This window comes from Nitrosomonas ureae, from assembly GCF_001455205.1.
GTDB classification, from domain to species: domain Bacteria; phylum Pseudomonadota; class Gammaproteobacteria; order Burkholderiales; family Nitrosomonadaceae; genus Nitrosomonas; species Nitrosomonas ureae.
Genome location: NZ_CP013341.1, coordinates 3,108,780 through 3,166,450, shown reverse-complemented (window position 1 = coordinate 3,166,450; position 57,671 = coordinate 3,108,780). Strand labels below are relative to the sequence as shown.

The following is a 57,671-nucleotide window of genomic DNA, read 5'->3' as shown; positions in this document are numbered from 1 at the left end:
GTGCGCTACGACAGGTATTTAGCTGAACTGATCTAGCTCCAGTAATAGTTGCAGATGATTTTATATCAATTGCTATGTAAATTAGAATCCATTTGGAACTCTTTTTGGAATTTTCGTCATCTGTAGACAAGAATAAATGTAATCGTCTGAGCCGCCATCTTGGCCGGTTTTTAGTATCAGCAATATTCCTTGTGAATTACTCGGAGAAGGCAAATCTCTCCTGGTGCCAGCATAAAAAGTAGTGTGATTACTTGCCAGAGGGCGATATTGTGTCTTTTCTGGAATTGATTCAATAATCGACGGAAATGATTATGCCCGGATTATAACGCGCCATTTCGCGATTTATCTTGTGTTCTTCTTTCGCTGAGAGCTGTCTAGGGTTTTCGGATAGTTGCATCGGTAACCAGTTCCGAGCTGGTTAACACGCTGTGGATACGATCATTGATTCCGTTTATCAAAACAATGTCGATTATTGACGGTGCGTTAGTTTAACAATCTTTTTCCTCTGAACTCAGCTCACATATCCAAGATCTGTAAAGCAATTTGAGGGTAAATTTCCGCTAATAAATTCATACTCTTTTCCAAGTAAAGTGACATCAGCCAAATTAATGGAAAAGGATATGCTTGCTTTTGTCGATAGTCAGATAATTCATGAATCTGGAAGCATGAGGATTTATATAGCGCTTATGTGATTCTTTGAAGCTTATTGTTATTTTGTTTCAAAGACTATCCAATGCCAGAATTAATTTTAGAATACTTAAAGGATCTTGTATCACAGTAAAGGGAGATACTACTACCATATCATAGTAACCGATTTTTTCTATAAGATTATGATCTTATGATGCAAATATGAAAAATGTGCGATCAGGATCCATAAAATTGTGTAATAAAGTAAATAAATAATGCAATTGCAGACATAAATAAATTTGAAGAATACGTGTGTAAGATTAAATATCCTAGTGTTTGTGTTGGGTGTTGGTTGGTTACAGCATCAATCGACGCTGCCAGAAATGGAATGGATCTGGTTGTTGTTTTTAGTGGCAGTAGTAACTGGGGTTTTGGGGTTTTTTCAATTAGCAAATCAGCTTGTAATAAGCAGAATCTTACTTGGAATTTTCTTTCTCCTGTTTGGGTTTTGCTGGGCGGCAATTTTGGCGCACTGGCGTTTGAATGATTCTCTACCTCATATCTGGGAGCGTAAGGCTATCCAAGTAGTTGGTGTGATAGCTAGTGTACCGCAAGAAAGTGATAGAGGGGTGCGTTTTCAATTTGATGTTGAACAGGTGAATACTGAGGGGGCGATCGTGCCTAAGCGGATTGCATTGTCTTGGTATAAAGTGCGGCAATTGGGAGCTAATCAAGTAGTATTGCCTGTAGTCAGGGTAGGTGAACGTTGGCAGTTGACAGTGCATTTGAAACGACCCCATGGCAATCAGAATCCGCATGGTTTCGATTTTGAAAGATGGGCATTGGAACGTAATATTCGGGCAACTGGATATGTTCGTGTATCATCTGATAATCAGCGTCTGCACACTATGGTGCAACGCCCTGCATATTGGATAGCGCATATTCGTGAGGGGATTCAACATCGTTTTGCTGCGAGCCTAGACAATCAAGCTTATGTGGGAATATTGCAAACATTGGCAACGGGTGATCAAAATGCAATTCCTCGCGATCAATGGATAGTATTTACACGTACTGGAACCAACCATTTGATGGCGATTTCCGGTTTGCATATCACGATGATTTCTAGCTTGGCATTCGCAGTAGTATATTGGTTATGGCGTTGGAATACTTATTTGACAATACGTCTGCCGGCGCGGCGTATTGCTGCGATGGCTGGATTAATTGTGGCTTTAGCCTATGCTGTACTTTCAGGTTTTGCAATTCCGGCGCAGCGGGCATTTTATATGCTGGCGGTAGTGGCGATTGTGTTATGGGTAGGACGTCAGACAAGTGTAACCACGGTGTTGGCATGGGCGCTTTTTGGGGTGATATTGTTAGATCCGTGGGCAATTTTAGCTCCTGGATTCTGGTTATCCTTTGGTGCAATTGCTGTCATAATGCTATTAACTGTCGGCCGGATCGGAAAAATACATTGGCTTAGTAGTTGGCTGCGGATTCAATGGGCTATTACGTTGGGCCTAATTCCTTTATTGTTGGCATTATTTCAGCAGATATCCTTAATATCTCCGGTTGCTAATGCCATTGCCATTCCTCTGATCAGCCTTATAGTGGTTCCGCTAACATTGTTAGCCACCATGCCTGTATTCGATTTTATGTTACCGCTTATCCATGATGTATTAAGTGTCCTTATGGTAATTCTGCAGTCACTGAGCAATTTATCGCATACTGTGTGGCAGCAGCATTCTCCACCAGTGTGGACTATAGGTGTAGCGGTTATAGGGATTCTGTGGATGTTGTTGCCGGGAAGCCTAGGAGTGGGGTTTTTTTCTGGTTTTCCCGCGCGTTGGTTGGGCGTGATTGCAGTATTACCTGTGTTTCTGGTTAAACCGCCTCAACCAAAAACCGGCGAACTGTGGCTGACTGTGCTTGATGTGGGTCAAGGACTTGCGGTGGTGGCTCGTACCGAGCATCACGCATTATTATTTGATGCGGGTCCTGGGTTCGGTGAGATCGATAGTGGTAATCGTATTATCGTGCCTTTTTTACGCGGAGAAGGAATTACAAAGCTTGATGGTATGATCGTATCGCATGCGGATTCGGATCATAGTGGCGGTGCACGATCAGTATTAAATGAGATACCTGTTAGGCAGTTGTGGTCATCGCTGGACGATAAACACCCCGTAACGCAGATGGTAATCTCAAAGAATCAGTGTCGTAAGGGACAATTCTGGCAATGGGACGATGTGCATTTTGAATTGCTACATCCCTTGGAGCAAGATTACTTGAATTCAAAACGTAGTACCAATGCAAAAAGTTGTGTATTAAAAATCACATCGGCTCACGGCAGCGTATTATTGCCGGCCGATATTGAGAGGAGAGATGAGCAGGCATTGCTTGCTCGAGACGGCGACAAGCTTCGTGCGACCGTATTGATTGCACCGCATCATGGTAGCCACACTTCATCAACCGATACTTTTGTGCAGAAAGTAAGCCCTTCTCTGGCAATTTTTCCAGTTGGTTATCTTAATCGCTATAATCATCCGCACGAAATTGTAACTTCACGCTATCATAATTCAGGTAGTCAGCTGATGCGTAGCGACAAAGATGGTGCTATCTTAATTCGATTTGAAAATAATGATTGGGTGGTTAACAGTTGGAGAAAATTAAATCAGCGCTATTGGCACGATAATTAAAACGCAATGATGTATGTGTTCGCAACATTGCTATTTTATCCATACGCGAGGTAGTTCAATCAAGATAAATAGGTATTGATGGAGTTTATTGACGTAGAAATTCCAGTTGCTAAAGGTAATTCGATGGCGCTAAAAATTATAGTAAATGTAGTTCCTGCACCTGGCTCACTGACAACCTTTATTCTCAGTTGATTATTTTCAGCCGCGATCTTGACGATGGACAAACCAATGCCGCTCGTTGCTTTGTTATGGAGTGCTACTCTAGGAGAATAAAAATATTCGTTAAAAATGTTGGGCAAATCTTTATCTTCGATACCAATGCCATGGTCGGTGATGGTAATGTTAGCATGCAAATTATTTCGATCGACTCGAGATGAAATTTCAACGCTAGTATTTTCATGCGAATAGGTAATCGCATTAGTGATGATATTTTCTATAAGTATTTCTAATTGATCAGGAATTACTTTGCAAATAAAATTCTCAATGGATAAATTGAGTGTAACATTTTTAGAACTGGCAACTGGGGTTAATTTCTCGATACATTTTTGCAGGGTAGATTGAATTTCAATAGGTTCGAAAACTGCAGTGTCAAGGCAAGTATCTTTCAATCGTTCCAATCTGAGTAGATCAAGTATTAGGCTGGACATATTTTTTGCCCGAAGATCCATTTGCTCTAATGCCGTACTTACCTCAGGCGTTGTCTCGCCCAAATAACCTTCTTTGATTAAATTTATTTTGCTGCGTATAGCATCGAGCGGGGATTTAAGTTGATGTGTGATCAATAATGCATATTGATCTTTTTCCACTTGTGCTTGATTAATTTGTCGGTATGCATCAACAAGGTGGCGTTCATGAGCACGAACAATTAGAGAAAGCCTTGAAACCACATACCAAACAACAAGAAAAAGAATGTCAAGGAAAAACATCCATGTCAAAGCACCATCTTTGCGTGCGCTTTCAGACAAGAATTGGCTGTTTATCAATGCAGAGAGTGGTGCTTGAGTGATTAGAAAGTTATCAATAATGATTACGATCGAGTCCATGAAGCAGACTAATATGGTTACATACAAGCTTTCACGGGTAGAAAAAAAGATACAGGCAAGAGCAATATGCAGTACGTAGAAAAAAGAAACGGGGGTGGAGGTACTGCCAATATAATGCACGACGACTGACAGGCAGATCAGGTCAACAATGATCTGAACCCATAGATTAATTGAAGGCGAGTTATATTTGCTTGATTTGCAATGATCTAATGCAAAGAGGTAGGCAATATTGGCTACAATCAGTACGATAATGATAGCTATCGGCCATTTTTGCTGCTCACTAATGCCTAATTGCGCCAGCGTATTCGATGCCGATAGCATCAGGATTTCGAAAAAAACCAGTGCAGCAATCAGTATCCACCGAAAAGTTATGAACCAGCGGATATTACTAATTAAAACATCGTCACTAAGCTTTAATTTATCTCCCTTTATTTCAAGCAGTACGTTTTGATTATTGGGATTATTCCAAGAGAATTCAGTGCTTGCCATACGATTGTGTATTGCAAAAAATTATGCAGCCTCTCCTGTTTTCTTCAAGCGCTCATTAATCGTTGCCATGAGACTGACTGGCTCAACCGGTTTTTCCATGATGCAAACCCACTCATGCGAGCCATCCTCGAAATATGGTCGAATCATGTCACCTAGAGATGTCAGAAAAATAGTTTGAATTTGCGGAAATTGCTTGTGGATTTTTGCATAAGTGATTAAACCAGCATCCATGGATTCAACCATGACATCCAAAATGGCCAAATCCGGTCTTTTAGTTTCATCTTGTAATGAATCGATAAATTCCTGCATCGATAAATAACTATCAACTTCATATCCATTTTTAAATAGTATACGTTGAACTGATTCGCGGATATCCGAATCATCATCAACGTGAGCAATTCTTAGTGCCATGATAATTAATTCTCCTTGCTTAATCATTCTCTTCTAGAAACCGCGGCTTAGAAACAGTTAAAATAGACCGTTCAATTATCGGGGTTATTGTTTAATAGATCATATCGTAGCATATGTGAATAATGTGTGAAATGTGAATATCGGTCATATATTGGAAAAATATAATCTATTTAGAGTAATAGGTCTACGGAAGTGATGAACAAATTTTCTTGAGCTGAGAAATTCCAGTAATTTGATCTGAAAAAATTTTTGGAGATATTCTTTGCTTAAGAAATATGGGTATAAATAAGGTAGTCCCCCGGCTTTGCCGGGGCTGATACGACGTGGGATTGTAAGTATCATCACGTAGTAAAGATTCCTGCACAACCTCGCCTGGCAGTGCAATAACCAACTAAAATAGAGTGGGTTAAAAGACAGCTGGAGCAAAAGATGCAGATGAGTTTTGGAACACTGGAATTAGCAGAGCGATTGAATCGAGATAATGTTCTGTTGAAGATTGAAGGCCTAATTGAGTGGGAGGACTTACGTCCGAAACTTACGGGTTTATACAAGCGCGAGTTATCGCATGGCGGAGGCCAAGAGCCGTTTGATGGGTTGTTGATGTTCAAAGCGATCCTGCTAGGTCAGTGGCATAGTTTATCGGACGCTGCGTTGGAGCAAGCACTGTGTGTACGCATTGATTTTATGCAATTTTGCGGACTGTCCTTGTCGGATGCGATCCCGGACGAAACCACTTTGTGCCGGTTCCGTAACCGGCTAATAACCAACGACCGGCTAGATGATCTGCTGGCCACTATTAATGAACAGCTTCAATCCCACGGATTGATGATCAAGGGTGCGACAGGAGCGGTCATTGATGCCACGCTGATTGAGTCAGCGGCACGCCCTAAAAAGACCATCACACTGGAGGTGGATGCCGAAGAAGGTAAGATTGTTCAGTTTGAAGATGGCAGTCAGCCTGGAATCAACTGTATCGAAGAACAAAGCGCGGATCCGGATGCGACCTGGCTAAAGAAAGGCAAGAAGTCGCAGTTTGGCTACCGCAGTTACCTGGTAGTGGACGCACAAGACGGCTATGTGCGCGGGGTTCACACCGCCCCTGCCAACCAGAGCGAAATGATGCATTTCGAAGCCGCTATCGATGGTGCGCATATCGAGGCGAATCGGGTGTATGCCGACAAGGGATCCGCCAGCAATGCCAATCGGCAATTTCTAAGAAAGCAAAAGATCAAGAGCGCAATCATGCATCGCGCGTACAAGAATAAACCCCTCTCGTCACGCCAGAAGCTGGCGAATTGAATCGCCCCGGATTTTCCGGAGACATGTTTTCTTGAATCAAGCTGCATCAGCTGACTCTTCCTGTTGGCGATGATACGCCTTTTCAAATTCTGCCGGTGGGACATATCCGATTGCGTCCAGCAGTCTTCGATTGTTGAACCAATCCACCCATTCCAATGTGGCAAATTCTACTTCTTCGATACTACGCCAAGGACCGCGATGCCGTATGACTTCGGTCTTGTACAAACCATTGATGGTTTCGGCTAGCGCGTTGTCATAAGAATCTCCGATGCTTCCGACAGAGGCGTCAATATTTGCCTGCGCCAAACGTTCCGTATAGCGAATCGATAAATACTGGCTGCCTCGATCACTGTGATGAATCAATCCTGAGGTTCCCCGCCGTGCCCATAGCGCCTGTTCCAATGCATCCAGTATCAGTTCCGTTCGCAATGAACGACTCACTCGCCAGCCAACAATATACCGGGCAAAAACATCGGTGATAAAAGCCACATAAACAAATCCTGTCCATGTCGCTACAAATGTAATATCCGCCACCCACAGTTGATTGGGCCGGGCAGCTACAAATTGCCGGTTAACCTTGTCCGTTGGCCGGTCAAGCAAATCGTCCGAAATGGTTGTCCAACACTTTTTGCCGCGTCGAACACCTTGTATTCCAAGCTTCTTCATTAACCGCTCGACCGTACAACGAGCAACACCAATACCTTCTCGCAGCAACTGCCGCCATACTTTGCGAGCACCATAAACTCGGAAATTGTCTTTCCATACCCGCTGTATATCAAGTTCTAGTCTCATATCCCGCTTGATGCGGTCAGGCAATCGATCGGGATCTCGCTCGCGCGCTTTGTGTTCGTAGTAGCTCGACGGGGCAATCCAGATTTCATTGCAGATTGGCTCGACCCCGTATTCCGCTTTGTTGCTATCGACAAATGTCACCATCATTTCGGTCGGCGGTCGAGCTCCGCCTGCGCGAAATAGGCCGATGCCTTACGTAATATCTCGTTAGCTCGCTTTAATTCCCGATTCTCCTGTTCCAATTCCTTGAGCCGCTCACGATCCGCAGTCGACAGGCCGCCTCGAATTCCCTGATCAATCTCTGTTCGTCTTACCCAGGTGCGCAACGTCTCCGCTGTACAGCCAATCTTTGATGCGATCGACTTGATCGCCATCCATTGCGATTCATGCTCCTTTTGTTGCTCGAATACCAATCTTACCGCTCGTTCTCGTACTTCCGGTGAATAACTGATTTGGTTTTTCATCTCTTCCTCCTCTCAAACCATTTTATCTCCGGAAATACCGGGACGATTCACCTGGATCTGTCGGTTATTTGGCAATATCTATCGGTGAGGTTTCACCTCGCCATTGTCTGTGACCCAAGAAGGGCCTGATCGCTTATCTCATTACTGTCTTGTCCCGGCAATCGGTTTCGGTGAATCCCTATCAATAACATCATTCAAAAATAGGGAGCTGAAAATGGATGACAATCATCATGGCATAGTTGGAGGAGTTGATACCCACAAAGACATACATTTCGCAGCCGTAGTCGATACTTACGATCGAGTGCTTGCCAGTAATTCTTTCCCCACAACACGGCAAGGATACAAATCAATGCTGAATTGGATGCAGTCCTTTGGTGAGGTCAAGCGCATTGGTATAGAGTGCACTGGGACTTACGGTGCGGGTTTGCTAAGGTATCTGCAGCAGTTTGACGTCGAAATTTTAGAAGTTACCTCACCTGATAAAATGGATCGACGCAGACGCGGCAAGAACGATACAATCGATGCGGAAAACGCGGCCCATACTGCATTTGCTGGAATACGAACCGTCACACCTAAAACACGAAATGGCATGGTGGAGTCGTTACGAGTTCTAAAGGTATGTAGGAAGACTGCCATTGCAGCTAGACGTATCGCACTCCAAATGATCCAAATGAATATTATTTCCGCACCAGAGTCGATTCGGGAACCGCTCCGTGCACTGACTCGCATGCAATTAATCCGTACTCTTGTCACTTGGCGGCCAGATCTGGGCGGGTATCGTAATATATCAACTGCATACAAAATCGCATTGAAATCTCTTGCACGGCGATATCTGGAATTGCATGATGAGATTGCGGATCTGGATGTCATGATCTCAGCCATAGTTGATGAACTTGCTCCCGATCTGATTGCAGGTAAAGCCATTGGTTATGAGTCTGCGGCACAATTACTCATTACCGCGGGAGACAATCCGGATCGATTAAAATCCGAAGCTAGCTTTGCCGCATTATGCGGTGTAAATCCAATTCCTGCTTCCTCGGGCAAGGTCAATAGACACAGATTGAATCGCGGTGGTGACAGAGCCGCTAATAGTGCACTGCATATTATCGCTATTGGATGACTAAGGACGGACAATAAAACTAAAGAGTACGTTGATAAACGTTTGACACAAGGGCATACGAAACTTGAGGCGCTGCGGTGCCTTAAACGCTATATTGCGCGAGAAGTTTATTACATTCTGAAAAAACGCAACAATCTTATCAATAGTATCCAAATTACTGCTTGACATTTAGAAGGGCATCCGCGGATCGCAGTATTCCAGCGGGGAGTACTGAAGGCTTCTGGAGGAAATACTTGGCTTTATCGGCAGCATGAGCCGCACCGGTAATTGTTTCGATAATGCTGTGGCTGAAAGTATCGAAGGCAACCTTAAACGGGAGCGAATCCACTGGCGGCACTACCATACCCGTCATGCAGCACAGCAAGATGTGCTGCAGTATATTTCCATGCTTTATAACAGTCATCGGTTGCATTCATACCTGGGCTACAAAAGCCCGAATCAATATGAAACGGAAACAGAAATATTGAGAAAAATCGCTTAACTGGGTTGTCCGCTTTTACTTGACTAGGTCAATATATACAGGTCGATGTATCACTTTGTATGGATTCCGAAATATCGTCATAAAGCATTTATGGAGCCATATAGAAGCGAGTTAAAAGGCATTATTGGGAAGATAGGATATGACTACGATATAGTGGAGTTGCCCCCTTTGAACGGACACATTATGTTCTGTTTAAAGGAGAAGAAATATGACACAAAACTACAAACCTGCTTACCCACCTGAGTTTCGTCAGCAGATGGTGGAATTGGTAGCATTAGGCAAATGCCCCAAGCAATTATCCAAGGAATTTGGATGCCACTACACTTCGATACAAACTTGGTGTCGAGCAGCAGGTGTACCAATTAGATCAAGCCAGGCAATTGCTTTCGCTGCAACATCGAGTGTTGCTTCCTTGAGTGCCAACGAACGGCAGGAGCTGCTGGAATTGCGTAAGAAGCTCAAGCGTGTGGAGATGGAGCGTGACATATTGGCAAAGGCTACGGCCTGGTTTGCAAACAACAAGGATTAATGGGGAAGGTGTACCAATTAATCAAGGCAAACCGGGCCCAATTTCCGGCTCGTGTTCTATACGAGACACTCGGTGTATCGCACAGCGGTTACTATGACTGGGCAAAACGCACACCCAGCCGACGGGCCATTACCAACTGTCGATTGATCGAGCAGATCATGGCCATATACCGTACAAGCGATTGTACGTATGGCCGCCCCCGCATTACCGTTGAATTAGCCGATCGTGGAGTCAGGGTCAATCATAAGCGCGTAGGCAGATTGATGCGTGAAGCTGGAATTAAAGGGGTGAGTCGCAGGCGAGGCTTTGTGATCACGACTCATCGGAATAAGCGTGACCGCCCTGCACCGGATTTAGTGCAACGCCATTTCAAGGCAGCTAGCATCAATCAACTATGGGTTGCGGACATGACTTACATTCCTACCTGGGCAGGGTTCCTGTACCTGGCCGTGGTCATCGATGTATTCAGCCGTAAGGTAGTGGGCTGGTCTTTCGGTGAAACCATGACAGCAAGCCTGGTGATCAGTGCGTTGAACATGGCGTTAATCACTCGTAAACCGGGCAAAGTGATTCACCATAGCGATACAGGGCAGTCAATACACCAGTGTTGAATTCGGCAAGCGATGCAGGGAAATGGGTGTGCATCCCTCCATGGGAAGTGTGGGTGATGCTTACGACAATGCAATGGTTGAAAGCTTTTTTGCCAGCCTGGAATGTGAATTGATCGATAGGCGCTCCTGGAAAAATAAAACTGAAGCAAGGCTGGCCATATTCACCTGGATCGAGTCATGGTACAACCCAACTCGCAGGCATTCCGGACTGGGATACTTATCACCAAACAATTTTGAGAGAAAACTGAATGAGAAAAATCAAATCGCGATAAACTGCAATCCGCTTTCACAGGTCGAGACTCTCTCGACTCCATGAAAAAAATGTCCGCCAAAAGGGGACAACTCCAACTTCAGATTGTGGAATTAGAGATTCTAGTGGATCGTATTCATATGGTAGTGAGAACAGATCCGAAGATTTCGTCAGCGTATGTCATGCAGGTAATAAAAAGCATATCAGCCCGAGAATTTTTTCGTATACGCCCAGAGATAAAGAGAAAATAATTTTGGGGAGGTAAGTTATGGACACAAAGCTATTTTGTTGAAACTATAGGTAATGCTAACGAGGAGGTTATTCGTCAGTATGTACAAAATCAACTCAAAGTGATGGATGAAATGGAAGGGAGGTTTGGGCAACTACCGCTCTTCTAAAACTCGGTCGCTTGCGGCCGAGTTCTTTATTCTATTCTTTCAGGAGATTCAAATGGGTGTGGTCAATGGTATCAATAATAATGACACAATTTTGGCGGCACTAATCTCAGCGGGGTTCGGGATCTCCCACACGACTAGCTGACACTATTAACGGCTTTGGTGGGAACGATAACATCTACAGTGCTGGAGGCCCTGATACTGTTTTTGGCGGCGCGGGAGATGACACGATCAATGGCAATGGCGGCAACGATATACTTAATGGCAGAGTTGGCAGCGATACATTACTAGGCAATGCGGGTGTAGATCAACTAAACGGTGGCGGTGGCAACGATAACATTGCGTCCGATGGTGATGGCGGGGTCTATAGCGGTGATGACGGCAATGACCTGATGTTCTCAGGTTTAGGTAGTGAAACCATGGATGGCGGTACGGGTATCGACACCATTGATCACACTGTTTGGGATGGAGCCTACACCTTTAATATGCCAACTGGATTGAACAGCTTTGGTGGAGAGATTTATCTTAATTTCGAGATTGCCAAAATGGGCGATGGTAATGATACTGTCGCCGGCAATAACGAGGACAATACAATCTTTGGCGGATTAGGTAATGATATTTTGGAAGGTGGCAATGGCATAGACAAGCTATCCGGTGGTATAGGTAACGACACTATAACCTCGTGATGGCGATGGCGGCACCTACAATGGCGATGCAGGCGATGATTTCATGAAATCAGGTTTGGGGAATGAGACCATGAATGAGGGAACAGATGTGGATATCATTGACCATACAATTTGGAATGGAAACTACGTATTCAACATGGCAACCGGTACGACAAACTCCGCTGGCGAGAGCTTTAAAGGGTTTGAGAATGCAATCATGGGTAATGCAGTGATACCGTTACCGGTAATGCAGCCAACAATTCGATAAAAGGCGGCGCCGGTGCGGACGTCCTGAATAGTGCTCACGGCAACGATACGATCGATGGTCAAGACGGGATCACACTATTATCGGCGGGCTGGATAAAGATATCCTAATTGGTGGAGGAGGTGCAGATATATTTGATTTCAATTCAGTAACAGAAAGCCTCGTAGCGACACCGGATACCCTCAGCAACTTCAAATGGAGCGAAGGTGACAAAATTGATCTTTCAACCATTGACGCGGATCTGACTCTGGTCGGCAATCAAGCATTTAGCCTCGCACAGTTAACATTTAACTCCGGTGCGGAAACATTACTTGCGGATGTTATCGGCGGAGCAGATCTCCTTGTCAGCTTGACAGGAGTATAAGCTGGATTTGCGACTAGCCTGGATGTAATTTTGTAACAACATCGATGGAACCCAACCTTTGGCGTTTTGTGCGAAGCGTCAAAGATTTTATAAATCTGATTTATCCTTTTATACACGCAAATACTCGGTCTTATTACCCAACCAACGCGAGATATGCTGCTGTGCTAATTCCGGGTAATTATTCAGCATTTCATTGGCACAATCTTGTGCAGCTTCCAATAACTCACCATCTTGCTCTAAATCGGCAAAACGCAGCATAGGCACGCCGCTCTGACGTGCGCCAAGAAATTCACCCGGACCTCTCAATTGCAAATCCTGACGGGCAATTTCAAAGCCATCGGTGTGTTCAAAAATGATTCGGAGTCTTTCACGGGCAATCTTTGACAGGGGTTGCTGAAACAGTAAGATACAAATACTTGCTTCCGGTCCACGCCCTACACGACCACGTAGTTGATGTAATTGGGACAATCCCATGCGTTCTGCATTTTCAATCACCATTAATGAAGCATTCGGTACATCCACCCCTACCTCTATCACGGTTGTCGCTACCAATAATTGAATTTTTCCTTCCTTGAACAGCAGCATGATTTCAGCTTTTTCCTGCGGTGACAAGCGTCCATGTACCAGACCCACATTCAATTCCGGAAATGTTTTCCTCAGATGCTGATATGTTTCCATTGCGGTCTGCAATTGCAACGCTTCTGATTCTTCAATGAGCGGACAAACCCAATATACTTGTTTATCCTGTTGGCAAGCGAAATGTATGCGCGCAATGATCTCGTCACGACGTCGATCAGCAATTAATTTAGTGATTACAGGCGATCTGCCGGGTGGCAATTGATCAATAATCGACACATCCAGATCAGCGAAATAGCTCATCGATAACGTCCTCGGAATTGGCGTAGCGCTCATCATCAATTGATGCGGCATCAGATCGGATTGCGTGCCTTTCATGCGCAGCGCCAAACGCTGATGCACGCCAAAGCGGTGTTGTTCGTCAATAATCGCCAGGCCGAGCTGGTGAAATACTACCTGGCTCTGAAACAAGGCATGCGTACCCACAACAAGTTGCGCTACGCCCGATGCGATTTTATCCATCTCGGTTTGTTTTTGTTTTTTCCTCATTCCCCCGGATAGCCATACGATATGTACTCCCAGTGGTTCAAACCAAGCAGATAACTTCATGAAATGCTGTTCAGCAAGAATTTCAGTCGGTGCCATGATGGCCGCCTGAAAACCATTCTCAATCGCTTGCAGTGCAGCCAGTGCAGCCACAATGGTTTTCCCGCTGCCCACATCGCCTTGTAGCAGGCGTTGCATGGGGTAAGCGGCTGTCAAGTCACGGCTGATTTCCGCATATACTTTGATTTGTGCAGAAGTCAGTTCAAAACCAAGCTGCGGCAGTAACTGATCCTTCAGTGTGTTTTTTTGCTCCAGCACTGGCGCATTGAGGCTTCTCCGTTGCCGGTAATGCACGCGCATCGATAATTGCTGCGCCAGCAACTCATCGAATTTGATACGCCGCCATGCTGGATGCGTACGTGTTTGCAGGGCTTCAATCGATTCTTCTGGAGAGGGGTGATGCAAGCACATTACACTATCGTCAAAACCTTTCAACCGATATTTTCTGATGATTTTATCAGGCACTGTTTCAATCAGTGCCTGCAACGTTTGCGTATCCTGCAATCCTTGTCCGATTATTTTTGCCAAAGTCTTTTGCGTCAAACCGGCCGTGGTGGGATATATCGGCGTCAGCGAATGCGCCAGCGATTCTCCTGCGCGTACAATACGACATTTCGGATGCACCATTTCAGCACCAAAAAAACCATTACGAATTTCGCCCAATAACCGTATACGCTTACCCACTGCATAGGTTTTAATTTGACTACTGTAGAAATTCACAAAGCGCATAACCAGAATGCCGCTGTCGTCTTCAATCCGGCAAATCAATTGTCGTCTGGGACGAATAACCACTTCATTATGAATAATCACACCCTCAACCTGCACTGTGTGTCCTTGCGGCGCATCACCGATGAGGAACAAATGTGTTTCATCTTCATAACGGATTGGCAGATGCAAAATCAGATCTAGTTCATTGTAAATACCCAAGCGGGATAATTTCTCTTGCACGTCAACATTGACAGACAATGTTTTATTCCTGCAGTACCATGACCCCGTCCATTTCAACCAATGCACCGCGCGGTAAGGCTTTGACACCGATTGCCGCGCGCGCAGGATAAGGTTGTGAGAAATGACTGGCCATGATTTCGTTGACTAATGCAAAATTGTCGAGATCGGTCAGAAAAATATTTAATTTCACAATATCGTTCAAACTACCGCCCCCCGCTTTTGTCACTGCTTTCAGATTTGAGAACACCTGCTGGATCTGCGCTTCGATCCCATTCGCCATTTGCATACTGACCGGATCTAAACCGATCTGGCCCGATAGATAAACAGTATCACTGCCACTCACCCGGATTGCTTGAGAGTAGGTGCCGATAGCTTGTGGTGCGTTCAGGGTGTGGATTATATGTTTAGTCATTCTTTCTCCTTATAAATTGATTCGATATTTTTGATATAGTTGACACTATTACATAATCTTCTTTGCGCTATTAAGTTATGATGCAGCGAACTTTGGTACATTTCAACCGCACAAGAACAGCACTAAAATTCATTTAAATTTTTTATACTATGCAAAAACTGATTATCCAGGGTGGTGTACCACTCCACGGTGAAATTACCATTTCGGGGGCCAAAAATGCTGCGTTGCCTGTTTTATGCGCCGCGCTTCTAACCGAAGAGTCTTTAAAAATAAAAAATGTACCGGTGCTTCAGGATATTATCACCATGTTATCCCTGCTCAAACAGATGGGAATAAATGTCACTGCACCCAATGTTTCGGAAATAACGCTATCAGCTTCAACATTGACTCATCTTGTCGCCCCTTATGAAATGGTTAAAACCATGCGTGCAGCTATTCTGATACTGGGGCCATTGCTGGCTCGCGCAGGAGAAGCCAATATTTCCTTGCCGGGTGGATGTGCAATCGGCTTGCGGCCTGTTGATCAACATATCAAAGGACTGCAGGTAATGGGCGCCGAAATCCATATCAAACACGGTTATATTCATGCCGTAGCGAAGAAACTACATGGAGCCCGCATTGTACTTGACATCATCACTGTAACTGGAACTGAAAACCTGATGATGGCCGCAACCTTGGCGGAAGGCACAACAATACTTGAAAATGCTGCCCGCGAACCAGAAGTCGTAGATCTGGCCAATTGTCTCATCGCCATGGGTGCAAAAATTCATGGTGCAGGTACTGATATCATTACCATAGAAGGTGTGCCATCATTGCACGGTGCTGAACACACGGTTATGCCCGACCGAATAGAAACCGGAACTTTCTTGGTCGCAGCTACAGCTACCAGTGGTGAAATTCTCTTAAGAGAAACAGCCCCCCACTTACTCGATGCAGTCTTAGATAAACTTATCGAGGCAGGCGCTGATATTGATTCCAATGACAATTGGATTCGGTTAAAAATGCACACCAGACCGAAATCAATCAATGTACGCACCGCTCCCTACCCAGCCTTCCCAACTGATATGCAAGCACAGTTTATGTCATTGAATTGTGTCGCTTCTGGAACAGCCATCGTTACAGAAACGATTTTTGAAAACCGTTTAATGCATGTGCAAGAATTAATACGCATGAATGCGAATATCGAAGTTGAAGGCAATGCAGCCATTGTCCATGGCGCTCCTCAGCTCGATGGCGCTCATGTCATGGCGACAGATTTGCGCGCTTCAGCAAGTCTTGTAATTGCTGGCTTAGTGGCACAAGGAGAGACTGTAATCGATCGTATCTATCACTTGGATCGTGGTTATGAAAATATTGAAGGAAAATTATCGACATTGGGTGCGCAGATCCGACGCACCTAATAAAAAAGCCTTTGCAATTGCAAAAGCTTTTTGACTAAGAACAAAAAAACAAACTATCCTATAGTTAATTTACACTAAAGTTTCTGTTGTTTATAGCTAACAATAACTGTTGCAATTTTCTTGTTCAATCCCATAACAGGAACAACCAATATCTTTTTGCCATCCACATCCGATCTAACAGTAATTTTCTGCAAATTTAGAATTTCTCTAGGAAACAACTCCGTACCATTGGCTTCCTCCAATCGTTTGTCCGTTGAAACTAATAATTTTCCATCGTCATTTATTAACACGACACGCTCAGTATCCTTCATTTTGACAATTTCACTGAGATATTGATCTATCTGATCAATATTATTACGAATCAACTCACCACGAACCGCCCAGGACAAAATCTGGCCAAAACGTTCTTCTTCTTTAATATATTGATGATCAGCATATTCACGGGCTTGTTGTGTAATCAACACACGCTCATGCTCAAGCTTTTTGGCCATGTCAGATTCTGCTTTATTGACGGCAATGATCTTCCAAGCAAAAATAACGACGATAACTCCAACCAGAATCACTGCGTACTTACCTGGAAGCTGCATCGTCGGGACTTTCACCAGCCACTCAAACTTGGCACTTAATTGTGAAAACAAGTTATCAACTGGCGATTGTTGGCTCTGGTTTTGCTTGTTATTAGCTGTCATGGATAACTCCTTGTGTTATTGGTAGCGAGGAATGCAAATTATCCACTAATCCCGGAGGAAGTAAAAGTGGCGTGTATCAATTAACTAGTGGTTTTGCGCATGATTTGCTATTTTTACATCATAACTGCAACACCATGCTCTGCACAGAATCGTTATTACTCAAAATAACTCGCTCGTATTTTGCTCTATAATAAATGCTTCATGGCACTTTATACGGAAAACAAGGAATTTCAGCGATATAATGGATAATAATTCTGCAGCGAAAAAAGAAAACCACAAGAACACTTGGTCCGGGCGTTTCAACGAACCGGTCTCCGCCCTTGTGGAACGTTATACCGCTTCTGTTGATTTTGATCAGCGTCTCGCTGAATATGATATTCAGGGATCGTTGGCTCATGCCCAAATGCTTGCAGAGCAGGGAATTATCAGCAACGAAGATTTTACGGCCATCCGGCATGGATTATATCAAATCCGCGATGAAATACGGTTGCATCAATTCATATGGTTACAAGAACTCGAGGACGTTCATTTAAATATTGAGAAACGCTTAACCATATTAGTCGGCGATGCTGGCAAGCGATTACACACCGGCCGCTCACGTAATGATCAGGTTGCTACCGATATTCGGTTATTTTTGCGCGCTTCAATTGATGAGATCACCAATTTGATTAAAGCCATGCAACTTGCCTTGTTAAATTTGGCGGAACAGCATATTCACACGATCATGCCTGGATTTACGCATCTTCAAGTCGCTCAGCCTGTATCCTTCGGCCATCATCTGATGGCTTATTTTGAGATGCTAAAACGCGACTCTGAGCGACTGAGCGATTGCAGAAAGCGTGTGAATCAATTACCACTGGGCGCAGCCGCATTGGCTGGCACCAGCTATCCGATCAATCGCGAACGGGTGGCGCAATTATTGAGTTTTGATAGTGTTTGCCAAAATTCCTTGGATGCGGTGTCAGATCGGGATTTTGCCATTGAATTTTGTGCCTGCGCAGCGTTGATCATGACGCATCTATCCCGCATGTCGGAAGAATTCATTTTATGGATGAATCCTGCATTCGGTTTTATCCAACTCGCTGATCGGTTTTGTACCGGCTCTTCGATCATGCCACAGAAAAAGAATCCAGATGTGCCGGAACTGGTGCGCGGCAAAACCGGGCGCGTCAACGGTCACTTAATAGCGCTGCTGACATTGATGAAAGCGCAGCCACTGGCTTATAACAAGGATAACCAGGAAGACAAAGAACCACTCTTTGATACTGTCGATACTTTAACAGATACGCTGCGGATTTACGCCGATATGCTCACCGGCGTGCAAGTGAATCAGCTAGTGATGCGCCAGTCGGCTTTGCACGGTTATGCCACGGCTACCGATCTGGCCGATTATTTGGCTAAAAAAGGCATTCCTTTTCGCGATGCACACGAAATTGTAGCGAAAACAGTGCAGTTTGCGGAACAGAAAGATTGTGATCTTAGTGATCTTGCGCTTGATGAGTTGCAAAAATTTTCTTCACAAATCGAATCCGATATTTTCGCTGTCCTAACCCTCGAAGGTTCGATGCAAAGCAGAAAACACACTGGTGGCACAGCACCTGAACAGGTACAAACAGCCATTCAAAAAGCCAAAGAGTGGTTAACTGCAGAAAATTTAAAACATGCAAGCATGGCATGAAATCAGCGGACAAATTTCTGCTGCCACTGATAGTTTCTTCGAAGTTAAAGAGGCCCATTCCATTGGCGGCGGTTGTATCAACCAGGCTTATTGTATTGCAGACGGAAAACAACGCTATTTTGTCAAATTAAATACCTCTGGAAATTTAGCCATGTTTGAGGCCGAAACTGCTGGTCTCATGGAAATTCACCAATCACGCACTGTGCGTGTTCCAATACCCATTTGTTCCGGGCAAGACGCTCATGCAACATGGCTCATTCTGGAGTATCTCGATATCAATAATGGCAAATGCGGCAAAGCATCCGATCTGGGTCAACAACTTGCTGCTATGCATCGTACGACTTGTAATCAATTTGGTTGGATTCGCGACAATACCATTGGAAAAAATCCGCAAATTAATACCATCTCTTCTAATTGGGTCGAATTCTGGCGCATGCATCGTTTAGGCAGTCAACTCGAGCTGGCTAAAAACAATGGGTTTAATGGAAAGTTGCAAGAGTTGGGAGAGCAATTACTGGTGAATCTGGAGAAGCTTCTTCCAGACACTCCGCCATTACCTTCATTATTACATGGTGACCTCTGGGGCGGTAATTATGCTTATGATAAGACAGGAGAACCGGTGTTATTTGATCCCGCAGTATATTACGGCGATCGAGAGACTGATATTGCCATGACTGAACTTTTCGGTGGATTTTCAGCTGATTTTTATTCTGCTTACCGCTGTGACTATCCCCTGGATTCCGGTTATAATATTAGAAAAGTAGTTTATAACCTGTACCATGTTCTTAATCATTTAAATTTTTTTGGCGGCGGTTATTACTATCAAGCCCAACAAATGATGAGTAACTTGCTTGCAGAAATTCGCTGATAAATTCAGAATCAAATTGTCCATTCAAACGACATAAAAACACCATCTTATTGTTCCAATGAATTATTCAAATTGCGATAACCACTCATGACTAAGTATGTCTTTGTGACAGGCGGTGTTGTTTCTTCGCTGGGTAAAGGAATTGCAGCTGCATCTCTTGCCGCACTGCTTGAGTCGCGTGGACTTAAAGTGACTATGCTTAAGCTGGATCCTTATATTAATGTGGACCCGGGTACCATGAGTCCGTTTCAGCATGGCGAAGTATTTGTAACTGAGGATGGCGCCGAAACAGATCTTGATCTGGGGCATTATGAGCGTTTCATCACTACCCGTATGACTCGACATAATAACTTTACTACCGGTCAAATCTACGAAAGTGTTATTCGCAAGGAACGACGTGGTGATTATCTTGGAGGTACTGTTCAGGTTATTCCCCATATTACCGATGAAATTAAGCGCTATATTCAAGCTGGCGTAGGCGATGCGCAAATTGCGATTATTGAAATTGGCGGTACGGTCGGCGATATTGAATCGCTTCCGTTTCTGGAAGCTATCAGGCAAATGGCAGTACAAAATTCGCGCATGGACACCTGTTTCATCCATCTCACCTTATTGCCTTATATCGGTTCGGCCGGTGAACTGAAAACCAAGCCAACTCAACATTCGGTCAAGGAATTACGTGAAATTGGGATTCAACCGGATGTTTTGCTATGCCGTTCAGACCGTGAACTGCCCGAAGATGAGCGCCGGAAAATAGCACTTTTTACCAACGTTCGGGAAGAAGCCGTTATATCCGCCATCGATGTGGATAGCATCTATAAAATTCCAGGGTTACTGCATGCACAGATGTTGGATGAAATTATCTGTCATAAATTGAACATTCTGGCAAAACCTGCTGATTTGGGTGTCTGGAACAAACTAGTATATGCGCTCGAGCACCCCAAACATACGGTTACTATCGCCATTGTGGGTAAGTACGTTGATTTAACCGAGTCTTATAAATCATTGTCAGAGGCTTTAATTCATGCCGGCATCCATACTCACAGCCGGATTAACATCAATTACATTGATTCTGAAAATATTGAAACAGAAGGTACCAGTGGGTTGATTGAAATGGATGCAATCCTGGTTCCCGGCGGATTTGGCAAACGTGGTGTCGAAGGTAAAATAATGGCCATCAACTTTGCCCGAATCAATCGCATACCGTACCTCGGCATTTGTTTAGGTATGCAACTGGCTGTAGTTGAATACGCACGTAACAAAACCGGCATGAAAGGTGCCCACAGTACTGAATTCAATCCCGATACACCGTTCCCGGTTATCGGATTGATTACCGAATGGCGGACTCGGGATGGCCAAATTGAAATACGCGATGAAAATTCCGATATTGGTGGGAGTATGCGGTTGGGTGGACAGGAATGTATTTTGAAGAAAGATACTCTTGCCTGGAAGACCTATGGTAAAGATACCATTATCGAGCGTCATCGCCATCGGTATGAAGTTAATAATCTCTATATTCCTAGATTAGAAAAAGCAGGGCTTTGCATCAGCGGCTTTTCCAAGGAAGAGAATCTATGTGAAATGATAGAGCTTTCTGATGCTGAGCATCCTTGGTTCTTGGGGTGTCAATTTCATCCGGAATTTACTTCCACACCACGGTTAGGGCATGCATTATTCAAATCCTATGTTCAAGCAGCAATAAATTTTGCCAGCAAACATCAACTCTCCGGAGATGAAAAAATTCATGCATTACGTAACAACTGACGGAGCATAAAAAACTTAGAGCCAAGAAACAAAAAAGGATAATCGGTATTATCGATACATCATTGTGGTTGTAGTACTCACAAAATCGCCATCAATTAATTAATAACAGTAAACGTAAATAACAGGAAAAATGTAGCATGAGTGCAATTGTAGAGGTCATCGCCCGTGAGATTCTGGATTCTCGCGGTAATCCAACTATTGAAGCAGATGTAACGCTGGAATCGGGAGTTTTTGGCCGTGCCTCAGTTCCCTCTGGTGCATCTGTTGGAACCAAAGAAGCAATGGAGCTGCGTGATGGTGATGCACAACGCTATTCAGGAAAAGGTGTTCTTAAGGCGGTGAAAAATGTTAACACCGAAATCTCTGAAGCGTTATTGGGTTTAGATGCTACTGATCAAAGTTTCATTGATCAAACTGTAATTGATTTAGACGGATCCGAAAACAAATCCAGACTTGGTGCCAACGCAATTCTGGCAGTATCGCTGGCGGTTGCCAAAGCAGCCGCCGAGGAATCAGGTTTGCCGCTATATCGTTATCTGGGTGGTGCTGCGTCAATGTCAATGCCCGTTCCGTTGATGAACTTAATTAATGGCGGCGCACATGCCAATAATAATATCGATATGCAAGAATTTATGATTGTGCCGTTGGGAATCTCAAATTTTCATGATGCCATTCGTTGCGGTGCCGAAGTTTTTGGTACGCTCAAGAAGCTTATTAATAACAAAAATATGCCTACTACAGTGGGCGATGAAGGCGGGTTTGCACCTAACTTGGAAAACAATGAAGCAGCTTTGCAATTAATCGTAGAAGCTATTGATCAAGCAGGCTATCAACCTGGAAAAGATATTGCGATTGGTATTGATTGCGCTAGCTCTGAATTTTTTCATGATGGTAAATACCATTTATCTTCTGATAACTTGCATCTGACATCAGCTCAATTCGTCGATTATTTATTATCGTGGGTGGATAAATATCCCATTATCAGTATCGAAGACGGTATGAGCGAGCATGATTGGGATGGGTGGAAATTATTAACTCAAAAATTGGGTGATTCAATTCAATTGGTCGGCGATGATATCTTTGTCACCAATGCAAGAATTTTACGGGAAGGGATCAAGCAAGGCATTGCTAATTCTATCTTAATCAAGGTAAATCAGATTGGCACATTAACAGAAACATTCGCAGCCATTGAGATGGCTAAATGTGCTGGTTACACCGCAGTCATCTCACATCGTTCAGGAGAAACCGAGGACACCACCATCGCCGACATCGCAGTAGCGGCCAATGCATTGCAAATCAAAACTGGCTCACTATCTAGATCCGACCGTCTTGCTAAATACAATCAATTATTACGAATTGAAGAAAATTTAGGAGATACAGTAAAATATGCCGGCCGGAGCGCGTTTTATCAACTTAAATAATGAAGCCCTTGAGTTTCATACTGTTGATGTTAGTCTTCGCAATGCAATATTCATTGTGGGTTGGTAAAGCCAGCTGGTTAAGAGTTCTACAGGTAGATCAAGAAGTTGTTGCGGCACGTAAAAATAATTTACAGTTGCAAGCGCGCAATAACAAGTTAGAAGCCGAAGTCAATGATTTAAAACAGGGACTTGAAGCAATTGAAGAACGCGCTCGAAGCGATTTGGGCATGATCAAGGAAGGGGAAGTACTTTTTCAGATTGTCAGAAGCGCACAACCTCAAACTTCCCAACCAGATATCGCGCCATAAATCTGCCCGAATTCTTGAGCGATTTGAGCTCTCAATAATTAAATGATCGTTATTCAGATGCTTATCAATTATCCAATCTAGCTTCAGCTTAAATAAATTTTGCTTGAAAAAGGGCAAATAATTGACATATTACTTCTGTCAAACTAAATCTCATTGTGGAGCAAAAAATGAAAAGAATTTTTCTTTTTTTAATGACTAACCTGGCTATCATTGTTGTTCTTAGCATTACCTTACGACTGTTGGGATTCGAAAGAATTTTGGATGAACAGGGTACTGGGCTGGATATTAATTCAGTATTATTGTTTGCAGCTGTATTCGGATTTGGCGGCTCCTTCATGTCGCTAGCGATGTCAAAATGGACAGCTAAACGTTTTACTGGTGCGCAAGTCATTGAAATGCCGAGAAACGCCCAAGAGCACTGGCTAGTATCCACCGTGCAGCGGCAGGCACAGATTGTGGGTATTGGTATGCCAGAGGTAGCCATTTATGAGGCTCCGGATGTCAATGCTTTTGCCACGGGAATGTCAAAAGATGCCGCACTGGTTGCTGTGAGTACTGGATTATTAAATACTATGAGTCAGGATGAAGCGGAAGCGGTACTGGCCCACGAGGTCAGTCATATCGCAAATGGTGATATGGTCACATTGGCGCTAATACAAGGTGTCGTCAACACATTTGTAATCTTTCTATCACGCGTCATTGGACATACGATAGATCGTGTCGTATTCAAAACTCAAGAAGGCCACGGACCTGCTTTCTGGGTTACCGCCATTATCGCTGAAATTGTTCTGGGTGTTCTGGCTAGTATCATTGTCATGTGGTTTAGCCGTCAACGCGAGTTTCGTGCCGATGCAGGTGGGGCAAGTCTGGCAGGTAAAGGAAAAATGATTGCTGCACTTCGACGATTACAACTAGCGCAGGGGCAGGCCCACTTACCTGATCAGTTAGCTGCTTTTGGTATTTCCGGAAGCAATAATGGATTAACGAGGCTATTTATGTCGCATCCCCCGTTGGAAGAAAGAATCGCGGCACTTGAAGCGCAACAACATGCTGGATTTTGACATTTGATGATAAGAAACGCCATGCGAATCGCATGGCGTTTTATTTTTATACAACTTATTATTTATTATGCTGGGCTTCCGCGGTTATTATTTAAGTATGACACAATCGATATCACACAAAAAATATTCGCAATTCTCAAATACAGTTAAAAAGAAGCATTTCCTTTCCTGCATTAATAATATCTCTTATGAAATTAGTTGCACTGCAAAATAAAAATTAATAAGAAGTTTCTCTCGAAAAATCTTCCCAGATATAAGGTGGATTTACTGAAGGCTTTAATGGCATCCAGAAGGTTGCCACATCCAATGCTCCAACAAGTGTTCGACCTACCGTATGCATGAGCCCCATTGCCAATCCAACGGTAATACCATATATCGGACCATCTTTTTGTCCCGTTAGCACAACATTCTTTGGCAGCTCTACCCACCCAGTAGCCACGTTTGCTATTCCGCTTACAAATCTTTCACCCGAGGCGCTGAAGTTACTACCGGAAGCAATTGCCTGAGACGAGAAAACAAAAGAAATCGCAAGCACCAAAGATAATTTCACAATACTTCCCATCAAACAATCTCCTTTATACAGTTTTTAGAATTTATTAAATTTTTGCCTTGAATGAGAACAAGCAAAAATCCCCTAGCAGTTTACCCTTTCGGAATTAATCATACAAATCAAGCTTAAATATATTGTGATTGATCCCTTTTTATATAACTAACGTTAAATCTCACAGAATAAATTCTTTTATCTTGCAACAGGCTCTCGATTTTGATTAATCGAAGAATTTGGGATTAAATGCTCGTGCATTGCCAAATTTTCTTCAATCTCCTCCAGTGTGCGCCAAGCCGGTCGCAGTTTCTGGTCTGCGGTTAATTGCAATTGATCGCCCATTTCGAAAATGCTGTCCTGAGTGGCGTTTCCATAAGCTGTTAGTACTTGGGCGCGAACAGGTTGTGAGAATTCAACTATCGCAATATAACTATCGCCAGAAGAGGATTTAAATTTACCATCTTCATCCTTCTCATAAACAATTTCACGAAAAACACCTAGTTCCGTGCTAGAACCATTACCGGGCAAATCAACCCCATTACGACGGAGGCGGGCAATATCCCCCCACGGCATGTCGAGCTCATTCGCACTGGCTCGTAGTTCATCCACGGCATCGCGCAAAGCCGATACGGCCAATGACTTGTCAGCCAGGCCGCGAGGCGATATAAGTGGTTCTGACGGAGTAAATGGTTGTGCGTAAAAAAGATCGCCAAGCAATTGCTCAGGGAGGAACACATAATTCGCGTCAGCTTCGATAGTTTTGGTAATGGTTCGTTCAGCCCATTTTTCGAACCAAACGCTAAAAAGCAATGCGCCACGGCTTTCCGCCAGATACTGCCGATCCCAATGATTGAGCACATCGGCGGCCTGTTGTAATGACGACTCACCACTCGTATGTGCAGATGCCATCAGATCATCGAGCAATTGATCGGCTACCAGTGCGCGCGTAGAATGCTTGGCAGTAATCAATTCTGCATAACTCATGCGCTGATGTGCATTCAGCATCTGTAATCCCCGCAGTTCACGGTTATTGGTTACATCCGCTGCAAGGTTGGAGGGATAGTTATTTTTGTCGAGAAAAGGCATAGTCATGTACCAGGGTGCACCATTGCTATTTTGTACCCAGCCTGATGCGGGATTGATTGATTTCGGCAGATTGTGGTAGCTGTGTGTTTCCGTCCAGATCAGACGTGAATCATCCCCGGTTACGGGTTTGCGCCAGAAAGCTGTATCCCCAAAGTTTCGAACCGGAATAATACCATTGAAGGACAGCATTATATGTTTGTCTACATCCGCATAAATCACATTGAACAGAGGTAAATGGCCGCCTTGTAAAATTTTTTGAAATGCATCTAAATTAGCAGCATTCCCCATTTCCCACCATTGTCGGTTCATATTGGCCAGTAGCGGTGTTTCCAGTAATGCCAAGCGTACCGCTAAGATTTGTCCTGCATGTTCAATTATCGGTCCTTGTCGAGCTCTTCGAATTAAGAAGGCTTCGCTTGCTACATTATCATCCGACTGACGAATCTGAATAGTTTCAGTAGTAACAGAAAAGCTTTGCTTTACTCCATCTAGCCAATAGCCATCATCAAGCACATCACCGGTTAATTTCATATGATAAAGATCACATCCATCCATGGGGTTGACAGTGTGCGTCCAGCCCAGATAATCGTTAAATGCAATTTGCAATACCGGAGAACCCACTAAAGCCGCACCATAAAGATTCACCTGTGGCAACACGATATGAGCTTCATAGAATGTTTCCAATCCTCCCCAATCGAGATGTGGATTAACCAATAGCATGGTATTTCCACTGCCCGAATAATTAGCACCCAGTGCCCAACCATTTGAAGCAGCCGGTTGATCAGAAAAATCAAAGCCAGGCAACACTGCGCCACATTCCGATATGCCGGCAATAAAGACGGTCATTACTCGCGTGGTATGGGCAATCACATCTTGTGGAGTCACCGGCAGTATGGCTTTTACGGTATCGGAAATTAACTCAGGGTGCTGTCGTGCGAAATCATTGATGCCGGTAGAGAATGCTATCAGGTTTCTCTTAAAATCAGTATCTTGCTGCTCATGCCATTGTTCGGCTAAACTCGGAATGCCGAGTAATCGGGTGGAGCGGTCAGCAGCCAGGTAATTCTCGCCAAAAAATTCAGCGCCCCGTCCGCGTGCAATAGCATAAAGTTTAAGCAGTAAATCAGCATGACTTCTCATTTGTGCCCAGCCAAAAGCATAAAAGGCATCGTTATCTTGTCGGGCAACAATATGCGGAATACCCCAGGTATCCCACAAAATCTCCGCACCATCATGAATCTTTGCAGGTGGCTGAGCAGGTTGACAGGCACCGAGAAGTAGAGCGGTCAGTAGCATGATGTACCGTAATAAGTACAACCGAAATCGGTTTTTCATGTTGGATTCCTCAATTCCGACGATGTAATAAGTCCCGTTAAAACAACCGAAGACATAAAAACATTGGCGATTTATTGTGCAACAGCGTATTCCGCGCGCAAAGCTTTCTTGTCAATCTTACCGACACTGGTTTTAATGATATTTTCAACTTGCTTGAATTGAGTAAGTAACGCATGCTTTGGAATTGATCCGCGGTCGACAAACAAACGCACCTGTTCTTGTGCAGCCGATTCTTTAAACAGATTATTATCTACGATCAGTAATGCCAACGGACATTCTCCCCAACGCTTGTCCGGAACACCGATAACTGCCACTTCCTTGACACCGATGACTTGAGTGAGGGCATTTTCCAACTCCAGTGATGATACCCATTCACCAGCGACTTTAATGACATCTTTCAGACGATCAGTAATGTACAGATAACCATTGGAATCCATGGTGCCGATATCCTGTGTATGCAGATAATCGCCACGCCAGAGTGCCGCACTGGCTTCAGTATTATCGAGATACCCGTGCGTTAACCACGGCGCGCGTGCAACAATCTCTCCGCTGCTTTGACCATCATGTGCTTGTGACTGCATTACTTCATCGACGATCTGCAGATCCACCAAGGGTATTGCACGCCCGGCACAGCATAATTTTGCCAATGTATCATCTGTCATCGGATCTTGTGCAGTAGCATTTAATTGCGCCAACGTAAGTATAGGTGCTGTTTCGGATAAACCATACCCGGCAAAGCAATCGATCCCCATTTCCAATGCCTGTCTGGCCAGTACCTGGGGCAATGCCGATCCACCAATAACGACTTTCCAGCCGCGAAGATCCACTCCGGCTGCTTGTGCCGCGGTCAGCATCATTTTCAATAAGGTTGGTACACAGTGCGAACATGTAACCTGTTCTTCACGAATTAATCGCAGCAACATATCGGGTGCGTACCGTCCTGGGTAAACTTGCTTTATACCAAGCAATGTAACGATGTAAGGAATGCCCCAGGCATGCACATGAAACATCGGTGTCAGTGGCATATAAACATCTTCGGAATGAAAACGTTGCTGTGCTGCCGGTGCAGTTAAGGCCATACCTGCTGCTAGGGTATGCAATACTAATTGCCTGTGCGTGTAATAAACACCTTTAGGCACACCAGTCGTTCCTGTGGTATAGAAAGTTGTCGCCCGGGTGTTTTCATCAAAATCACTAAAATTAAAGCCGTCTTTTTGATCTGCCAGCCAGCATTCATATTCATTATCAAATTGCAAAATGCTTTGTGGTACTGCTGTTTTATCCGCCATGACAATATACTTTTGTATTCCAGGCAATTCTGCATGAATACTCTCGATAATCGGAATGAAATCCGCATGCAGCAGCAACATCGAGGCGCGGGAATGATTCAAGGTATAGGCAATCTGTGTCGGTGTCAGTTTAGTATTGACTGTCATCAATGTCGCACCATACATTGGTATCGCGAAATAGCATTCGAGATAGCGATGACTATCATGATCCATAACTGCAATTACATCGTTCTGCTGCAAACCATATGCGGCCAATGCGGCACCGAACCGTCCAATGCGATCATATACCTGACGGTAACTCAAGCGTAATTGATCGCGATAAACAATTTCCTGATTGGCTGCATTCGCTAGTGGTGTATGCCAAAGTTGTTTCAGTAACAGTGGGTATGATGTCATATTTGTTTTAGCGCATAACCATTAGGAGGATTGTGTCTCCTATGAGAATGCTTGATGTTGTGTACTTATCTTTCAACCGGCTTTCAATCCGGATAACTAAAAGGATTCGGATTGATCATTTTTGAGCGCGCGCCAAGCGTTTCCTTTGCCAGATAATAACACCTGTTACTGAAAGCATGGCAACGAGTAATCCCAGCACCGAGATTATGATGCGTCCGGGCAGGCCAAGGATCCGTCCGGAGTGTAACGGAAATTGAGCGTCCAGGAAGATATCGCCTGCGCTCCCGGTTCCAGGTATTTTTTCTCCCAATAAAGAGCCATCCTGGCCGTCGAAATAAAGCCAGGGATTACCAAGGCCAAACTCTGCATGATCTTGTCCCGGTTCATGAAATGTAACACCATAAATACCATATTCCGGATCATAAAACATGCCTCCTAATGGAATGCTCCAATTCCTTTTTTGCGATTCCGCATGGGCTAGTTCGATGATTTCGCTGCGAGCAATCATGGGTTCGATAGGTTCATCATGTGGATTAGGAGTACGTATTGCAAAGGGATCGGGGGTAAGGGTGGAAAAGATTGAGACGATGGGTCGGGAGATTTCCAATTTAAGATTCATCGAGACTGCTGTCACGGCAAGTATCAATAATAGCCCCCATAGCCATACCCCGCCGGAACGGTGTAGATCAAAATTCAACTTATAACTGCCTTGTCGCCAGCGAAAAGCAAATGATTTCCGCCAGACTTCAAAATTGGGAAATGAAATCCATAGTGCAATGAAGCAATCGATGGACCACACAATTGCCAAAATGCCCATTAATACAATGCCTAATTCAATATCAAAAGCATCCGGAATGTGCATGCTATAGTGCAGTTTATACAGAAAGGGAATGAAGTTCTCGCGGGTGAGCGAGATTTCGCCCCACATACGGGAGCCACGTAGTTCTCCACTCACAGGATCCAGTGCGATTTGATTGAATCCCAAATCAAATGCCTTGCCTGTACTCGGATCTATGCGTCCTTTCACGCCCAGTCCCAGGTTTTCATCAGGCTCGATAGTTAGCGGTAGCCAGGTGATGAGTATTCTGGGATCAGCTGCTTCAAGTTGATCCGCAAGGATGGTCGGAGGCAGCGGATCCCCCTGGCTTTGTCTGTCGAATAATTGCGGATTTAACCATTCATCGAGTTCATGATCCCATGAAATGATTGCGCCGGTCAGGCCCGAGATAAAGAGGAAGACAGCTAAAAAAAGACCAGCCCAGCGATGTAATAGCGTTAGAATCTGACGATTTACTCTGGATTTTCCGGATTGTTTTTCTTGCTGCTCAATTGCAGCCGGTATTGCAGATTCAATATATTTTTTCATAATGTTAAGCTACGCCATGGGCGGTTATCAGCGGTGAGACGATTGCTTCAGATTCGGTTTTTGATGACTGCGCATCAACCTGAGTCAAACGACCGTTTTCCATGCGGATAAGGTGATCGGCCAAGTGAAAATAACGATCATCGTGGGAAATGACTAGTACTGTTTTACCCATTGCACGTAATTCGGGAAGCAATTCATGATAGAAGATTTCCTTAAAAACAGGATCCTGATCAGCGGCCCATTCATCGAATACCAGAAATGGCCGATTCTCAAGATAAGTGATCGCAAGAGCCAAGCGTTTGCGCTGTCCTTGCGATAACGTAAGCGTAGTAAAGGCACCATTCTGGACTTTTACTTTATGCTGTAAGTGCAATTTCGTTAAAAGCTCGTTCCCCTTTTTATCCAGATCATTTTCATGCCTGTCTTCAAGTAATCGATCAAAAAGATGGAAATCGGAAAAAATTGTCGAAAAGAATTGCCTGTAATAATCACGATTCACATCATCGATAGTTACGCCATTAAGAATAACTTTTCCTTCTTCCGGAGGATAGAGGCCTACCAGCAATTTTGCTAAAGTTGTTTTGCCGCTGCCATTACCTCCAACCAGGAAAGTAATTTCTCCAGGATGAAATTGTAAATCTATTGGGCCTAGCGTAAACATTTCATCTTTCTGTTCATGATAATAGCGATGTAATACATTTTCCAGCTTGATGGATTGCAATGGCGGCAATTCAACTTTATGGGTTTGCGATTCGGAAGAAGACATGGAGCGCGTAATTTCATCGATGCGTTCAGCCGAAACCTGTGCCAGATTTGCGCGGGGAATATTCAATAACAGAGCTTCAAGCGGTCCCAACATATAAACAAATACCAACGCATATCCCGTCATGATCAATGTTCGATCGGGAACATCGCCCACTAGCATGAATAACACCATGCCAATAAATGCATAAATCAGAAAATTCCCCCAGCCTGCTGAAGCTACAAAAATGGACATGCCGAGCGTCCGTTCTTTACGCACTTTCTCAATTGATTGCCCGAGCACATCATTATAAAAAGCAGCGCGCTTGTCTCGATTGAGACGTAATTCCTTTGCACCGTCCGTGAGTGAACGAAAATAAGCAAATAAGTTATCCTGTTCCTCAGCAGCAATATCCAGGTGTCGTATGGCGCGAAGATGGGCAAGATGATATCCAAGCGAGCCAAATCCGATGACAAGGAGCGCTAATAAGAAAACCTGCCATGACAGAAAAGCCATGTAAACCAAGCAGCCGGCAACTACAACAGCATTTGTCAGAATTACCGGGAAACTAACGAAAAATTCGGCTACACGGGTGCAATGTTCGGAAAGTGCGGATTGTATGCGCGCTGCGCCCAGTAATTCGAGTTGTCGGTAATCAGCGACAATCACCCGTTTTGCAATAAAGCCGCGAAGCTCGGCGTGCGCGCGTTGTCCTAGCCGTTCAAATAAAATGGCGGCTACCACATAACTCACCATGACGCAGAATGCTGTTGCTGCGAATATGAGTGCCATTTTTCCGTTATCCGATTCGGCGGTTGTCAGTGCGGCGCTGATTTGTGCAAGCAGCAGAACACTACAAATTCCATGCACTATGCTGGCAATTGACGCGCTTAAAAGTAAAGGTTTGGATTGTTTAATAAGATACTTCAACATGATTTATCCATTTCGGAAAAGATATCAATAGTGACGAATGATGAAAGCAAATATTTACTTTCCTGAGCTGACGCAGGCAGTAATTTTAAGTAGTTAAACGATTAACTGAAGAAGTATTTGTGGGCGGTCATTTCTCGCTATTTGTCAGTGGCAGAGCCATTCTCCAATTTTATTGAATTGCCCTGAAAGATGAGTGGAATAGTTATCAAAAAGTAAAAATAATAAATAATAATACTTCTCATTCGTCTTCAAAAATAGATAAAGAAATTACAAAAATAATCTCTCATTGGAAATGAATGAAGCAGTTTCAATTAAATGATCAGCCTGGTGAATTATTGATGGAAGAACGGATACTTCCGGTTCGCTTGGTATCTCGTCCGAATCAAATTTGCTATGGCGTCACTTATGAAGATAAAACTTTACGTGTGAAAGAAAATGAAAACGGGAGAGAAACGGTCTGGCATTTATATAAACAATCTGACCAATTAAACTTGGAATGGGCAGATTATTCTCATGAATATCCTGAAGCGACCGAATTATTGGCAGCAATAGAAGCTTCGGTAGTGAACTATCCGCATCAGAAAAAACTATCTCTATTGATTCCAAACGATCATCTCAACGAGCTTTTTGATTCAGGTGTCTTGATTAAGGATGCGAATAATCAGGTTTTTGTTTATGTGGATATTTTTTGGCAGCAAGCCAGAGTATGGCGCCCTTCGACGCCTGTTCAGATTTTTCCCATTCACTATGTCGTAAGTCATGGACGGAGTCATCCGCTACGTCGCCCAAAACCCATCGGTAAAGTTTATCAACGGTATATTTCGTGGCTGGGCCGTACCTTGATTTTTCGGACAATTGATTCGGTAACTGATCTGATCTGTTTCAATCGCTGGATGAATGATCCAGTCGTGGCAGAGTTCTGGCAGGAAGAAGGGGATTTATCCAAACATCGTGCTTATCTTGCTGCTATCGAAGCTGATCCGCATGTAATGGGTTTGATGGGCTGCTTTGACGATGAGCCATTCGGTTATTTCGAAATTTATTGGGCCAAGGAAGACCGGATTTCGCCCTATTACGATGTCAATGATTTTGATCGTGGCTGGCACGTATTGATCGGAGAGCCCCAAATGCGTGGCAAGCCTTTTGTTACAGCCTGGCTACCGTCCATTTCGCATTATTTGTTTCTTGATGATGATAGAACACAACGTCTTGTGATCGAGCCGCGCATTGATAACCATAAGATGATACGAAATCTAGCGCAGTGCGGCTATGCAAATATCAAGGAATTCGATTTTCCTCACAAGCGCGCGATGCTTGGCATGTTGTCACGGGAACATTTTTTTGCTGAACAACTATGGGTGCCGCGTCGCATTTCGTTACCCCAGTCTGTCGCATTATCTTAAGGATCTCATGATGAAAATTTTTGATTTGATCGGTATTGGTTTTGGCCCATCCAACATAGCGCTTGCTATAACGCTCGAAGAGAAAAAACAGGCTGGTTATCCCACCGAGTCCTTTTTTATTGAGAAGCAGCCTAGTTTTGCATGGCATGCCAACATGATGCTGGATAACGCACACATGCAGGTTTCTTTTCTTAAAGACTTGGCCACGATGCGCAATCCGGCCAGTCATTTCACATTTATCAATTACTTACACGAGAAAAGTCGATTGCAGGATTTTATTAATCTGAAAACTTTCTTCCCGAGTCGTCGTGAGTTTAATGATTATCTCGCGTGGGCCGCGGGGCATTTTGATCACTGTTGCGCATATGGTGAAGAGGTGATTGAAGTGTTACCGGAAAAATTCAGCGATGAGATTTCATTGTTGCGAGTCCGGTCCAGAGACAAAAGACAAATTGTTCATGAACGATTAACACGAAGCCTGGTGATCAGCATTGGCGGTCAACCCAGGATTCCGGAAAGTTTTGCACAAATAAAAGATGATCCGAGGGTTTTTCATTCAAATGATTATTTGAAACAAATTAAACAGCATGCGCAGGCCAGGAAAATTGCTGTAGTGGGCGCAGGGCAGAGCGCATCAGAAATTTTTATGGATTTGCATCATCGTTCTGATGCCACGCAAATTGATCTGATTATGCGCGCCCGCTCAATCAAGCCATCGGATGATAGTCCATTCGTCAATGAAATTTTTAATACCGATTTTACCGATTTTGTTTTTAACACCCCGGAGCAAGAGCGGGGAAGAATTCTAGGTGAATTTTGGCACACCAATTATGCGGCACCCGATCTGGTTCTGATCGAACAAATTTATAACGTGTTTTATCAGCAGAAAGTAGCTGATATAAAGCGGCATCGTTTTTTACGGCGTCATGTAGTCAGAAAAGCAATCGCTCAATCAGATGAGATTCAATTCACTCTCCATGACTTGAATGACGATCGTGAGAAAACCTCAACTTATGACGCGGTGGTATTGGCAACAGGGTATCACCGCGATCATTACAAATCATTGCTTGCGCCGCTCATGCCTTATTTGAAGGATTGCTCTGTTAACCGCCAATACCGGATAAACAGCGCACCATCGTTTAAGCCGGCAATTTTTCTTCAAGGTGCTTGTGAGAACAGTCATGGCTTAAGCGATACCTTGCTGTCAGTAACTGCAGTGCGTACCGATGAAATAGCACAAGAATTGATGAATGTCATCAATCAATCAAACAGTGCTCAACCTCAGCGTACAGTAACTTCCGCATTGGCTTAGTTAGTGTATAAAAAATAAATAGCTAATTTTTTGTGAAATTTAAGATGAAACCTCAGAACAATATTAAAATTATTTCGAAATATGCATTCATGTTTTTTGCCTCGCAGTTGATGATCTTTTCATTACCTATTGACAGTCATGCACAATCCAAACAAGGGTCTTCAGCGCAATCTGCTACATCAAGCAGTCCGCAACCAGCATCTGTACCTAAAGCAGAATCGGAAAAAACCGATCCCCCCGTCTTTCCTATGGTTACAGTCGAAGGAAAGGCCGCTGATGAAGTTGCCGGTTATGTAGCCAAGCGTAGCATCACCGCAACAAAGACGGATACGCCGATTCTGGAGATCCCACAATCAATTTCCGTGGTAACACGCCATGAAATGGATATGCGAAGTGTACAGAATTTTACCGAAGCCTTACGCTATGTCCCTGGTGTTACTGTTGATCAGTTTGGGTTTGATGGCCGTGGTTTTGAATATATATTGATGCGTGGCTTCAACGGCAATCCGAATGCAAATTTTCGTGATGGTCTGAGTAATGCAGCGCAAGGGTTATTTTTTAATTCTTTTATCACGGAGACCTATGGCCTAGAGCGAGTTGATGTGCTGCGCGGTCCCTCTTCAGTCATGTTTGGCCGTGGTGATGCCGGTGGTATTGTCAACCGTGTTACTAAAAGGCCCAATGCTAACCCAGTACGTGAAATCGAGTTTCAGTACGGTAACTTTGATCGTAAGCGGATTGCGGCTGATGTAGGTGCTGTCAGTAAGGATGGAACTATAATGTTTCGATTAGTCACGACGGCGCTAGAGACAGGCACGCAAGTCAGGTATCCCAACACCGGCGGCGAACGTGCGCAGATTGAGCGCTTTTACATTGCGCCATCAATAACCTGGCGTCCTACAAATGCCACATCCATTACATTGATGGGTGACATACTGCAAAATCGTAGTGGCTCATCGCCATTTTATATTGCTGCACCCGATGGTAGTTTCTCAAATGTACTGCAAAGCGATCCGAAATTTTCACGATACAATACCAACCAAGCGTCGTTCAGTTATCAAATTGAACATCATTTCAATGAAGCTTTTACTGCGCGCCAAAATTTTCGCTATACACAGCAAACCGGAAATTTCCAGGATTTGTTTTCGAACGGATTCCTTACGGCCGATCGACCTACATTCGCCGACAGGGGTACTTATGCTACCAACGAAAGGTTAAGTCAGATTGTTCTTGATACGCATTTGCAAGGCAAGCTTGATACCGGCCCGTTTAATCATACGGTATTGTTAGGGGCGGATTGGAATCAGACTAATGCTTCTCTTAAATATTTTGAAGGTTACAATAATGGTTTCGTTCCACCTGGCATTGATCTTTTGAATCCTGTGTATGGTGTGCCGATTCCAAGGCCGGATGTGCTTGGGATAAATGCAAAACAACGAATTGATCAACTGGGTTTTTATATTCAAGATCAAATACGGTACAACGAAAATTGGATTCTGACACTGAGTGGGCGGTATGACAGAATTCATTCTAAAGATAATGATTTGTTGAGTGTTTCAACAACCCGGGTCAAAGATAGCGCATTTACCGGACGGGCGGGCTTGACCTATCTGTTTTCGAATGGCATTGCGCCTTATTTCAGTTATTCACAATCCTTCCTGCCGCAAGCCGGTTTTGATTCAAATAATAAACCTTTTGATCCCACACGCGGTGAACAATTTGAGGCGGGCATCAAATACCAGCCTGTGGGAGGAAGAAGTTTATACACGGCTGCATTTTTTGATCTCTCCAAAACCAATGTATTATCGCGGGATCCAACCGATGAAACGGGTTTTCGCTTTATGCAATTGGGTGAAGTACGGTCGCGCGGCGTCGAGCTGGAAGCGCGCGCGGAATTATTGCGAGGCCTGAATATGATCGGTTCTTTTACTTATCATGATGTGGAAAATGTCAAGGATACTGACTTCAGAGGTAAGAGGCCCGTGCAAGTGCCAACGACTATGACATCCGGGTGGCTGGATTATTCTTTCGGAGCATTGGGTATTGATTGGTTGCGGGGCTTTGGGTTGGGAGGTGGTGTTCGGTATATCGGTAGGGTATTTAATGAAGAGGATAATATAAGCACTACACCATCCTTTACATTATTTGATGCCACGCTACGCTATGAAAGAGGACCCATGCTTTTTACCGTCAATGCCAGCAATATCTTTAATAATAAATATATTGCTTCGACATTCTTCGGCAGGCACTATCTAGGTACCGAGCGCACGGTGATCGGTACGTTGGCTTTCAGATTCTAGATACATTCGCTGGATTCGTATTCATAATCCCCTTCTTTGGAGAATAATCATGCCACTTGATGAGGATTTGGCGGCATTTCTTGAGCTTGTCCAGAAAAGCGTAATTTGCGGGGAAACAACCCCGATGCATTTACTGACGCCAGAAAAAGCACGATTGGATTACGATCTTTCAACTCAAATACTGGATGTTTCCGGACCGGCCGTTGCGAGCGTGACGGAAATTTCTATTTTGTGTCGTGATGGAGGATTAATTAATGCGCGACTATATAAACCAATCGAGTTCGCGCAAGTTACAGTTCCTCGCCCGGTGTTACTCTATTTTCACGGAGGAGGGTACTGCATCGGCGGACTTGAATCGCACGATTCGCTATGCCGGTCTTTGGCAGCATTGACTCCGTGTTATGTACTGAATGTGGCTTATCGCTTGGCGCCAGAATATCGTTTTCCTACGGCAGTACAGGATGCACAGGATGCCTATCGATGGGTGGTATCAACCGGTGCCGAATATTCTTTGGATCCAAGCCGGTTGGCAGTGGGTGGTGATAGTGTCGGCGGAACTTTGGCCACTGGATTGACAATTACCGCTCGTGAAGAAATGTGGCCACAACCGGTGTGTCAGATATTGCTTTATCCGTGTACAAGTGCTTGGCAGGATACCGAATCTCATCGGCGTTTTGCACAAGGGTATTTGCTTGAAGAAAAAACGTTGCAATGGATGTTTATGAATTATCTTCGCGACAAACCTGATCGAACTGATTGGCGTTTTGCACCGCTCCAGACAGATAATTTATGCAATCTTGCTCCGGCATTTCTGCTTCTTGCAGAATTCGATCCTTTGCTGGACGAAGGAATCGAATATGCTGATAAAATGAAAGCTGCAGGTGTTTCTACCCGTGTCAAAATTTATCCTGGAATGATTCACGATTTCGCCCGCCTGGGAAACATTGTGAATGAGGCCCATCAAGTGCGAAAAGATATTGCGGATGTTCTCGCGAGTACATTCTATTCGAACTAGAAATAAAACTGATGAAGAAGCATATTTTCTATTTAAAGATTGGATTAATCTAAGTGATCGGGGTATTTATTCGTTTGGCATTATTTCTTATCTTGACGGGGTGTAATATTTTACCCCAGCGAGACCAGCACGAAGTAGGGGCGAAGCTTCCGCATCAATGGAGTGAGGGACAGCCGGAGATCAGCCAGCCGATCCCTGAACAATGGGTGGAAGTTTTTGAAGATTTGCAACTGCGGGATTTGATTAAAGCCGCTCTGGCCAATAATTATGAACTGAAGGCGGCTGCGGCACGAGTGGATGCGGCGATTGCGCAGGCCCGGATTGATGGATCTGGGCGTTGGCCGCAAATATTCTTTAGTGCCGATCACCAACAAGTGCAGATACGTGAGGCGGGTTTTGGTTCATCGAGATTTGGTGTGTTTGAAGCATTGTTTGGTGTTAGCTGGGAAGTGGATGTATGGGGGCGGATACGTGATTTCCAGCAAGCGGCGATGTCGGAAGCCGATGCCACCCATACCGATTTTTATGGCGCACGACTGTCCTTGGCAGCGCGAGTGGCACAAAGCTATTTTGAATTGATTGAAGCGAAGCTGCAGGCGGCAGTGGTCGAGCAATCGATCAAAGACCGTACCATCATCGCCGATCTGGTACGTGGGCGCTTCCAGCGCGGCTTGGTGCGCGGATTGGATCTGCGTTTGGCACTGACTGATCTGGCTAGTGCGGAAGCGGAACTGAAGATAACTCGTAACCGGATTCAAGCCACTGCGCGCCGTTTGGAAATTTTGCTGGGCCGTTATCCGGAAGGAGACGAGCTGCAAGCAACTGCTTTGCCTTCTTTGCCGGGTGTGATTGCAGCGGGACTGCCCGCCGAACTACTGGAACGCAGACCCGATGTGACTGCTGCTTTCAGCCGTCTGCAAGCAGCCGATTTTCGTGCCTCAAGCTCAAGGAAGTTGCGCTTGCCACGCATTACACTTACTGCGGCAGGCGGCACACGCAGTGCGGATCTAACTGAACTGGTTGACCCCAGATCAGTAGCTTGGAACATGTTTGCAGGGCTTATGCAACCCTTGTTTACAGGCGGGCGAATCGAAGGTGAGATCTTCCGTAATCAAGCACGTGCGGAGGAAGCTTTGAATCTGTATAAAAATACTGCACTCAATGCTTTTCGTGAAGTAGAACAGGCTCTGGCAGCTGAAGAATGGTTGCGGGAGCAAGAAATCTCGCTCAGAAAGGCCGTCGAGCAAACCGAAGCGAGCCAAAAACTGGCGGTTTATTCCTACCGCAATGGCCTGATTCAAATTCTCACATTGCTTGACAGCTACCGCAGCACGCTCGATGCGCAAAGCGCGCATTTGTCGGTTACCCGTCAATTACTGAGCAACCGTATCAATCTATACTTGGCATTAGGTGGAAATGTATAAAAGGCATGATACGGTGATCGTACGTCGCAATTCTATGACTACCGGTGTATGAAGACACGCAGCCAATTATTCATCGCACTTTTGCTTGCGCTTGCAGGCGTATTGATTGCCATTGCTATTGTCAGCTTTCCTCCTCAAGTCGACCAGCAGGAAAATATTGTTAAACCGCCACCGGTGCAGTTTATTAAGGTAAAACCGCAACGATTACGCATGGACGTGCGTTCACAAGGTCGCGTAATGGCGCAAACTGAAATAGATCTGGTGACGGGTGTTTCGGGTAATATCATTAAGGTTTCACCGGTATTTGTCAGTGGCGGATTTTTTAGCAAGGGCGATTTGCTGGTGGCAGTCGATCCGGCGGAATATGACTTGCGCGTGGCCCAAGCGCAAGCCAGAGTGATGGAAGCGCAATATCAGTTAACACGGGAAGAGGCCGAAGCGGAGCAAGCCCATGACGAGTGGCAACAGCTGGGGCAGGGGGATCCGAATCCGCTGAGCTTGAGGATTCCGCAACTGAAGGAAAAGAAAGCTAAGCTTGCGGCTGAGCAAGAAGAACTGAGAAATGCCCGTCTGTTACGCCAGCGTACAGACATAAAAGCGCCTTTCAATGGACGGGTGCGCAGCAAGGAAATCGGGTTAGGGCAATATATTGATGATGGCACCCTATTGGGCAGGATTTATAGCAGTGATATCGTTGAAGTGCGATTGCCTATCAGTACGCACGAATTGGTTTTTATTGATTTCCTTGACTTGCCTCAGCACCAACAATCCGCACAGCCGGCAATTGTGAAATTGACGGCTAATTATCAAGGGCAACAGCAAATTTGGACAGGGAAGATTGTACGCAGCGAAGGTGTTGTTGATCAAGACACCGGAATGATCATCATCATTGCACAAGTCACTGATCCTTTTAGGTTGGCAGTCAAGAAAAATCAATCTGCCGGAGAAACATCACTCACTCCCATTTTGCCGGTGGGTTTATTTGTAGAAGCAATTATCGAAGGACGCTGGTTTGATGATTTAGTCGTTATACCTGCCAATGCATTGTACAAAGAACAACGTGTTGCGATCATTGATTCCGGGAATCGATTGCGCTTCCGCAGTGTGGAGGTATTCAGGCGGCAACGGGAACAGGTGATCATCAAAGCCGGATTAAATGAAGGTGAGCGAGTACTGACGACCGGGCTTCATCATCCGGTTGAAGGAATGGAAGTCGTACCCACTGAGTTTATTCCATGAAATTGATCGTCTGGTTTGCCAAGAATCCGATTGCCGCCAATTTTCTGATGCTGATCATTATCGCAGGCGGTGTGCTGGGTTTAACGATTTCTAAACGATATACGGTTCCTCCCGCACCTCAGAATCAATTGAAGATAGAAATTGTTTATCCAGGTGCGAGTCCTGCAGAAGTGGAACAAGCATTATGCATTCCGATTGAAGCAGCTATCCATGATTTGGAGGGTATTCGATATATCAACTCGGTTGCCGATCAAGGTGAATGCGAAGTAATCGTAGAGTTTGATCCGGAGATTGACGCTGCACGATTCCAGGCAAATGTACAGGCCAGGATAGATCGTATTACAGTTTTTCCGAGAGGTGCTGAAAAGCTAAAAATTCAGGAATTAAATGCTGCTGACATGAATGCAGTAATAATCATGGTGCATGGGGAAGTCGATGCACATACTTTGATGCGTCAACGCGATCAATTGCAACTCATGCTAAGCAAACATCCGGATATCGGAAGGATATTTCCCTGGCCCGAGATTCCTTATGAAATTTCGATTGAAATTACGGAATCCGATTTGCGCCGCTATCGATTGAGTTTTGAAGAAATCGCTGAAGTTATCCAGGGCGCTTCCAATAATATCCCGGCAGGAGAGCTTAAAAAATCGGATGGTAAATTATTACTCAGGAGTAAGAGCCAGGCGATGACCGTGGCTGATTATGCTGCGATTAATCTGCGATCCGATCAGAATGGTATGCGTTTGCTGCTGGGGGATATTGCGCAGATTCGGGAAACTGTCAATGAAAGAGATGTTTTAGCGAGGATCGACGGCAAGACAGCCATGCCGATACACGTCATGTCAAAAGACCGGATTACGACAACAGTGGAAGCGGTTAATGAGGTTATTGCAGCATTCCGTCCCGGATTGCCTGATGGTGTCGGTATTTCAACTTGGGATGATTGGTCGAAATACTATAAACAAAACATGTCAATGCTGATGGATTCGGCTTTATTCGGATTTTGTTTGATCTTTCTGATATTGGCATTAACCTTGCGATTTCATCTCGCGCTGTGGGTAAGCAGCGGGATTCTGATATCAATCATGGGTACCCTTTGGGTGATGCCAATGCTGGGAATTTCATTGAATGCCTATTCAATCGCGGCATTGATCCTGGTATTGGGCATTGTGGTGGATGACGCTATAGTAATAGGTGAAAATATTTACACGCACCAACAACAAGGATTTGTCGGTTTAACTGCGGCGATCAATGGAACCTTGGAGGTTGCTCCCTTGGTTATCATTATGGTGTTGTCGACGATGATTGCTTTTATCCCGGGTATTTTTCTGCCCGGGCTGAGTGGTCATTTGATGTATAACGTATCAGCCGTAGTTATTTTAACGCTGATGTTTTCTTTGTTGGAAGCGTTACTGATACTGCCTTCTCATTTGGCGGCATACCATAACCCGGCTGCCGGGCACGCTCAGACTGATTTGAGAACTTTTTTTAACGCGCTCCAAAGAAAAGTTGATGCAGGATTGTACTGGTTAATTAACAGTCTATATATTCCGACCCTTGAAATCCTGTTGCGTTTTCGCTACATCACATTATCAGCATTCGCCATTGTTCTGTTGATTGCTGTTGCGCTGGTTTCTTCCGGACGTGTTCAGAGCGTTATGGATATGCCGGTAAACGATTATTACATATTCGCGGTTCTTGAGCTGGTACCGGGCACTCCGTTTGAAGTGGTCAATCATGAAATGATGCGGCTGGAACAAATAGCCAATGAAATCCGGCTTGAATTAAACGCGGAGCTTGGAATCGATGCGACGACTCCCTTGAAAGACAGTTTTCAGCATATCGTGACAGTGATTAATGACAATGCCGGTTATGTAGATATTGAAATAGCTATTGATGAGCGTATTCGTTCTCGGATGGATAGTATCAAACAAAAATGGCAGGAGCGTTTTGGCGAACCTGCGGCTGATGGAACTTTAACGATACAGACTTTCTGGCCACGGAATCTTGGAATGCCTGCAACTCGGTCGGCAAGTGCAATTGAGTTAAAATTGATTGCTCCAGATACTGCAACCCAAAGTGCTGCTAGTGAGATACTGAAAGCCAGACTTTCTTCCTATGCCGGGGTTCATAGTGTAACGGGTTCTATGCAAAACGGAAAGCCTGAATTGAATCTCAGACTAAAACCTGAAGCTGCACTTCACGGCTTAACCATGAGAGATCTGGGGGAGCAGGTGCGTAACGGTTTTCTGGGGCTTGAGGTACAACGATTTTTTCTTGATCGCGATGAAGTTCGGGTTATGCTGCGCTTTCCTTCGGAGCATCGTCGTTCTCGGGAAGATTTGAATCGCATGCCGATAAAACTGGTTAATGGGAATACCGTTCCGTTTTTTACTGTTGCAGAGGCGGAATACACGCCGGGTTTTGTTAGTATCACCCGTGAGAATCGTGAGCGAATACAACGCATTAACGCAGAAGTATATAAAGAGAAAGTGAGTGTTGAAGCTATTCTTGCTGATTTGCGTACGAATGAGATTCCCAAGCTGGAAGCACAATACCCAGGACTTAAAATTGAACCAGGTCAATCCCGGCAGAAGCAAGAAGAAACGATGTCAGCGTTGTGGGGTTACGGCGCATTAGCAATACTCGGAATTTATGCAATTCTGGCGGTGCCGTTGCGCTCTTATGCACAGCCGCTAATAATCATGCTGGCAATTCCATTCGGTTTCATCGGCGCAGTTTTGGGCCATTTGCTTTTAAATATACCGCTATCGTTGGAATCTTATGTCGCGTTGTTTGCGGTTGGAGGAATAGTTATCAATGATAGTTTGATATTGGTTGCAAAAATCAATGAGGTTTCACAAAAGGATACATCCGCTTATGGCGCTGTGATCTCTGCCGGCAAAGCACGTTTTCGCGCGGTGTTTCTCATGACTACGACTACTTTTGCGGGGTTGTTGCCGCTGATTAATGCGCAAAGCTCAGATGCGGAAAAGATAATGCCGATGGCAGTCACCCTTGCATTTGGCATATTGTTCTCGTTTTTGGTTACTTTATTTTTGATACCGACCGCTTGTGCTATTTTAAAAGAAATATCTTATCAGAAGCTTATGCATAAAGTGCCCGGATAGATTCTGCAGATGCAATCTTTATGATTATTCTGGAAAGATACTAAATTAATGGTTAAACAGATAGCTTTGGAAATATTTTCCTTGTGAAATAATACAAAATAGCTAGGAGAAATCTTGCGTAGATTTATTTCCCTGATCCATCGTTATGTGGGTTTGATCATGGCGATTTTTCTGCTGATTGCCGGGCTGACGGGAGCAATATTAGCTTGGTATCACGAGCTTGATGCCGTGTTAAATCCTCGGTTAATGCAAATCCAAGCTCCATCGTCGGATGTACAACCTTTAAATCCCTTTGTTTTGCAAGAGCGGGTGAAAGTTCACTATCCCGATGCATGGGTAAATTACATCAGTTTGAACCATCACCCCGGCAAATCTGCCCTATTTTTTCTGGAAGGTGCCATTGATCCCGTGACGGGTGAGTCTATCGATTTACCTAATGATGAAGTTTTCTTGAATCCTTATACCGGAGAGATTTTAGGAGAACGTAAATGGGCAGCTATTACACAGGGCTGGCATAATCTTTTGCCTTTTATTTATACATTACACCATTCATTGGCCCTCGGTGATCTTGGTATGCTGTTTATGGGGATCATTGCAGTTTTGTGGACGGTTGATTGCTTTATAGGTGCTTGTTTAACTTTTCCGGCTTCTCAGCGAAATCAATCACTTCTGAATAATGTGTTAAGTTTTGGAAAACGCTGGTGGAAGGCTTGGAAGATCCGCTGGAGCGCTAGCCCTTACAAATTGAATTTCGATCTGCATCGTGCAGGGGGACTGTGGCTATGGGTTATGTTGTTTGTATTCGCCTGGAGCAGCGTTGCGTTTAATTTAAATGAAGTCTATCACCCTGTCATGCAGCGGATGTTTTCCATGCAACCGGATCAGGAGGAAACTATTCCTCAATTGCCTGTTATGCAAGTGGATCCTGGTTTGAGTTGGCCGGCAGCTTTGGAGATCGCGCGCTCACAAATGGCGAGTCTGGCCGAGAAAAAAGGCTTTTCCATACGATATGAAAATAGTCTCGGCTACAATCCTTATACGGGCGTATTTCGCTATCAAGTACTCAGCGATCGCGATGTGGGCGAGACCTTCGCAGGGACCAATATATTTTTTGATGCAAACACCGGAAGACTAGTTGGTTTCTTTCTTCCTACCGGAGAGGCTAATGGCGATACCATTACAACCTGGCTGATGGTACTCCACACGGCGGCAATCTGGGGCATTTCCTTCAAGATATTTATTACGTTTGTGGGTTTGTTTGTTACCGTGCTGAGTGCTACGGGTATTTATATCTGGTGGAAAAAACGCCATGCTCGTCTGATAAATGAGCAACGCCGCGCAGCTGCAATCACAAACGCTACCAGTACTTGAGAATGTGGTTAAAAGCTGCGACCTTATTTGATTGATGGCTTAGATTCTGAAGGTACTAACCCGTGCCTGTTGTTCAAGTTGCTGCACCTTTTAAGTCAGCGGCGATTATGTATATTGTTGCCATTTTAATACTCAAGTTTTAGTGAGCCAATAACCGTTATCGGCGCTCCGGTATAAATAATCTCTCGGAAGTTTTGTGCACCGGTGAAATAACGTTCGTCAAGCAAGTTGCGAATATTTACAGAGGCGATGAAGTTGGTTCTTTTATTTAATATATGTGCTTGATTACGATAGTAAACAGCGGCATCTACACGTGTGTATCCAGGGAGACTGAATGGTTGTTGGCAAAAAGAGCCTTCCGGATCCTGACATAGAAAAATACCATTGCGCTGACCAAATACAAGGAATCCTGCGCTGACGCCAAATCCTTTAAGCATACCTTGATTGATGGTATAAGTTGTCCAAAGACTTGCTTGATGCTTGGGTACATTGGGCAACCGGCTGCCTTCAACGAAAGTGTTATCTTCGGTAATTCGTGCATCAATGTAAGCATAGCTTCCGATAATTTCCAGACCGGGCAGAATTTGTCCTGCGACATCAACCTCAAAACCACGGCTTCGTTGTTCGCCAGTGGCCATTGAGAAACCGGAACCGGGGCCCTGACTGACATCTGAGGTTAGAACATTCTTTTTAATGATCTCAAAGGCGGTAAACGTTAAACGTAATTGATCATCCGGTGTATGGAGCTTTATGCCGCCTTCATAAGCTTCTCCGGTCTCAGGCCGGAACAATTTTCCATCAACACTCCTGGCCCCGCCGCTCTGTGGCGCGAACGAGCGAGTGTAATTGGCAAACACCGCCATGGGTTTCCAAGGCTGATAAGTCATTCCGATCGAGGGGCTGAAAGCACGATCCGTCTGCTTATCCTTACTGCCTTCCGTTAGAAAAGCGTTGGGTCGATTGACTATATTTTGCTCGAACACATCAAATCGCCCTCCGGCATGCATATGCAAGTTTGGCAGGATAGAGATTTGATCTCCAAAATAAAGCCCTAATGCATTATTGGTTTGTTTTTGATTATTAAAAGTGGTTAATGGGCCATCGTTAAATTGCCGGTTAGAAGGATTAAAAATATCGATAAAGCTTCCCAATTCACCAAAATCGCCTGATGTTTTACCTCTTTGAAATTCCCTTCCAAGCTCAATCCCGAGTAATGCTTTATGTTTGATTGATCCAGTTGAAAAAGCGGCGTGTAGCTCATTTTGCATATAATGGCTTTGTAAGCTCTGCGGAATTTCATATCGAGCCAAGCCTAGGATGCCTGTTGTTTCATCCAGAATATTGGACTCCAGGCTCGAATACCGTTCAGAAGTGACGGCATTACGCAATGCAGAGCGCCATGTAAAAGTATCGTTAAATTGATGTAGCAAAGTAAGCATTGTTTTTCCATGTTCGATTTCCCCGCGCCTCCGAGGGTCTCCCAAAAAAGTGCCTATCGGGATAGGTGCCGGACCGTTGCCTACGGCAACAATGCCACGGTCTATTGGTGATTTATCACGGAGGTATTCACCTTCAAGGCGTAGTGAGGTTTTCTCACTCAGTGCCCAACCGATTGTGGGTGCAATAAAAAATCGCTCTGAATGAACGCCCTGACGATAACTATCTGCAGACTCATAGACTGCGTTCAGACGGGAGGTAATGCTTCCCGATTGATTTAATGGCCCGCCAATATCGATTGTCGGACGATATAATCCATAACTTCCAAAGATCATTTCTCCGGAAAAATAGCGGTGCCCGAGTGGTGCCTTAGTAGTTTGATTGATTACGCCGCCAGGATCAGAGCGCCCATAAAGATAGGAGGGCGGTCCTTTCACTACTTCTATGCTTTCGATATTTGCGGTATCGCGCGAAGCGCGCGCACCATATGTGCTATCTTCACGAAAACCGTTTTTGAAAACATTCAAATCGGATCGGAAGCCGCGAATCATGAAGTCACCCGCTCGACCTCCTTGCGTACTCGACATGAATGTTCCGCTGACATTGCGAATGGCTTCATCAATACGAAAAGCTTTTTGATCCTCAATCACGTTACGTGTAACTACGCCGATTGACCGCGGTACATCCTTGATGGGCGCGGGTATACGGGTTGCTGTAGATGATTGTTCCGTAATGTAACTGGTTTCTCTGACCTGTTTAATTAATAACTCAGGCAAGATAACCGATTGTACCTTTTCATCGGAGTTATCTTCAACGAGGGATGAGATTAGCCAGATGTTGCCATTATCTTCTTTATAAGTTAGATCCGTACCCGTAAGTAGCATATCCAAAGCTTGACGTGGCGACATCATTCCTTTTGTCGGCGATGATTTTTTGCCTGCAATTTGTTCCGAATTAAAAATCAATGAGATACCAGCCGTATCTCTCAATTGTTGTAGTGCGATTTCAAGTGATTGAGATGGAATATCGATGAAAATGTGATTTTCCTGCTTGGCTTGAACGTGTGAAAGATGTGTCATAAAAACAATACCGAATAGCCAAAATAACATATGCCTTATTGGTTTAGTTTGGCGCAAATCATCAGTTCTCATTCTTATTGTTGCTAACCTGCTATTTCTCACAATCTCTTGATCTCCTATAAATTAAGAATCCTAGTTCTAAGGTAATTTATGATAATTATAATACAAATGATAATGATTCGTATTAATAATATTTATGGCTAAAATAATTTCAGAACTTATATATAACAATTGGTCGAGAAAGCCCTTCGTTAATCGCTATGCTGACGTCGTAGTTTCAAGAGATGAATATTAGTACTGATTTGCATCGGAGTGAGGAGAGGTTCAATGTTCGATAGCTATGGCCTGCAGACACTTTCTTCTGTCAATCGAAGCCGGCAATTTGTGATGATTGAATCAGTTGCCTCATTTCATATCCAGAATAACATAGACTTATCGTCATCAATCCTGGATCTCCAATTCAAGACTACGCGAACTGCCGGTTCGCCGACTTCGGATAAATCCATTGCATCATTTTCTCAAAAAATGGAGTACTCATTCGGTTGAACTCTGGAGAGGTGTGTCTTTATATTTCAAAAATATCAGGAGAAATTATTCCTAATCCAGAATTTAATTTATAGATTGTTATGATTTACTGGAAGCATTTCCAATAACTCTGTGAGGAGGTCTACCATGATGAAGAGTAAGTTATTGCATAGTAATATTTATGATATAGATTCTGAAACTATGGGTTTTGATGATGAGGATGAGGATGCATTAGCTGATGGCATGATTCCAGATAGCCGGATTGTAAAACTTATTGATGAGTTGGAAACTGGTGATGATGATTTTTGTGTTGCTGAGGAATCTGAAATCGCAATAAAATCATTGGGATTTTGCCAATATTATGATTACGAATAATAAGAAAATAATTAGATATAAGCTCTTGGAGTCTTTTTGTTGATATTTGGGTTATTTATACTTTTTGTCTTATTTTCAGTCAGATAAATCTGGGTAGACGCGGTTACGTCCTTTCTTCTTGGCGTGATAGAGTTGTCGATCCGCTTGTGCGATTAATTCGTTCAGAGATACGTTAATATCTTGAGTGGTCGCAACGCCAAAGCTTGCGGTAAATGAGACTTTTTCGTCATTATCAATAGAAATTTGAATTGTTGTGATTCTTTTGCGCATCCTATCTGCAATGGCTATTGCATCCGTCAATTGTGTTTCCGGCAGAAAAATAAGAAATTCTTCGCCTCCCCAGCGTGCCAGAATATCTCCGCTGCGTGCTTCTTTTTGAATTGTTTCCGCCAATCGCACCAGAACGAGATCGCCTACAGGATGACCATAATTATCATTCAGTAATTTGAAATCATCGATATCCAGTATGATTACCGAGGTAGAACTTTTGCTGCGCAAGCTTATGGCCCACATCGGCTGCACGAATTTGTAAAAGGCCCGTCGGTTATTTAAGTTGGTTAATAAATCAATATCAGCTCTTTTTTCAGCTGCCAGCTTCTCGCTCTGATTAATGTTAAAACGCTCAGCAAGTGCAAGCGCTAGCAAAATCGCATCCGCCACCATCCCAATTTCTGTGGCTCGGTAAGTGAGCCAGTTGAAAGGAATGAACCCCCATACCGCATTAGCTGTAATAATGCCGCCACAAATCGTAAAAATCGATGCTAAGAGAAAATATTGCGCGAATCTGTTTTTTGTTCGCAGAGAAATGATACCCAATATGACAGCAAGAATATAGAAATAAAATATAAAAAACAGAGATATAAATAGCGTTATTATGAATTTATCGGTCAAGATTGCGATTAATGTTAATACGCTAAAGCTGAGGCAGCAGACAATAACTGACTGATAGATGCGAGGACTGGCCGTTTTGATATCCAAGAAGTTCAATGCAAATGCACAGCCACTTAAAGTACACATCATGATCAATACTGGATTGGACCATTGTTGCCAGTGCGGCGAATCAGGCCATAACCATTGGTAGCCATGGCCAGTATAGGCAGCATTGAGTAGCAAAAATAATAAGAGGTAGAGTGAGTAAAAAAAATAGGGAGCAGAGCGTAATCCGATATACAGCATAAAATTGTAGGCTACCAAAGCCAAAATAATTCCGTATATCAATCCGTAGCTATATGCTTGCAGCATATTTCTATCAGCGGTTTCTTCCGCGGTAAGGAAATAAATGGGCAAAACCATTGCGTCGTCTGACTCAACGCGGATGAGCACGGTAGTGTCACCGGTTCCAACATTATGCTCAGTGACAAAAAATCGATGGTTAAGCGGCCGTTGCGAAAATAGCTGGCTGTCGCCAATATGGTAACTATTTACTAACTGGTTCCCATGGAAATGATAAACATCAATCTTGTCCAACCAGGAGGTTTCAAGCAATAAATTTCGAAGCGCATAGTCATGGGTATGATTTCTAACGCGAAACGCAAGCCACACTGGTTTTGCGCCGATGCCAAAATTAAGTACGGAATCTGAGGATTGCGAAAAGTCACCATTTTGGAATGCGTCATATGCACTTTGCATGCTTAGATGAGCCTCTTCATTTCGATAAAACTGAATATGTTGCCCAATCGGTTCTTGGTATTTTTTAGAGACATCAATATCTTGTGCGTCTGCCGGTAAGCTCCAGAATGAGCACACTAGCATCATGGTCAGCAATACGGATATTTTTTTCATGAACTGCTTGTATGCGATAGTCAAGTATGGAGAGCAGTTGTATTAAGCGGATTAAATTCGCATTATCTTAAATTTCATAAACAGATACCTGGCGTGCGTGTATTTCTAAGTATAATGATAATTCTGAATAGGGAATTATATCGTTTCTCCGTAAAGCAAGAAAAGTAGGGTCAATAATTTCATGCCATGAAAAAAATCTGGACAAAAAATTACAGAATAAAACGCTTGATTTTATTTTTTGGCATCTGAAATTTTCTTGATCAGGTTCATTGATAGCAGTATTATCGGCAGTCGACTATCATCAAAATACTGCGAACAGAGTCATACCATTCACAAAATCGAGTCTAGCTAACCTTCGGAAAACAAGTTATTCCGATCCGAATTCAACCATTGTGAATTAAACCTACGCTCAGATTTTTGAGCGGAAGTTATATTGACAAAAAAATGTGACTGGGAAGGTGTGGTTTTTCTGGCGAGTGGCAGAATTGAGAATACCCGTGCCACATTCATCATAGGCTGTTCGATCAAAAGTTAAGAAATCGTGCATGGATATGCATTCTACCTTCAAGATTGAAAGGAGTGTTCGGAGTCAATTCCGCGCGTATAGGATTTCCTGGCTGAATTGGGATAATGGCGATGAATTTATTGCTACGGAATCGATACTCAAATGAACAATCCGTATAAGTAGTAATGATATCATTTCGCAAATTATTTTCGATATTGGTTTTTGTTGAGATCCGATGTTTTTATTTAACAGAATTTATTTCATCTTAGTCTGATGGGATAAATTTATGGAAAAATCTAAAAATGTCTGCAAGCTGGGAGTGTACAAAAAATTGTATTATTCCCGCAGAATTATATTTAAGTGATGAATGTTGAAAAGAGTTATATGAATTAAGCAGGAAATGCCCAACAGCTATATTATCCTATCTATGAATTTATCGCTTGTCGCGCTCATACCTTTTGTCGGCGCTATCTTTGTTGCATCCATTTCCCGTTTGGGCCGATTGCATGCCGCTTGGGGTGCCGGTTTCGTGACGCTACTTGCGTTAGCCATTTTATATCCGATGATTGCTGATGTTTTTTCAGGGCAAATTATCATTCAGCGCTTTAGCTGGATACCGGTGCTCGGCTTGGACCTGGCATTTCGTCTCGATGGATTGGGTTTGCTCTTTTCGCTGATGATCTTGGGTATTGGCCTACTTATTATCCTCTATGCCCGGTATTACTTGTCCGAGCGGGATGACATGGGACGTTTTTTTGCTTATTTGCTGATGTTCATGGGTTCCATGCTGGGAATTGTGTTATCAGAAAATATTATTCAGCTATTGATTTTCTGGGAGTTAACCAGTCTGTCGTCGTTCTTGCTCATTAGTTATTGGCAACACCGGCAAGAATCACGCAGCGGAGCGCGTATGGCGTTGGCCGTTACTGGCGGTGGCGGTCTGGCACTGCTCGGTGGTTTTCTGCTACTGGGTGAAATTTGCAACAGCTATGATTTATCCGTGATTTTGAGATCAGGCGATAGTATCCGTGCCCATGCGTTATATCTGCCGATGTTGATACTGATATTGCTTGGTGCTTTCACTAAATCAGCGCAATTTCCATTTCACTTCTGGTTGCCTAATGCCATGGCTGCTCCTACGCCGGTGTCTGCTTATTTGCATTCTGCTACTATGGTAAAAGCCGGTGTGTTCTTGCTTGCTCGTTTTTTTCCCGCTTTGTCGGGTACATCGGAATGGTTCTGGCTGGTTAGTATGACAGGGCTGGTTACATTGCTTGTGGCCGCTTACATTGCTATGTTTAAGCACGATCTAAAAGGATTGCTTGCGTATTCGACGATCAGTCATCTGGGTTTGATTACTTTATTATTCGGCATGGGAACCCCGCTTGCAGCGGTTGCCGGTGTTTTTCATATCATTAACCATGCGATTTTCAAAGCCTCCTTGTTTATGGCTGCGGGCATTATCGATCACGAAGCGGGTACGCGAGATATGCGCCGTTTGCGAGGATTATGGAAATTTATGCCACACACAGCATTACTGGCCATGGTGGCTGCCGCTTCTATGGCGGGCGTGCCGCTATTTAACGGTTTTTTATCTAAGGAAATGTTTTTTGCCGAAACTTTGCATCATACTCATCAACCGTTGGGATGGCTGATGCCTGCCGCAGCAACTCTAGCGGGTATTTTTGCCGTGGCTTATTCATTACGTTTTATCCATACGGTTTTTTTTAATGGAGAGCCGGTTGATTTGCCCAAAACACCACATGAGCCTCCACGCTGGATGAAGGTGCCGGTGGAAATTCTGGTAGCTTTATGTTTGCTGGTTGGGATGCTCCCGGCATTAACTGTAGAACCCATTCTTGCAGTAGCTGCTGCTGGTGTTCTACAGGGATCTGTTCCAGAACACGATTTGGCTATCTGGCATGGTTTTAATCCGGCATTATGGATGAGTATTATTGCGTTATCCGGCGGAATTTTAATTTATCTGGTTCGCCGTCCATTATCCGCATGGTACGAAAAAATCGGTGATCGGCTGGAATTTAGATCACTATACAATTATATGCTTAACCAGCTTTTTAAAATTTCTCGTTATATAACCCATTTACTGAATGCACATTCGCTTCAGCAGATGCTGTTTGTTTTTATGCTTTTTATTCTGGCGCTTGGCGTGACAGGCTTCATCGATAATGTATCAGCTCTAACCGGGGATCGCATACGACTGCCTGTAGATGGCGTCAGCGTATTGGTTACATTGATTCTTATAATTGCCGCGATAGGTGCGGTTATCCTGCATCGGCAACGTCTTGTATCGCTCATTTTAATGGGTGCGGTAGGCTTGGGAGTGTCTCTTGTTTTTATCAAGTTTTCTGCGCCGGATCTGGCTTTGACACAATTATCCGTCGAGGTGGTAACGATTGTTCTGATGCTGTTAGCATTATATTTTTTACCGCAATTTTCGCCGCGGGAATCCGGGAATTATGTACGCAGCCGTGATGCTTTGGTCGCTATAGCAGCGGGTTCAGGTGTGAGTTTATTAGTTTGGGCTATTTTAACCCGTCCATATTACAGCATCGCAGATTACTTCTTGAGCAATAGCGTGACAGGTGGGGGTGGAACGAATGTAGTCAATGTCATTCTGGTTGATTTCAGAGGCTATGACACACTCGGTGAGATTACCGTGCTAGCGTTAGCCGGACTGGGTATATATGCGATGCTGCATCAACTAAAGTTATCCGGCTCGGAACAAGACAGCCAGGGACAAATCTGGGATCATGATTTGCATCCGGTTATCATGGCGTCGTTTGTGCGTCTGCTATTACCGCTCGCCTTGCTGGTTTCTGTATATATTTTGCTGCGTGGGCATAATCTACCCGGAGGGGGATTTATCGCAGGATTAATAACTGCGGTAGCACTAATCATGCAATATTTGGCCAATGGTGTGGCATGGGCGCATAGCCGTTTGTCAGTCAATATGCATCATGTGATAGGGGCGGGTATTTTTGTCGCGGTATTGACGGGTGTTGCCAGTTGGTTTTTTGATCATCCTTTTTTGACCTCCACCTTTAGTCATCTGCATTGGCCGATAATTGGAGAGTTCGAGCTAGCCTCGGCTATGATGTTTGATCTGGGTGTATATCTGGTTGTCGTCGGTACCACGCTATTGATACTTATTTATCTTGGTCTGGTACATAAAGAGAGTCATTTGACAAACGTCAGAAAGAGAATCCGTTAATGGAAGCGCTGGTAGCAATACTGATAGGAACACTCACGGGTTGTGGCGTTTATTTGGCTTTACGCAACCGTACTTTTCCGGTTGTGCTGGGTCTGACTTTTTTGTCTTACGCAGTCAATCTATTTCTGCTGGTAATGGGGCGGCTCACTATCGGTAAACCACCGATTATTGTAGAAGGTGTTACGGAATATGCGGATCCCTTGCCGCAGGCGTTAGTGTTGACAGCAATTGTAATCAGTTTTGCCATGACTGCTTTTGTCATTGTATTGTCCCTCAAGGCGCATCTGGAAATGGGGAACGATCATGTGGATGGAAAACATAAACCATGATAAGCCATATGGTTATTCTTCCCGTGATATGGCCGTTATTGTTTGGCGCGTTGTTGTTGTTGCTGCAAAAACAGAGTCTGCAGGTGTTGCGTATTGTAAGCATCTCATCCGTAAGTGTTTTGGTTCTGTTGACAGGATGGTTGCTCAGCGTCGTTAACAATGGCGAGATTCTGGTTTATGCATTAGGCAACTGGCCCCCACCCTTTGGCATTGTTCTGGTCGCTGATCGGCTTGCTGCCTGGATGTTGATCATTACTGCATTGGTTTCTTTGTGCGCGCTACTTTATGCAGTGCGCGGCACGGATACTATGGGACCACATTTCCATGTGCTATACCAATTGCAATTATTTGGTTTAAATGGTGCATTTTTGACCGGTGATTTGTTTAATCTATTTGTATTCTTTGAAATTCTGCTACTTGCTTCCTATGGTTTATTACTGCATGGTGGGGGACGGTTGCGCACCATGGCCGGGTTACATTTTGTCATCATCAATCTCGTGGGTTCAACTTTGTTTTTGTTTGCTGTAGGAACACTCTACGGGCTCTTGGGTACATTAAATATGGCTGATCTGGCGGTTAAAGTTGCCAATGTTGCTAGCGAGGATATTGCGCTCATTCGTACGGCTGGCTTACTGTTGTTTGCCGTATTTGCTCTCAAAGCCGCTCTTTTGCCGCTTTATTTGTGGCTCCCTGCGGCTTATGCGCATACATCTGCTCCGGTTGCCGCTTTATTTGCCATCATGACCAAGGTTGGTGCGTACAGCATTTTGCGCATTTATACTTTGATCTTTGGCGAACAAGCCGGGCCAATTGCCAATTTGATTCAACCCTGGTTGTTACCATTGGCTTTGGCAACGTTGGTTGCAGGCGTACTGGGTGTTCTGGCAAGTACGCATTTGCGGCAGCAGGTGGCCTATCTAGTGGTTGCATCGGTCGGTACACTATTTATCGCTTTTGGCATCAACACGAGCGCCGGAATAGCGGCCGGATTGTATTATTTGCCACATTCCACCTTCGCTGCCGCCGCATTTTTTCTGCTTGCTGATGGCATTGCTAAGCGACGTGGCGAAATGGGCGATCGCTTTGAGCCGGGTTTGATCATGATGCATCAGCGAATAGTAGGCACACTCTTTTTTGTAGCAGCGGTTTTAGTGACAGGATTGCCCCCATTATCCGGTTTTGTAGCAAAATTCATGATCTTACAAGCGGCGCTATCACATACGGCTCTGCCATGGATAATGGCTATTGTATTAATAACCAGCTTGTTTACTATTATTGCATTGGCGCGTAGCGGAAGTCTGATTTTTTATCGGGCTCAAGCTCCGCAGCCGAGCCATGCTGCAACGGATAGCCATGTTCGGCCCAGTATAGTGTCAGACATAAATGGCTTGGTGATTGCTACCTGTTTGCTTGCGTTATGTGTAGTTATAATGATCTGGGCTGGTGCAATTATCGAGTTTGTACAGGCAACAGCAAATCAGTTGTTGCAACCTGATGATTATATTAAATCTGTGCTAGGTGTTGAGAAATGACAACCATGGCTCGTTTGCTGCCTCATCCGATTTTATCCCCCACGCTGACAGGTTTATGGTTACTGCTGGTTAACAGCATAACGCCCGGGCAGATTGTTCTCGGTTTGTTGCTGGGTTGGATGATACCGTTATTAACCCAACGCTTTTGGCCGGAGGTTGTGACAATTCACAAACCTTTTACTTTGTTGCGGTATATTGGGATATTACTGTGGGATATTATTATGGCCAATTTTACGGTAGCGCGATTAATTCTTGGCGATCTGGATCGGCTTAAGCCGGTTTTTATTCAATTACCATTAAGCGTGACATCTGATTTGGCTATCAGTTTATTGGCTAACAGCATCACATTGACACCGGGGACAGTATCGGCGCGATTGTCTGAAGATCGCAGATATTTGTTAATTCATGCACTCAATGAAGCTGATCCGGATACACTGATCGCAACGATTAAGCAACGCTATGAACGTCCATTACAGGAGATTTTTGAACAATGTTAGATCTCGTGATTAGTATTGCACTTGGATTAGTGGCCGCGGCAGTCGCTATGAGTTTCTGGCGACTGTTGCGCGGCCCCAGTTTGCCGGATCGGATTCTGGCACTGGATACTTTATATGTAAATGCCATTGCATTACTCATGTTGCTAGGGATTCATCTGGGTAGCGCACTGTTCTTTGAGGCAGCATTATTGATTGCTTTGATGGGTTTCATAGGTACTGTTGCATTATGCAAGTATTTATTGCGTGGCGATATTATTGAATAAACTATGTTGGAATATTTATTATCTTTTTTAATTTTGACTGGAGCTATCTTTACTTTCATCGGCTCATTAGGCCTGCTGCGGTTAAAGGATTTTTATATGCGCTTGCATGGACCGACTAAGGCTACAACATTGGGTGTAGGGAGCCTGTTGATTGCATCGGCGGTATTTTTCAGTAACCGCGACGCCGGTCTCAGTCTGCACGAAATATTGATTACGCTGTTTCTTTTTATTACTGCACCGGTAAGCGCACACTTACTTGCCAAGGCAGCATTACATCTGAATCTGCATTCGTTTGCGAAAATACCGATCAAATCAATAAAAGAAAAAGCAAGTAGTGACACAATCGGTATCAAACACTAAAAGGAAAATCTTTTTTGCCAGATAAGCATGTATCACATAAATCGGTTTAATTAAAAAACAGCAGTGATATTGTTTTATTCATCAAGTTTCCTATTCTGCGCGATTTTCTAACATAAGTTTTTATTGCTAAACATATTTTTAATTATAAATGCAAGAAATTGACTTTACTTAAAAATCCGCGGGTATTATTTGAAATCAAGCAGATACTCCCAGACTGATCAAAACATTCAGAAATTCAGATAATTTTCGTTGTTCGCTGTTAGTATCGCTAGCTTGGAATTCGGACGTTTCATTCCTACTTGAATAAACAAGTAGATTGATAGGGAAGTTATAGTAAGTTTTAAGATTTGATTCTTTAGTACCTGCTATTATTCAGTAATAAAACCAATAGTTCATTCACGTCAACATTTATTAAGCAGGAAATCAAAAGGCTTGCTTGTAAAATAAAATTACGGGGATAAACTGGCTTATTTCAAGATAAGAAAGATCCTCTATTTATATTAATATAACCCTAATGCTATTACATTTTTTTGAAGGAAACTATTAACAATGTTGACACATATACAACGCCTTGAAGCGGAGAGTATTCATATCATGCGGGAGGTAGTTGCAGAGTGCGAGCATCCGGTAATGCTCT

General features: G+C 44.0%; 43 protein-coding genes, 5 pseudogenes and 1 other annotated feature (1 of these 49 only partly in view). Of the genes and pseudogenes, 35 read left to right on the top strand and 13 right to left on the bottom strand.

Annotated features, from left to right (window positions below; all coding sequences use genetic code 11):
• Window positions 1-926: 926 nt before the first annotated feature.
• Window positions 927-3,320 (top strand): DNA internalization-related competence protein ComEC/Rec2, encoded by a 2,394-nt coding sequence (locus tag ATY38_RS14640; RefSeq protein ID WP_235590324.1) that lies wholly within the window; start codon window positions 927-929, stop codon window positions 3,318-3,320.
• 59 nt (window positions 3,321-3,379) lie between these two features.
• Here ATY38_RS14640 and ATY38_RS17195 read toward each other — a convergent pair whose 3' ends face one another.
• Together ATY38_RS17195 and ATY38_RS14630 are read right to left on the bottom strand one after the other, a co-directional pair.
• Window positions 3,380-4,852 carry a sensor histidine kinase gene (locus ATY38_RS17195; RefSeq protein ID WP_062559935.1) on the bottom strand — a complete coding sequence of 491 codons (1,473 nt, stop codon included), beginning with the start codon at window positions 4,850-4,852 and terminating at the stop codon, window positions 3,380-3,382.
• 21 nt (window positions 4,853-4,873) lie between these two features.
• Entirely contained in the window at window positions 4,874-5,263 is a 390-nt protein-coding gene (locus ATY38_RS14630) for a response regulator transcription factor (protein WP_062559934.1), read from the bottom strand.
• Between the two features lie 429 nt (window positions 5,264-5,692).
• On the opposite strand from ATY38_RS14630, the gene ATY38_RS14625 reads away from it, so the two are divergent.
• Window positions 5,693-6,562, top strand: coding sequence for an IS5 family transposase (locus tag ATY38_RS14625; protein WP_062559933.1), 870 nt, complete (start codon window positions 5,693-5,695; stop codon window positions 6,560-6,562).
• Window positions 6,563-6,598: 36 nt separating this feature from the next.
• Here ATY38_RS14625 and ATY38_RS14620 read toward each other — a convergent pair.
• A protein-coding gene (locus ATY38_RS14620) for an IS3 family transposase (protein ID WP_144429466.1) occupies window positions 6,599-7,818 on the bottom strand; the annotation gives its coding sequence in 2 pieces (ribosomal slippage) (window positions 6,599-7,527 and window positions 7,527-7,818; 1,221 coding nt in all).
• Window positions 7,424-7,540, bottom strand: a sequence feature (AL1L pseudoknot). It overlaps the preceding gene by 117 nt.
• 214 nt (window positions 7,819-8,032) lie before the next feature.
• Here ATY38_RS14620 and ATY38_RS14610 point away from each other — a divergent pair.
• The 9 genes and pseudogenes from ATY38_RS14610 to ATY38_RS17125 all read left to right on the top strand — a co-directional run bounded on the left by ATY38_RS14610 (window position 8,033) and on the right by ATY38_RS17125 (window position 12,498).
• Window positions 8,033-9,103: pseudogene (locus ATY38_RS14610) on the top strand (IS110 family RNA-guided transposase).
• A 16-nt stretch (window positions 9,104-9,119) separates the two neighbouring features.
• A pseudogene (locus ATY38_RS14605) lies at window positions 9,120-9,419 on the top strand (IS3 family transposase); the annotation flags it as partial.
• A 45-nt stretch (window positions 9,420-9,464) separates the two neighbouring features.
• A complete protein-coding gene (locus tag ATY38_RS16965) occupies window positions 9,465-9,662 on the top strand; it encodes a transposase (RefSeq protein ID WP_335337902.1) in 198 nt (65 codons plus the stop codon).
• A pseudogene (locus ATY38_RS14595) lies at window positions 9,628-10,875 on the top strand (IS3 family transposase). Before ATY38_RS16965 ends, ATY38_RS14595 begins: the two are co-directional and overlap by 35 nt.
• Window positions 10,872-11,207: pseudogene (gene tnpA, locus ATY38_RS16730) on the top strand (IS200/IS605 family transposase). The pseudogenes ATY38_RS14595 and tnpA overlap by 4 nt, the downstream one beginning before the upstream one ends.
• A 143-nt stretch (window positions 11,208-11,350) precedes the next feature.
• A pseudogene (locus ATY38_RS17135) lies at window positions 11,351-11,545 on the top strand (calcium-binding protein); the annotation flags it as partial.
• Between the two features lie 51 nt (window positions 11,546-11,596).
• Window positions 11,597-11,890 (top strand): calcium-binding protein, encoded by a 294-nt coding sequence (locus ATY38_RS15960; protein ID WP_062559931.1) that lies wholly within the window; start codon window positions 11,597-11,599, stop codon window positions 11,888-11,890.
• A gap of 243 nt (window positions 11,891-12,133) precedes the next feature.
• Window positions 12,134-12,244 carry a hypothetical protein gene (locus ATY38_RS17130; RefSeq protein WP_158441788.1) on the top strand — a complete coding sequence of 37 codons (111 nt, stop codon included), beginning with the start codon at window positions 12,134-12,136 and terminating at the stop codon, window positions 12,242-12,244.
• On the top strand, window positions 12,214-12,498 hold the full coding sequence (locus tag ATY38_RS17125; protein WP_143023454.1) for a M10 family metallopeptidase C-terminal domain-containing protein: 285 nt from the start codon (window positions 12,214-12,216) through the stop codon (window positions 12,496-12,498). The genes ATY38_RS17130 and ATY38_RS17125 overlap by 31 nt, the downstream gene beginning before the upstream one ends.
• 108 nt (window positions 12,499-12,606) lie before the next feature.
• Here ATY38_RS17125 and recG read toward each other — a convergent pair whose 3' ends face one another.
• Window positions 12,607-14,646 (bottom strand): ATP-dependent DNA helicase RecG, encoded by a 2,040-nt coding sequence (gene recG, locus ATY38_RS14575; protein WP_062559929.1) that lies wholly within the window; start codon window positions 14,644-14,646, stop codon window positions 12,607-12,609.
• 4 nt (window positions 14,647-14,650) lie between these two features.
• Window positions 14,651-15,040: a RidA family protein gene (locus ATY38_RS14570; protein WP_062559928.1), complete on the bottom strand. Its 390-nt coding sequence runs from the start codon at window positions 15,038-15,040 to the stop codon at window positions 14,651-14,653.
• Window positions 15,041-15,189: 149 nt separating this feature from the next.
• Between ATY38_RS14570 and murA the strand changes: the two genes are divergently transcribed.
• Window positions 15,190-16,440, top strand: a complete 1,251-nt coding sequence (gene murA / locus ATY38_RS14565; protein ID WP_062559927.1) for a UDP-N-acetylglucosamine 1-carboxyvinyltransferase — start codon at window positions 15,190-15,192, stop codon at window positions 16,438-16,440.
• 74 nt (window positions 16,441-16,514) lie between these two features.
• On the opposite strand, the gene ATY38_RS14560 is transcribed toward murA, so the two are convergent.
• Window positions 16,515-17,129 carry a hypothetical protein gene (locus ATY38_RS14560; protein WP_062559926.1) on the bottom strand — a complete coding sequence of 205 codons (615 nt, stop codon included), beginning with the start codon at window positions 17,127-17,129 and terminating at the stop codon, window positions 16,515-16,517.
• A 241-nt stretch (window positions 17,130-17,370) separates the two neighbouring features.
• On the opposite strand from ATY38_RS14560, the gene argH reads away from it, so the two are divergent.
• The 6 genes from argH (at window position 17,371) to htpX (ending at window position 24,229) form a co-directional block, all read left to right on the top strand.
• Entirely contained in the window at window positions 17,371-18,807 is a 1,437-nt protein-coding gene (gene argH / locus ATY38_RS14555; RefSeq protein ID WP_062559925.1) for an argininosuccinate lyase, read from the top strand.
• The gene (locus tag ATY38_RS14550) at window positions 18,791-19,675 is read left to right on the top strand and encodes a fructosamine kinase family protein (protein WP_062559924.1); all 885 of its coding nucleotides are present in this window, start codon (window positions 18,791-18,793) and stop codon (window positions 19,673-19,675) included. The genes argH and ATY38_RS14550 overlap by 17 nt, the downstream gene beginning before the upstream one ends.
• 87 nt (window positions 19,676-19,762) lie before the next feature.
• Window positions 19,763-21,439: a CTP synthase gene (locus ATY38_RS14545; protein ID WP_062559923.1), complete on the top strand. Its 1,677-nt coding sequence runs from the start codon at window positions 19,763-19,765 to the stop codon at window positions 21,437-21,439.
• A gap of 137 nt (window positions 21,440-21,576) precedes the next feature.
• Window positions 21,577-22,860 (top strand): phosphopyruvate hydratase, encoded by a 1,284-nt coding sequence (eno, locus tag ATY38_RS14540; RefSeq protein ID WP_062559922.1) that lies wholly within the window; start codon window positions 21,577-21,579, stop codon window positions 22,858-22,860.
• Entirely contained in the window at window positions 22,860-23,168 is a 309-nt protein-coding gene (gene ftsB / locus ATY38_RS14535) for a cell division protein FtsB (protein ID WP_062559921.1), read from the top strand. Before eno ends, ftsB begins: the two co-directional genes overlap by 1 nt.
• A 167-nt stretch (window positions 23,169-23,335) precedes the next feature.
• Entirely contained in the window at window positions 23,336-24,229 is an 894-nt protein-coding gene (gene htpX, locus ATY38_RS14530) for a protease HtpX (protein WP_062559920.1), read from the top strand.
• 217 nt (window positions 24,230-24,446) lie between these two features.
• Here the strand turns inward: htpX and ATY38_RS14525 are convergent, their stop codons facing one another.
• From ATY38_RS14525 to ATY38_RS14505, 5 genes are all read right to left on the bottom strand, one after another.
• Window positions 24,447-24,791, bottom strand: coding sequence for an exosortase system-associated protein, TIGR04073 family (locus ATY38_RS14525; protein ID WP_013647734.1), 345 nt, complete (start codon window positions 24,789-24,791; stop codon window positions 24,447-24,449).
• Between the two features lie 177 nt (window positions 24,792-24,968).
• Entirely contained in the window at window positions 24,969-27,194 is a 2,226-nt protein-coding gene (locus tag ATY38_RS14520; RefSeq protein WP_062559919.1) for a penicillin acylase family protein, read from the bottom strand.
• Window positions 27,195-27,265: 71 nt separating this feature from the next.
• A complete protein-coding gene (locus ATY38_RS14515) occupies window positions 27,266-28,879 on the bottom strand; it encodes a long-chain-fatty-acid--CoA ligase (protein ID WP_062559918.1) in 1,614 nt (537 codons plus the stop codon).
• Window positions 28,880-28,994: 115 nt separating this feature from the next.
• Window positions 28,995-30,245, bottom strand: coding sequence for a PepSY-associated TM helix domain-containing protein (locus ATY38_RS14510; RefSeq protein ID WP_082633056.1), 1,251 nt, complete (start codon window positions 30,243-30,245; stop codon window positions 28,995-28,997).
• Between the two features lie 4 nt (window positions 30,246-30,249).
• A complete protein-coding gene (locus ATY38_RS14505) occupies window positions 30,250-31,920 on the bottom strand; it encodes a cyclic peptide export ABC transporter (RefSeq protein ID WP_062559917.1) in 1,671 nt (556 codons plus the stop codon).
• 296 nt (window positions 31,921-32,216) lie between these two features.
• Here ATY38_RS14505 and ATY38_RS14500 point away from each other — a divergent pair, with 296 nt between their 5' ends.
• The 8 genes from ATY38_RS14500 to ATY38_RS14465 all read left to right on the top strand — a co-directional run bounded on the left by ATY38_RS14500 (window position 32,217) and on the right by ATY38_RS14465 (window position 45,118).
• Window positions 32,217-33,323 carry a GNAT family N-acetyltransferase gene (locus tag ATY38_RS14500; protein WP_062559916.1) on the top strand — a complete coding sequence of 369 codons (1,107 nt, stop codon included), beginning with the start codon at window positions 32,217-32,219 and terminating at the stop codon, window positions 33,321-33,323.
• A 7-nt stretch (window positions 33,324-33,330) separates the two neighbouring features.
• Window positions 33,331-34,635: a lysine N(6)-hydroxylase/L-ornithine N(5)-oxygenase family protein gene (locus ATY38_RS14495; protein WP_235590322.1), complete on the top strand. Its 1,305-nt coding sequence runs from the start codon at window positions 33,331-33,333 to the stop codon at window positions 34,633-34,635.
• Window positions 34,636-34,679: 44 nt separating this feature from the next.
• Window positions 34,680-36,935 (top strand): TonB-dependent siderophore receptor, encoded by a 2,256-nt coding sequence (locus tag ATY38_RS14490; protein WP_062559914.1) that lies wholly within the window; start codon window positions 34,680-34,682, stop codon window positions 36,933-36,935.
• Between the two features lie 49 nt (window positions 36,936-36,984).
• Window positions 36,985-37,950 carry an alpha/beta hydrolase gene (locus ATY38_RS14485; protein WP_062559913.1) on the top strand — a complete coding sequence of 322 codons (966 nt, stop codon included), beginning with the start codon at window positions 36,985-36,987 and terminating at the stop codon, window positions 37,948-37,950.
• A 53-nt stretch (window positions 37,951-38,003) separates the two neighbouring features.
• On the top strand, window positions 38,004-39,374 hold the full coding sequence (locus ATY38_RS14480) for an efflux transporter outer membrane subunit (RefSeq protein WP_062559912.1): 1,371 nt from the start codon (window positions 38,004-38,006) through the stop codon (window positions 39,372-39,374).
• Between the two features lie 48 nt (window positions 39,375-39,422).
• Entirely contained in the window at window positions 39,423-40,613 is a 1,191-nt protein-coding gene (locus ATY38_RS14475; protein ID WP_062559911.1) for an efflux RND transporter periplasmic adaptor subunit, read from the top strand.
• Entirely contained in the window at window positions 40,610-43,747 is a 3,138-nt protein-coding gene (locus ATY38_RS14470; RefSeq protein WP_062559910.1) for an efflux RND transporter permease subunit, read from the top strand. The genes ATY38_RS14475 and ATY38_RS14470 overlap by 4 nt, the downstream gene beginning before the upstream one ends.
• 114 nt (window positions 43,748-43,861) lie before the next feature.
• Window positions 43,862-45,118 carry a PepSY-associated TM helix domain-containing protein gene (locus ATY38_RS14465; protein WP_062559909.1) on the top strand — a complete coding sequence of 419 codons (1,257 nt, stop codon included), beginning with the start codon at window positions 43,862-43,864 and terminating at the stop codon, window positions 45,116-45,118.
• Between the two features lie 125 nt (window positions 45,119-45,243).
• Here the strand turns inward: ATY38_RS14465 and ATY38_RS14460 are convergent, their stop codons facing one another.
• Window positions 45,244-47,706: a TonB-dependent siderophore receptor gene (locus tag ATY38_RS14460; RefSeq protein WP_062559908.1), complete on the bottom strand. Its 2,463-nt coding sequence runs from the start codon at window positions 47,704-47,706 to the stop codon at window positions 45,244-45,246.
• Window positions 47,707-47,961: 255 nt separating this feature from the next.
• Here ATY38_RS14460 and ATY38_RS14455 point away from each other — a divergent pair, with 255 nt between their 5' ends.
• Window positions 47,962-48,180, top strand: coding sequence for a hypothetical protein (locus tag ATY38_RS14455; protein ID WP_062559907.1), 219 nt, complete (start codon window positions 47,962-47,964; stop codon window positions 48,178-48,180).
• Between the two features lie 126 nt (window positions 48,181-48,306).
• Complete coding sequence (locus tag ATY38_RS14450) at window positions 48,307-48,534, top strand: hypothetical protein (protein ID WP_062559906.1); 228 nt, start codon at window positions 48,307-48,309, stop codon at window positions 48,532-48,534.
• A gap of 75 nt (window positions 48,535-48,609) precedes the next feature.
• On the opposite strand, the gene ATY38_RS14445 is transcribed toward ATY38_RS14450, so the two are convergent.
• Entirely contained in the window at window positions 48,610-50,316 is a 1,707-nt protein-coding gene (locus ATY38_RS14445) for a sensor domain-containing diguanylate cyclase (protein WP_062559905.1), read from the bottom strand.
• Between the two features lie 932 nt (window positions 50,317-51,248).
• Between ATY38_RS14445 and ATY38_RS14440 the strand changes: the two genes are divergently transcribed.
• The 7 genes from ATY38_RS14440 to cysD all read left to right on the top strand — a co-directional run.
• Window positions 51,249-54,053: a monovalent cation/H+ antiporter subunit A gene (locus ATY38_RS14440; protein WP_062559904.1), complete on the top strand. Its 2,805-nt coding sequence runs from the start codon at window positions 51,249-51,251 to the stop codon at window positions 54,051-54,053.
• Complete coding sequence (locus ATY38_RS14435; RefSeq protein ID WP_013647728.1) at window positions 54,053-54,382, top strand: Na+/H+ antiporter subunit C; 330 nt, start codon at window positions 54,053-54,055, stop codon at window positions 54,380-54,382. The genes ATY38_RS14440 and ATY38_RS14435 overlap by 1 nt, the downstream gene beginning before the upstream one ends.
• Entirely contained in the window at window positions 54,379-55,914 is a 1,536-nt protein-coding gene (locus ATY38_RS14430) for a monovalent cation/H+ antiporter subunit D (protein WP_062559903.1), read from the top strand. The genes ATY38_RS14435 and ATY38_RS14430 overlap by 4 nt, the downstream gene beginning before the upstream one ends.
• Complete coding sequence (locus ATY38_RS14425) at window positions 55,911-56,411, top strand: Na+/H+ antiporter subunit E (protein ID WP_074701649.1); 501 nt, start codon at window positions 55,911-55,913, stop codon at window positions 56,409-56,411. The genes ATY38_RS14430 and ATY38_RS14425 overlap by 4 nt, the downstream gene beginning before the upstream one ends.
• Complete coding sequence (locus ATY38_RS14420) at window positions 56,405-56,674, top strand: K+/H+ antiporter subunit F (RefSeq protein WP_062559902.1); 270 nt, start codon at window positions 56,405-56,407, stop codon at window positions 56,672-56,674. Before ATY38_RS14425 ends, ATY38_RS14420 begins: the two co-directional genes overlap by 7 nt.
• A 3-nt stretch (window positions 56,675-56,677) precedes the next feature.
• Complete coding sequence (locus ATY38_RS14415) at window positions 56,678-57,034, top strand: Na+/H+ antiporter subunit G (RefSeq protein ID WP_062559901.1); 357 nt, start codon at window positions 56,678-56,680, stop codon at window positions 57,032-57,034.
• A 549-nt stretch (window positions 57,035-57,583) separates the two neighbouring features.
• Window positions 57,584-57,671, top strand: partial view of a sulfate adenylyltransferase subunit CysD gene (gene cysD, locus ATY38_RS14410; protein WP_062559900.1) — the start only. The gene runs 809 nt beyond the window's last position; 88 of the gene's 897 nt are visible here — the first part of the coding sequence; its start codon is at window positions 57,584-57,586; its stop codon lies beyond the right edge, outside the window.

What these genes read in the sequence shown, in the direction of transcription:
- ATY38_RS14470 (WP_062559910.1), top strand. Translation starts at nt 40,610, where the DNA reads ATGAAATTGATCGTCTGGTTTGCCAAGAATCCGATTGCCGCCAATTTT.
- ATY38_RS14630 (WP_062559934.1), bottom strand. Translation starts at nt 5,263, where the DNA reads ATGGCACTAAGAATTGCTCACGTTGATGATGATTCGGATATCCGCGAA.
- ATY38_RS14455 (WP_062559907.1), top strand. Translation starts at nt 47,962, where the DNA reads ATGTTCGATAGCTATGGCCTGCAGACACTTTCTTCTGTCAATCGAAGC.
- ATY38_RS14430 (WP_062559903.1), top strand. Translation starts at nt 54,379, where the DNA reads ATGATAAGCCATATGGTTATTCTTCCCGTGATATGGCCGTTATTGTTT.
- eno (WP_062559922.1), top strand. Translation starts at nt 21,577, where the DNA reads ATGAGTGCAATTGTAGAGGTCATCGCCCGTGAGATTCTGGATTCTCGC.
- ATY38_RS15960 (WP_062559931.1), top strand. Translation starts at nt 11,597, where the DNA reads ATGTTCTCAGGTTTAGGTAGTGAAACCATGGATGGCGGTACGGGTATC.
- murA (WP_062559927.1), top strand. Translation starts at nt 15,190, where the DNA reads ATGCAAAAACTGATTATCCAGGGTGGTGTACCACTCCACGGTGAAATT.
- ATY38_RS17195 (WP_062559935.1), bottom strand. Translation starts at nt 4,852, where the DNA reads ATGGCAAGCACTGAATTCTCTTGGAATAATCCCAATAATCAAAACGTA.
- ATY38_RS14570 (WP_062559928.1), bottom strand. Translation starts at nt 15,040, where the DNA reads ATGACTAAACATATAATCCACACCCTGAACGCACCACAAGCTATCGGC.
- ATY38_RS14490 (WP_062559914.1), top strand. Translation starts at nt 34,680, where the DNA reads ATGAAACCTCAGAACAATATTAAAATTATTTCGAAATATGCATTCATG.
- ATY38_RS14500 (WP_062559916.1), top strand. Translation starts at nt 32,217, where the DNA reads ATGAAGCAGTTTCAATTAAATGATCAGCCTGGTGAATTATTGATGGAA.
- ATY38_RS14440 (WP_062559904.1), top strand. Translation starts at nt 51,249, where the DNA reads ATGAATTTATCGCTTGTCGCGCTCATACCTTTTGTCGGCGCTATCTTT.
- ATY38_RS14525 (WP_013647734.1), bottom strand. Translation starts at nt 24,791, where the DNA reads ATGGGAAGTATTGTGAAATTATCTTTGGTGCTTGCGATTTCTTTTGTT.
- htpX (WP_062559920.1), top strand. Translation starts at nt 23,336, where the DNA reads ATGAAAAGAATTTTTCTTTTTTTAATGACTAACCTGGCTATCATTGTT.
- ATY38_RS14420 (WP_062559902.1), top strand. Translation starts at nt 56,405, where the DNA reads ATGTTAGATCTCGTGATTAGTATTGCACTTGGATTAGTGGCCGCGGCA.
- ATY38_RS14515 (WP_062559918.1), bottom strand. Translation starts at nt 28,879, where the DNA reads ATGACATCATACCCACTGTTACTGAAACAACTTTGGCATACACCACTA.
- ATY38_RS14520 (WP_062559919.1), bottom strand. Translation starts at nt 27,194, where the DNA reads ATGAAAAACCGATTTCGGTTGTACTTATTACGGTACATCATGCTACTG.
- ATY38_RS14510 (WP_082633056.1), bottom strand. Translation starts at nt 30,245, where the DNA reads ATGAAAAAATATATTGAATCTGCAATACCGGCTGCAATTGAGCAGCAA.
- ATY38_RS14460 (WP_062559908.1), bottom strand. Translation starts at nt 47,706, where the DNA reads ATGAGAACTGATGATTTGCGCCAAACTAAACCAATAAGGCATATGTTA.
- ATY38_RS14415 (WP_062559901.1), top strand. Translation starts at nt 56,678, where the DNA reads ATGTTGGAATATTTATTATCTTTTTTAATTTTGACTGGAGCTATCTTT.
- ATY38_RS14560 (WP_062559926.1), bottom strand. Translation starts at nt 17,129, where the DNA reads ATGACAGCTAATAACAAGCAAAACCAGAGCCAACAATCGCCAGTTGAT.
- ATY38_RS14475 (WP_062559911.1), top strand. Translation starts at nt 39,423, where the DNA reads ATGAAGACACGCAGCCAATTATTCATCGCACTTTTGCTTGCGCTTGCA.
- ATY38_RS14485 (WP_062559913.1), top strand. Translation starts at nt 36,985, where the DNA reads ATGCCACTTGATGAGGATTTGGCGGCATTTCTTGAGCTTGTCCAGAAA.
- ATY38_RS14450 (WP_062559906.1), top strand. Translation starts at nt 48,307, where the DNA reads ATGATGAAGAGTAAGTTATTGCATAGTAATATTTATGATATAGATTCT.
- argH (WP_062559925.1), top strand. Translation starts at nt 17,371, where the DNA reads ATGGATAATAATTCTGCAGCGAAAAAAGAAAACCACAAGAACACTTGG.
- ftsB (WP_062559921.1), top strand. Translation starts at nt 22,860, where the DNA reads ATGAAGCCCTTGAGTTTCATACTGTTGATGTTAGTCTTCGCAATGCAA.
- ATY38_RS16965 (WP_335337902.1), top strand. Translation starts at nt 9,465, where the DNA reads ATGTATCACTTTGTATGGATTCCGAAATATCGTCATAAAGCATTTATG.
- ATY38_RS14445 (WP_062559905.1), bottom strand. Translation starts at nt 50,316, where the DNA reads ATGAAAAAAATATCCGTATTGCTGACCATGATGCTAGTGTGCTCATTC.
- ATY38_RS14550 (WP_062559924.1), top strand. Translation starts at nt 18,791, where the DNA reads ATGCAAGCATGGCATGAAATCAGCGGACAAATTTCTGCTGCCACTGAT.
- ATY38_RS14495 (WP_235590322.1), top strand. Translation starts at nt 33,331, where the DNA reads ATGATGAAAATTTTTGATTTGATCGGTATTGGTTTTGGCCCATCCAAC.
- ATY38_RS14505 (WP_062559917.1), bottom strand. Translation starts at nt 31,920, where the DNA reads ATGTTGAAGTATCTTATTAAACAATCCAAACCTTTACTTTTAAGCGCG.
- ATY38_RS14625 (WP_062559933.1), top strand. Translation starts at nt 5,693, where the DNA reads ATGCAGATGAGTTTTGGAACACTGGAATTAGCAGAGCGATTGAATCGA.
- ATY38_RS14425 (WP_074701649.1), top strand. Translation starts at nt 55,911, where the DNA reads ATGACAACCATGGCTCGTTTGCTGCCTCATCCGATTTTATCCCCCACG.
- ATY38_RS14545 (WP_062559923.1), top strand. Translation starts at nt 19,763, where the DNA reads ATGACTAAGTATGTCTTTGTGACAGGCGGTGTTGTTTCTTCGCTGGGT.
- ATY38_RS14435 (WP_013647728.1), top strand. Translation starts at nt 54,053, where the DNA reads ATGGAAGCGCTGGTAGCAATACTGATAGGAACACTCACGGGTTGTGGC.